Source organism: Nocardia sp. NPDC101769 (assembly GCF_044766925.1).
Taxonomy (GTDB): Bacteria; Actinomycetota; Actinomycetes; order Mycobacteriales; family Mycobacteriaceae; genus Nocardia.
In genome coordinates, this window is sequence record NZ_JBIWMX010000031.1 from 1 (window position 1) to 57671 (window position 57671).

The window sequence follows — 57671 nt, forward strand, 5'->3', positions numbered from 1 at the left end:
GGTCGTCGGCCACCATCAACACGGCCCCGCGACCGGACGCAACCCGGTCCCATGCTCATGGCAAACCAGTGGTCCCATCACCCTGGCAGGCGACAACACGATGACGCCGATCGGTTTGACCTGCACGACCTGCCGATCCTGGTTCACGGCACGTAAAGACCCTGGAGTTATAGGTCGGTCAGGGTGCGTACAAGCCGGGGAGGCAGGGGCCCTCGAAGATCCACGGTGCCTCGGTCCTGCCGTTTTCGGGCAGCGTGACCGTGCTGGAGTCGATATCGAAGATGAAGCCGGGTGGGCATGGATCGCGCAGGTACAGCTGGGTCTGTGCGACGACGGCCCAGTAGATGTTCGCGAATTGTGTATGGGCATGAAGCCCGTCGGGCAGGCCCGAAGGATCGGGAGCGTACTGATAGATATCGTCGGTCGATCCCTGGAATACCGGCAGGTCGACCGGCGGTGGCGGTGTGGGTGGCGGTCCGGCCGGCCGGTCGTACTGTGCGGAGACGATGTCGTCGAGGCGGTAGGTCTGCTCCTCGGTGACGACCTGGCTCTCTGATTGGTCATTGACCAGACGCCGGTAGACCTGGGTTTCATAGGTAACGGTCAGCACCAGAATCCTGGCACTGAAATCGACGCGGGCGAAAGCGCCGCTGTATGTCCACGTGGGTGTGCTGATGGAAGGCATCTTGACCGTGACCTGGACGTACTGGCCGGGACGGAGGTTGGCGAGGTCCTGCTCCTGTGTCACATCCATGGTTCATGAAAGCATCTGCCACCTCGAGTCTTCCTCGCGAAACGCGAACTATTCCGCGCTGATTACCTTTCCGGTTGGCGGTTGCCGATGCCGCACTGGGCGATGCGTCCGGGCACCTCTGCGGCAGTCGGTTCGCTTCCTCGCCCGCGCCGTGGAATTGGTTCCGGCCCAAGGAGATTGACACCCTGGTTTTCGGGTGATCGGCCTGTCGGCGGTTCGGCTCATACAGCGAGGAGCCGCACCGGGGTCGCGGGCTTGTCCCCGACCGCGCTGGAGCCGACCCGCTCGGACGTCACCTGTGCCCGGCGTCTGCGCAAGATCGGCGGATCGGTCCGGTCAGCGCGTCAGCTTCCGCCTTTTCGGTGAGGACAGCCATCACATCTAGCCACCGTGAGGTCGGCGGGCTGACATGATCGGCACATGCCGCTGCCCCCGCGGACGAAGGTCCGGCCGGACCTGGCCGACACCACCGGCGGTGACCGCATCGGGTGGGTGGCACCCGCAGGGCACCACCCGATTGTCTACCGAGGGCGGCTTCCTGTCCTCGGTCGGAGACCCGAACGCCCGCCGGGTGGTGCAGTCCATGCCGCCGGACACGGTCAACGACTGGGTTGTGGTGTGGTGGAAGGGATCTCGCCACCCGGACGGCACCCGCGGGCCTGGAAGTGCTCGAACGCCCCGACCCTCGGTGGCCCAGTGCGGCCACCGAGGGTCTTCGGCCGCGGAGTCAAAACCGGCGCTCGCCCGCCACCACCGGTTCGGCTGTCCTGGACGCTTACCCGGCGCTGTTGTGCGCGATACGGAACTACCCCTGTTCAACCATGCCGGTGGCGGGCCCTGGGCGCAGATCGGCAGCATCCCGAGGGTGAATCGCCCGAACATGAATCGGCAGGATTATGGTTCGGATGCCGTGTCGGAAAGCGTGTTGCGAAGCCGGGATGTGGGCGCACCTACACCCGGCTACCGCCGGATTCCGGCCGTTTGGACCTCGCGTGCCGATCCCCCATCAGGCACATGCCCGTGGTTCAGCCGGTGACGGTGGCGGCGCGCAGGTAGCTGTAGACGGTTTCGCGGCTGATCCGGAATTCCCTGGCCAGCAACGACTTCGACTCAGAGGCACGAACGTAAACTGCCCCCGGCCGTTCGGGCCGTGGGACAGCCACCGTGGCGCTCCCCGCCTCGGACGGTGAAACAGCCGGGTCTAGCCGGTCGCGAGCGGACTAACCGGCGGAGGCGGCATAGAGCTACCGGTAGTGCCGGCAATCGGTGCGGCCACCGGAGAAATCAGCGGTTACCGAAGCATCTGCGGCTGCCGGAGTAGCAGGCGTGAGCGAGAGCGGCTCGGCCGTCGCCTGGCCGGCCCCGACGGTCAGCGCCGCCGCGATACCCGCCGCGACAATGAATATGCGCATGGAGTGCGCGACCGGACCTCCCAGCCACCCCGAACCAAAATTAATCGTACGCATTTCAAAACTTGCCCGGAATCCGCCGCTGCAGTCGCCCCACGCCCGCCATCGGCCCGGACTAGTGCCGGGTGACGGCCACCGATCCGGGCAATCAACGAATCCAACTCGGCCACAATGCGATCCGACACCACAAGTCAGATCTACCAGCGCGGACTCAGCCGAGCGCCGTTGCAGCACTAACCCCAACCCCGATCAACTTCTACGCGCCCGGGAAGCGTCTGATCGGCTCGACCGCATTCCGGACGAGCTTGCCCCTTGGCCGCCATCGTGACCGCGGCCTGGAGCCGACAGGCTCGATCAGCCGATCGACGGTGCGAGATATTCCAGCGCGTAACCGTCGCCGGAGGGGGTTACGCGGGCGATGCCGGGTGAGTCGAGGTGGGCGCCGGCTACGAAGTGGTGCGGTTGGGTCAGTTGTTCGAGGAGGGCCGCTCGCGCGGCGCGGGCCTGGGACTGGTTGCCGTCGAGCTCCCAGGACACGTTCGGCTGATCGAATTGGAGCGTGGGAACGTGAACGGTGTCGCCCCAGACGAGAAGGTGGCCGGTGCCGCTCCTGACGTCGTAGACGGTGTGACCGGGGGTATGGCCCGGTGTCGGGATCGCGGTGGTCCAGTCGTTGATCGCGACCTTCCCCGACACGGGTACGACCCGGTCACGGATCGGCTCGAGCCGATCCGTGAACACCGAGGTGTCGCCGGCGCCGATCCACACGCGCTCGAGTTTGGTGAACGCCTCTGAACCGTCCGGTGCGATCAGGCCGCTCACGTGGTCTTCATGCTTGTGGGTGATGGCCACATCGGTGACATGCGCGCGATCGATTCCCGCTTCGTCGAGCGCGTCGTAGATCAATCCCATGGTGGGGTCGTGCCAGACATTGGACGCGCCGGTGTCGATGAGAACCGACCGCGTGCCGTCGGTGACGAAGAAGGCGTTGACCGACAGCCGCAAGTTGTCGTCGGCCAGCGGCACGGCGGCTGGCAGCTCATCGAGCGTGCGCCCATCCTCGTCGCGGAGCCGTGTCGGCGGCATGTCGATGTACCCGTCTCGCAACGAGATCACCTGCAGATCGCCGAATTCGAACGTGGCGTGGTGCTGGCCACTCGAGATCAAACGCATGGAACCTCCGTCGTGTCGGGCGCATATCGCGTGTCTCCTATAGAAGACTCTATCTTCTTTAGGAGAAACATACACTGTGGGCAACGAGATATCCATCGATCGAGGAGCACGGTGGTCGAGCAAGACGGAAACGCGACCGAACCACAGCACGGTGACGACCTGGCGGGCGCGTTCGGCGCTAACGTGCGGCGACGCCGCGAGGAGGCGGGCCTGACGCTGGAGCAGCTGTCCATACAGTCGTCGGTCAGCCGGGCGATGCTGTCCAAGGTCGAGCGCGGTGAGAAGAGCCCGACGATCGGCGTCGCCTCCAGGATCGCCCACGCGCTCGACGCGTCGCTCTCGGACCTGATCGGTGGGGCAGCTGCTGCCACGTCTGGTGTGGCCGTTGTCCTGCGCAAGAACGATCGCCCCGTTTTCCGTGACCCGGAAACCGGCTTCGAGCGGCACATGGTGTCAGCGGCCCCGGGCGCGGGAGGAGCCGAGATGGTCGTCCACTACCTCCCCGCACAGGTCTCTACCGGGCTGCTGCCCGCGTATCCGCCGGGTACCGAGAAACAACTCGTGGTGCTCGAAGGCACCCTGACCGTCGCGATCGGCGGGATCAGCGAGACCCTGAGCACAGGCGACTCCGTGTTCTTCCAGGCCGACGCGGACCACGGCTTCGCCAACCGAACGAACGCCGCCTGCGAATACATCATGGTCATCTCGCGCAGAACCTGATCGGCCGCAGCCATCACCCAGGGAGCACGACGGAGAACGCAAGATCGTCCAAGCAGAGGCAACCCGGTTACGCCCGTATGGATACACAGGACATGGCCGAAGTAGCCAGACTCTTGCAGGTCGAGCTTGATTCACGCCCCGAATGATAAGGGCGAGGGTCCCGCGCCTACGCCCAGTTTTTACTGCGCTTCGCCCACCGAACGGCGGATTAACCCGGGCAACAGGATGGATAGCAGGGCACCATTTAGGAACGCAGACCCGCCGCTATGCCGCGCATCCGCAGTGCTTCGAGCTGGGAGATCGGACGTTCTGCCCATATGAGAACAGGGGGTCTTGGCCACCGACGCGGGATGCCGTCATCGACGCTGGCCCCGATGGGAACTTCAAAATCCATGTCGGCGGTCCACACACGATCGACTGGGATTACCTGCCCGATCGAAATACAAAGCGCGGCTGCAACGGATCCTGGGTCACCACAGTGAATCCCTGAATTACGGGACCGCCATTGCAACCGGCTCGCCGGCCTCGAGCGCCCGGCGCGGTCCTTTTCGGCGGCGACCGAACGGGTCCGGTCACCGTTCCCGGGGAGCTCGACGGTGGCCGCGGCGAAGCCGTACTCCGCCGCGTAGTGCCGGGCCTGGGCCGCCGGCGGGGGGTGCATCGTGCGCAGTTCGCTGCCGCACACCACTTCGGTGTCTGGCCCGTCATCATCTCCATACTCGAACGCGGTCTCCGACGCGATGACGACCTTGCCCACACCTACCGCCAATGGCTCACTGCCGCTTGACGCAAATATGTCAGCAAACGCTGCGCTTCCACACCACAATGGGCAGGTGCACACTTGTGGCATGGAGGTATGTGAGCTCACCGCAGTCGCGCTGGCCGCAGCGCCCCTGTCCCCGCCACGGTCCTTGCGCTGGGCCCAGGCGTCGACGCCACCGAGGCCGGCGTGATCGTGCCCGCCGGCGGGCCGGAGCCGCGCCGCCCGCTGAACAGCATCTCGGACGCACGCGCGTTCTTTCACACCAACGCCGTGCCGCTGTATTTCATCTCGCCGACCCCGTTCAACCTGCTGGGCATCGACCGCTGGGTACGGAACTTCTTCTACCTGACGTACTTCGACTCTTTCGAGGGCGAACATCCGCGCGTGTTCGTGCCCCGGTGGCGCGATCGCAGGGATTTCGGGTCCATGGGGGATGTGTGCAACCACCTCCTGCGTGATCCCGAGACACTCGAGTTCATCGCGCACCGAGGGCCCGGTGGCAAGGCCTGCTTTGTGATGCTCGACGAGGAGACCCAGGCCCTCGCGCACCAGGCGGGGCTCGAGGTCATGCACCCGTCGGCGGAGCTGCGCCAACGCCTGAGCTCCAAGATCGTCATGACGCGCCTGGCCGACGAGGCGGGCGTGCCGAGCGTGCCTCACGTGATCGGGCGGGTCGGCTCCTACGACGAGTTGCTGGCACTCGCGGAAAGCGGCGGGCTGGGAGATGACCTCGTCGTCGAGGCCGCTTATGGCGACGCCGGCACGGAGACGTTCTTCGTGCGCGGTCAGCGCGACTTCGACCATTGCGCCAGTGACCTGGTGGGGCAGCAGGAACTCAAAGTCATGAAGCGCATCCGCAATGCCGAGCTGTGCCTCGAGGGCACTGTGACCCGCCACGGCACCGTGATCGGCCCCCCGATGACGAGCCTCGTCGGCTACCCGGAGCTGACTCCGCGCAGGGGCGGCTGGTGCGGCAACGACATCTGGCGCGAGGTGCTCCCGCCCGCACAGACGCACGCCGCGCGAGAGATGGTACGAAAGCTGGGCGACGTCCTTCACCGCGAGGGATATCGCGGCTACTTCGAGGTGGACCTGTTGCACGACCTGGACTCCGACGAGCTCTACCTCGGCGAGGTGAACCCGCGCCTCAGCGGCGCAAGCCCGATGACGAACTTGACCACCGAGGCCTACGCCGACGTGCCGCTGTTCCTGTTCCACCTGCTCGAGTACATGGACGTGGAGTACGAGCTCGACATCGAGGAGATCAACTCGCGCTGGGAACGGGGCTATGGCGAGGACGAGGTCTGGGGTCAGCTGATAATCACGGAGACCTCGCCGGATCTCGAGCTCTTCACCGCGACCCCACGCACAGGTGTGTGGCACCTCGACGACGACCGGCGCATCTCGTTTGCGCGCCCGGACAGCGACTGGGACTCGCTGATCGACGAGTCCGAGGCCTTCTACATGCGTGTCGCGGCGCCTGGCGACTTGCGCTGCGAGGGCGCCCAACTCGGCGTGCTCGTCACCCGCGGGCACCTGCAGACCAACGACTACCAGCTCACCGAGCGCTGCCGATATTGGGTCGAGGGCATCAAGGCGCAGTTCGCCTCGACACCCCTGGCGTCGGCCACGCCGATCGTCTCGCGGCTCGTCGCACGAGCCTGAGCAAGGGCCCACGAACTGCTCGACACACCATCGAGCGCGAGCCCCTGATCCAGCCATCTCCCAAAGCTCCTCGGGCACAAGGCGTCTCGACAACTTGTCCACCGCAACCGAACATCATGCGGTACGACCCGTCGTGGTGTGGGCCCGGCATGCGGCGTGGTCTGGGTCTGCTGCGAGGAGCGGACCGCATACCGGACGAGGGCGACGATCCCGGCGAGGACCAGCGTCTGCGGCTGCACCTACTCTCCCAACGCCATTGGCGTCAGTGCCTCCATTGCCCTCAAGTCTGGAACCGACTTCGCACCCCCACCGTCTCGCCGGGCTATGACCCGCTACAGGATGTTTATGAGCGGTCAGCACTATGGCCCACAGGAGCAGTAGGGCCACGCCCCAGCCGCGCAGACTTGTGTCGCGGCCCATCCATATCGAGTGTGCGCCGACCAGGTATGGAACGGTCGGTTCGCGGAGTGTTGCCCGGCAGCCGGTCCAGGGGGACTTCCTGCTTGGACCAGGCGATGGATTCGCAGTCGTTGTGGTGGATACGGCATTGCACAGCGGCGACGACGGGCTCTGTCATCCATTCAGGGAGTCGGGTGCTGCGGCTGTGTCCCGAGTTCGTGCAACCGTCGGCGTTGGTTGGCTGTTCGCAGCTCGGCCAGGAAGGTGCTGAGCAGGTCCCCTTTTTGTCGTCTGTGGGTGGTGACCACCGCCAGAATCCGCCCTGGTCCGATCTCGACCGTTTCGGTGGCCTGCCCTGGATCGGTCAGTTCCTTCGTGCCGCTGGAGGTTTCGACTTGCCATCCTGTCTCGGTGGAGTGCAGCACGCCTACCGCGGCCAGTTCGAAGGCACGGCGAATCGTGTCGACAGCGCCGGTGAGGTCGTCCAGGTGCGTGAGGGACTCGGCGGTGAGCCGGGCCAGGTTGCGGGCCTCGGCTGTGCTGCGGGCGGCACGTAATCCCTGCCGGGCCAACAGGTCGACCAGGCCGCCGACCACGACGGCGACGACACCGAAGGTGACGAGCGCGATCACGTCGACCCAGTTGGCGACGCGCAAAGTGTGCAGGGGCTCGGTGAAGTAGTAGTCGGCCAGCAATACGCCCACTGCGGTGGCCAGCAGTGCGGGCAGTACACCACCGAGCAACGCTGCGCCGAGGACTGCGATGAGATCGCACAGCAGCGCACCGGTGAGCCCGACCGACGGTCGGACCGTGGTTCAGTGCCAGCGTGATCATCGCATTGCTAAGACCACGGGGCAGCCGCGAGGGTGACGGTCATGGTGAGTCCGCCACCGGGTGTGTCGTCGGGTGTGATGGTGGCGCCCATGGCTTCGGCGAGGCCGCGTGCCAAGGCCAAGCCGAGGCCGACACCGTTGCCGTTGTGTCGGTCGTCGAGGCGCTGGAACGGCAGGAAGACACGGTCGCGGTCGGCGGGGTCGATGCCGGGCCCGTGATCGATGACTTCGACCCGGACCGAGCCGTTCGCCGACGCGGTGGCGGCGATGGAGGGCGGCGCGCCTTCCGGGCTGTAGCGCAGGGCATTCGCCAGGAGGTTGACCAGAACCCGTTCCAGCAGTACCGAATCCGCTCGGATGAGCGGCAGGGTCGGCTCGACGGTGGCCTGCACCTGGCCGGTGGCGTCGAGGTCGTCCAGTGCGCGGGGCAACACCTCTTCCAGATCTTGGCGTGCACGACGATGGAGCGGCCCTCTGGCGTTTCGTCCGCGAGGCTGGCCAGTTGTGCCGCCTCGGCCAGTTCCATGATGGAAATGCCTGGGACAGGGACGAATTCGCTGGCCTGCCGGTTGCCGAAGGTTATCGTTCCGGTCTCGTCGAGCAGCAGGGTGTGCACATCGCCGGCGGCCTCCACCGCGCGGCCGGACATCGCGAGCACATTGCGCTGCACCATGCGGTCCATGCCCGCGATGCCGATGGCCGACAGCAATGCGCCGATGGTGGTAGGGATGAGGCATACCAGAAGCGACACCAGAACCACGACGGCGACGCCCTGACCGGAAACGGCGAGAGTGTCGTGTGCGGCGGGCATGACGGTCTTGGAGAAGATCGTCATCGGCTGCAGTGTGATCGTGGCGACCAGGAGGATGAAGGTCGGCGCCGGCAACAGCAGATTGAGCGCCAGTTCGTTCGGGGTCTTCTGACGCTTCGCGCCTTCGACCAGCAGAATCATGCGGTCGAGGAAGCTCTCGCCCGCTTGTTGGGTGATCCGGACCAGAATCCGATCGGATAACACCTTGGTGCCGCCCGTCACCGCCGACCGATTCCCGGATGACGGGTGCGGATTCTCCGGTGATGGCCGATTCGTCCACATTGGCCGCGCCCTCGATCACCTCGCCGTCGCCCGGAATCAGTTCTCCCGCAACGACTCTGACGATATCGCCGCGGCGGAGGGCAGCAGCAGGCATCTCCTCTACGATCACGCTGTCGAGCCGCCCGCCCGCCAGTCCGGGACTCGATAGGCCACAGTCTGTTGCTGCGTCTTCCGCAGAGTATTCGCCTGCGCCCTGCCGCGGCTCTCCGCCACGGCCTCGGCCAGGTTTCCGAAAAGCACAGTGAGCCACAGCCATCCGGAGATCAGCCAGGCGAACAGCGAAGGGGTGGCCGCAGCCATCACGGTGGTCAGCACCGCGCCGTTCCTGGTCACGAACATCACCGGATTGCGCCACAACGTGCGCGGATCCAGCTTGCGCACCGCCTCGGGCAGCGCGGTCACCAGCTGCCGTGGTTCGAGCAGCCCGCCAGCCACCCGCTGCAGCTCAGGGGGCTCTTCCTTGTGGCGGCGCCGGCGGAGCGCTTCCACTGTCATCAGAATTTCTCCGTATAACGAATCGCGATCAGCAGATAGATCGCGATACCCAGCCCGATCACCAGGGCGAAAGTGTTTTGCATTGTCACTGCGTCGGTCACCGGTTCCATAGTTCTGCGCTCTTGATGGAATGGCCGAATTGAACCCCTCCCGCTGGGCCATCGACAGGGTTGTTGACGGGCTGACAGCGCTTGAACCAGGCAATCCTTCCGCTTTCCAGACGGCGGCACCCTTTCGAGGCGGCAGCCGCCCTTTTGGTCGTGGAAATTCGAGGTCGGGAAAGCGGCGGCGCAGATTGGGTGCAGCATGCACAGAAAGGGGATTTCGCCGTCGACGACCAGGATGGTGCACATCTGACGGTGTCGGTCGACCACGTCGGAACGAACCCGCCCGGTGACCGGATGCCGAACTTCCTCGTGACGTTCTCGCATACCGCGCAGATGTCCGGCGATTATCACCGTAGGGGAATACTCACGCCCAGCCCTTGATTGGGCTCGATCCCCCTGCGAGCGTCTCGGCCAGCCCGCCGAGCGTCCCGCTCAGCCCGCCCAGTGTGGGCCTCGGGCCTTCTCTCGCAGGGACTCTGGGCGTGGCCGGAGTCCCGACCCGGACCTTGGGACCCGGCCAGGTCACTACCGCCGGTCCTCCGGGCGCCGCGGCCCGGTTACGAATCAGCGCATCGACCAGATCAAGGCCCGATACTGCTGCCACAAGCGTTCCGTGCGGCGGTGCTCGATTCGGCACCGGAGGACCGCGACACCGATCCACGCCGATGCGACGATCACGACCACCGCTCCTATCCCGTTGCCGACCGCATACAGCTGCGCCGATCCCGGCGGGGCGGGCGGGGAGACGGGTGAGCCATCCGCGGCCAGCCAGACCCGCGCCTGCGCACCGGGAAACACGAAATTGCCAACGGGCGCAACCGCTTCGCGCATACGGTCACCCACGTTCCAGCGGACCGTTGCCGTGTAGTGATGGTGGGTGCTGTCATACACGGGAGCGGTTACCACCGTCGCGGTGACCGCGACCTTGCCGTCGTCCCGTGCGTGGAGCCGCGCTGCCGCGCTCGTATAGGTGGCGGCGCCGACTGCCAGTGCGATCGGCACCGCCAGCAGGCACGCCACCACGGCGACAAGGACAGCACTCGAGAGCGCCCGATCGCCCTTGCGCATCAAAGGATTACGGTTCCACGCCCTCAACCGCCACAGCCGAAGCATCACAGACGGGACCCGGGTGTCCCCGATTATTTCGTTCACCCTCACATCCCGCCGTGCTCACCGATTCGCACACCCTAGGTCTGCGCGTACCGGCGCGGTCCGCATGTTGACGCGCTGTTCTCGGCACACGCGCAGTTCTTGACGAAACCCGTACGGGCAGGTTCGCTTACCGATACCCGTATTCGGGACCGGTTGGGCCGGAAGCGAATCGTGGCACGATTCACTGCCGGCGGTCAGGCATATCGACGCGGTGATGTGGGTAATCCGCATCCTGTGTCTGCTTGGAGCGTGTACAGCCAGGTGACCGGCAAACGCTGGCTCACCTGCGATGGCACGGACTGGCTGGCTGATTCGCTGACCACTGCGTTACTCGGCCGATCCATCGCTGCCTTCGACTCAGCCCAACCCGGTACGGACCTCGACGACACCGAGCCCTACGAATCACGGTTGCTGATCGCCGCGATGGACGTGATCCCCTCCCCGATCGCGGTAGGCCACACTCCACCGGGACCAGGTTCCGCCCAGCACCCGCCCGCTTCTTGACGAAACCCTTACGACTCCATATCGGCAACCAATATCGAACGCGGAAATGGCTGAGAGGGAACGGTTCTCCCGACTTCGGCCAATAGCGTGAACTGTCGGTCAACCAGTCGGCATCCGGCTACGCACCGCACATGACCCGTGCGAGGGGCAATTCCGGTCTACCGTTGTCGCACTATGGTGACCAGGTATGTCACGGTGACCGTGACGGTGGATGACAGTGAATGGCTCGCCTTGAACGACGCTGCCGAGTGCGCCGGGATGAGCGTGGAAACCTACATCTGCTGGGGTGTACGGCTGCTTGCATTGCAAGCCGTCCCGGGCAGTGTCAGAGGGCGGATGAGCACTCCACAATCGACAGTGCCCCGGCGAATCGATGAACGACTTGACGCGCCGCAGTCGACGGATTGGGCCGAAACCTTCGCCGAACGCCTGTCACACCGAGTCGAGCAGTTCCGCGGCGACTGATCCCTATCGTCAGCCGGATCAACGCGCTGAAGACCAATCAGGTTTCAGCCGTTTCCAACACACCGAACTCGGCAGTAGCGGACGTTCTGCACCGCACCAGGTTCCGGGCGCCGACGCCCCGCGCTGGCCGGTTCGGTCAGCGCGGTATGCGGCCAGAAGCGGACATTTGGCCGGGCTCGTTCGGTAGGCGCGCTATGCACCGGTCAGGAATGATCTTGAACATGACAGATCCGACGCCTGGGCAGCCACCGTCTGAACCTCAGGACGCCAAAGCTCGACCGCAACAGCTTCCCCTGTGTGAGTTGTGCGGCGGTCCCCAAGTCGGCAATCTCGGCCTGGTGGGCCCGCAGGTCGGAATACACCCGAATGGTCGCCAGCTCTGGGCGAATCCGCTTTCGGCATTGCACGCGGTCTTGTGCCTGCAATGCGGATATACCAAGCTCTTCGCCGCGCAACTCGCAAGAGTCCAGGACGAAGCCAAAAGGCATCCGGAACGATTCACCTGGTGATACTGCTGAGCGCGAATTACCAACCAAGATGAGGTCGTCGCGGTGTCCTTCCAGCTCTCGGGCCGCGAGCACGGTCAGGGCTTGGCCGCCGATCGAGTCGGGTCGGGTCGATACTTGCGCTGACACGGCGCCTTGGCAGCCCATCAGGTTCGATTGCACGTTCTCGAGCTCGATCACCCATTTGGCCAGCGACCGCCTCCACGCGGCCATCGACGAGATCACTGCCGGATAGCGCTGCGGGTCAGTGGGCGTGGCCGGACGGATCATGCCCGGTGTGGTCGTGGGCGGCGTGATCGTGTCCGGTGGAAGTGTGGTCACGGTCGGTGTGCGCGCCGTGGTCGTGGTCGGCGTGCGCGCTGTGGTCGTGGTGGGTGTGCTCGTCGTCGGGTGTGCCGCCCATCATGCGCAGCATCGGGATGCCTCCGGTGCGGATGAAGCGGATGACCAGGAGTGCGGTGAGGATGAGGAAGGCGATGTTGAGCCAGGTGGTGTAGTTCCAGTGGATGCCTTCGGCCATCACCATGGTGTTGCGTTCACGCGGGACGAGACCGGTTGTGCCGAAGAGGATCTCGACGAGGTACCCGGCGCCGACCATGGCGGCGTAGAAGGTGCCGAGCAGGGTCAGCATCATGCGGGTTCCGTAGTACTTACGGTAGATGTTGAGGATCGGCAGGATCAGCAGGTCCGCGTAGATGAAGGCGATGACGCCGCCGAAGCTGATGCCGCCGTTCCACAGCACCGCGGCCAGCGGCACGTTGCCGATCGAGCAGACGAACGACAGGATCGCCACCAGCGGTCCGACGAGCGGGCTCCAGATCGCCGAGAGCAGCGGGTGGTCGGTCAGGAAGAACTTCTGCCAGAACGAATCCGGCACCCAGGCGCCGATCGCGCCCGCGATGAGCAGGCCGATGACCAGGTCGCGCAGGATGGCGGCCCATTCCATGACGAAGACGTGGGACACGGCGGTCAGACCCTGCCGGGAGAAGAGTCGTCGCAGGAACGGACCCTCCGTCGGCACCGACATGTCCATGGCCGCATGGCCTTCCATCGATCCGGACAGCCCCTTGTCGGCCTGTTCGCGGGCCGCGTCGACCAGCCGGGAGCGCACGAACAGTCGGAACAGCATCGCCAGCAGCACGATCATGATGGGCCCGCCGACGAATTCGGCCGCAGTGAACTGCCACCCCATCAGCAGGGCGAGGATGATGCCGAGTTCGACGACCAGGTTGGTCGAGCCGATCTCGAAGGCCATGGCCGCGGTGAAATTCGCGCCCTTGCGGAACAGTGAACGCGCCAGTGCCACAGCGGCATACGAGCACGACGACGATGCCGCACCCAATCCGGCCGCGATCGCCAGGGTACGCGGGCGGTCATCGCCGAGTAGTCGAACGATCGTCGACTTGCGTACGACTGCCTGCACCAGCGCCGACAGTGCGAAGCCCAGGATCAGTGCCCACAGGATCTCCCAGGTCATCGAGCCCGCCAATGCCAGCGCGTGTCCGATAGCGTTCATCGCCGTCCCCGTCTCGTCCTGTTCGGCAGTCTCCGTGGCTGTACCACCGCGACCATATACCCCATAGGGGTATCAATCAACCGGTGGGGACCGGACGCCCGCCGCCCAAGGACGGATTGCCCTGTCAACGCCGGTGCACGTGACGCACACTCCACTCGAAGAATGTTGTCGCAAAGGCAGTTTCCGAGATGACGGCCACGAAACAGCGCCCGGCCTTGTTGCCGGAGGATGCGCGATCGGCGCTGGCCGACTACGGCAACTGCGCGGGCCCAATGATTCTGCTGGCGCTGAAACTGCTTCTCGCTGAACAGCGTCCCGCCCCCGGCAGCTACGGTGTACTGCTCGCCTTCGGTCCCAGCCTCACCATCGAGTCGACCTTGCTGCGCTCGTGACTTCCACTGGGCGGTGACACCGCGGAGAGGTGGCACAGTGGTGGCATGCGTGTCGGGATACTGGGGCCTCTCGAGGTCCTGATCGACGACCGTCCGATCACGGTCGGCGGTGCGCGACTGCGTGGGCTGCTGGTTCGTTTGGCGGTGGATGCCGGCCATTTCGTCAGCGTAGCGGCGGTGACCGACGCGCTGTGGCCCGACGATCCGCCGGGTCGGCCGCAGCACGCGGTGCAGTCGCTGGTATCGCGGCTCCGGCGTGCGCTCGCGCCGATCGAGGTACGGTCGGCCCCGGCGGGTTACCGCCTCGAGCTGGCACCGGACGCCGTGGACGCGCACCGGTTCGAGCGGCTGGTCACCGAAGCGCGGCGCGAACCCGACCGACTCCGGACGGCGACGCTGTTGCGGAATGCGTTGGCGCTGTGGCGGGGACCGGCGCTGGTCGATGTCGCGGCGCTGCCCTACGCGGCGGCGTCGGCGGCGCGGCTCGAGGAACTGCGTGCCTGCGCGTGGGAGGACGTGTCGGACATCGAACTGGACCAGCCGAGCGCCGTCCCCGGCGTCATAGTCCGGCTCGAGGAATTGGTGGTCGCCTATCCGTTCCGGGAACGGCTGCGCGCCTTGCAGATTCAGGCACTCCATCGGGCCGGCCGCGACAGCGAGGCGCTGACGGTCTACGAGCGCTACCGGCGGATGGTGCGCGACGAGTTGGGAGCGGACCCGGGTCCGCAGGTGCGGTCGGCACACCTGGGGGTGTTACGCGGAGAACCCGTGCTCACTCCGACACCACCGCGCGCGGCGACCCGCCCGATTCGGGTTCCGCTGACCGGATTGATCGGCCGCGATCAGGAGCTGGCCCGGATAGAGGCACGGATGCGCGGCAGCCGACTGGTGACCCTGGTCGGGCCGGGCGGCGCCGGAAAGACTCGCCTGGCCGTGGAGATCGCGCAGCGGGCCGTGGACTATCCGGGCGGGATCGGCTTGGCGGAGCTGGCACCGGTCAGCGACGCCGATGATCTGATTCGAGCCGTACGGGCCGGCTTCGACATCGGCGATCCGCCGCATCCCGGTCCGGGAAGTCGAACCGAGCTGTTGGCGGCGACCCTGCCGACCGCTGCGACGCTGCTGATCCTGGACAACTGCGAGCATCTGGCCGACGCCGCCGCCCGCTTCGCCGAGGAGATCTTGGCTCGGTGTCCGGCGCTGCGGATTCTGGTGACCAGTCGCGAGCCGCTCGGTGTGTCCGGCGAGGTGCTGTGCCAGGTGCCGGCGCTGGCGCTCCCGGCAACCGGCGCTCCCGACGCCGCCGACTCGCCGGCCGTGCGGCTCTTCGCCGAACGCGCCGCATCGGTCCGCGACGATTTCCGGCTCACCGACGACGTCGTCGAGCTCGTCGCGGCCATCTGCCGCCGACTCGACGGGCTACCGCTGGCGATCGAATTGGCGGCCGCCAAGCTACGCACCATGCCGCTGCCCGCCCTGGCCGACGGACTCGACCACCGCTTCGCCGTCCTGACCGCGGGCACCCGCACCGCGCTACCGCGCCATCGCACGCTGCGTGCCGTCCTGGATTGGGATTGGGAGCTGCTCGATCCGCTCGCCCGGTACGGACTGGCGCGGCTGACCGTATTCGCGGGAGCTATCGACCCCGAGGCCGCTCGTGCGGTCGGCGTGGAGTTCGGCACCATCGAAACGCTGGTCGGCAAGTCGCTGCTGCACCTGATCGACCATCCGAGCCCGCGCTATCGCATGCTGGAAACCGTCCGCGAATACGGACGCCGCCGCCTCGACGAATCGGGCGAGACGACAGCGACGTTGCGCGCACACGCCGAATACTTCCGCGACCTGGCTGAACAGGCCCAACCCCAGCTGCGAGGCGCGGGCCAAATGACCTGGCTGCGCAGACTGTCCGACGATCGCGACAATCTCGACACGGCGCTGCGATTCTGCTGTACGGCAACGGAACCGGACTCGGCGGCGCGGATCGGCGCGGCACTCGGCATGTTCTGGGGGTTGTGCGGTATGCATACCGAGGCGGCCCAACAACTTCGCGTCGTGGTCGACATCCCGGTCGCGGAACCCGGAGCGGCACAGGCCGACCTGGCGGCGGCGTACCTGCTGCATTCGATACTGGCCGGCAACACCGACGCGATAGCCTCGCACGAGCCGATCCTGCGCCGGTTCGCGGGACCGGCCGAAAGCCGAGGCGCGAGTGGAGATTTCGCCATGGCCCTGCTGGAATTCGCCTGCGGCCGTGTCGACGTCGGCCTCGCCGTCGTGCAGCCGTGGCTCGACGACCCCGATCCCTGGATCCGCGCGATGTTCTGGCTGGCCAGATCGTTCCTCCACACGGCAGGCACCTCGATGTCCGACATGGAACACGACCTGACCGCGTCGGCGACCGCATTCGGAGAGGCCGGTGAACGCTGGGGGACGGTCACCGCCTTGACCTTCCTCGCGTTCGTGCGCGCGACGATCGGCGACTTCCATGGCGCGACCGAGGCCATGGAACGGGCGCTGGTTCCGGCCCGCGAGCTGCGGTTGGACGGAGCACGTCGCGCCTGGCTGACCATGGTTCGAATCCATACCGGCGATCTGACCACTGCCAGAACCGAATTGACAGAGATCCTCGCCGGGCCCGCGCCGAGCGGTGAGACCGCGCTCGCCCACCTTTTGATGTCGGATCTCGCCCGGATCGACGGCGACTTGGACGAAGCGGCCCGACAGGTGGACAGCGCGAGCACCGCACTGGCACGCGGATTCGCCGACCGAGCTCAGCGGGCCATGCTCGACATGCGTCTCGGGCTGCTGCACACCGCTCGCGGAGAGCTCGGCACCGCCGCCGAGCACTGCCGGGCGGCGTGGGAGCAGGCCCGCGCGATGCACGATCCTCCGATGGCGGCGGAGGTGAGCGTGGCCGTCGCGCGCCTGTGCTACGCGTGCGGCGATCCGCGAGCCGCGGCGCAGGTTTTGGGCGCTGGTCACGCAATTCGCGACGCGGGTGATCCCGGTAACCCCGACATCGCCTCGCTCACCACAGAACTGACCGACCAACTGGGGTATCAGCTTTGGTCCGACGCATACGACAGCGGCAGCGCCCTCACTCCCGACGCGGCGTACCCCATGGTCGAACGGCACCTGGCCGACGCGTGTGAGCGATCTGCGAGCGTTGTGTGAGCGCACAGTCCCACAGTGGACCGCATGCGAACACACGAAGATCTGACCAGATTCCTGGTCCGCTATCCGTCCGAGCTCACCTTCGGTGACGAGGACCCCGCCGCCGTCATGGACCGCTGGTACGCGCCCGGCTTCGTCCTGCGCAACGACGGACTCGCGATAGATCGGCAGCGCCTGCTCGACCACGTCCGGCCGGCCCGCAAGAATGTCGTCGAACTCAACGTCGACGTGCACGAGGCGCTGATCGCGAATGACCGCATCGCCGCGCACTACACCCTGCACGTAGCCATGCGCACCGGTGCGATGATCTCCACCGAGATCCTGCTGATCGGCCGGTTGGCCCCTGACGGCCGGATCGCGGCCATCGAGCAGTTCACCCGCGTCCCTGCCGGCGACAACGCACGGACCCCGCGATGAGGGCGATTGGGCGCCGGGTGACCTGGAGTGTCGCGGCATTCTGGGTGTTCGCCGCGATCGTGGCGGCGATGTTCGCAGGGAAGCTGGGCCGGGTACAGAACAACGACGCCGCCGAATACCTGCCGCGGCACGCGGAATCGACCCAAGTCGCGGATCTGATGAAAAGATTCGTCGCCGACAACACCTACCCCGCGATCGTCGTGTACGACCATGGCGGAGCGCCGCTCACCCCGTCGGAGCTGACACGCACGAGTGCCGACGCCGCCCGATTGGCCACCCTGCCTCAGGTCGTCGGGCAGGTCATCGGCCCGATCCAGTCTCCGGACGGGCAGGCGGTGCAACTGGTCGTGCCACTGACGGTGAGCCACAACGGAATCAACGATCTGCCGCCGATCCTGAAAACGATGCGCTCTATCGTCGCGGGCAGCGACATGACTGTGCACATCACCGGTCCCGCCGGCTACGGCGCCGACTCGGCCGACGCCTTCGGCACCGTCGGCACCACCCTGCTGCTGGTGACCGCGCTCGTCGTGGTTGCGATTCTGCTGTTCACCTATCGCAGCCCCGTGCTGTGGCTGCTCCCGCTGATCTGTGTCGGCGTCGCCATGACCGTGGCCCAGGCTTTGATCTACCTGCTGGTGGCCCACGCCGGCCTCACCGCCAACGGCGACAGTGAATTCCTGCTCACCGTCCTGGTTTTCGGTGTCGGCACCGACTACGCACTACTGCTCACCGCGCGCTACCGCGAGGAGCTGCACCGCCACGAGGATCGGTACGTCGCGATGCGGATCGCCTTGCGCCGTTCGTGGCCCACCATCACGGCGAGCGCGATCACCGTCGCACTCGGACTGGCCTGCCTGCTCTTCGCGGTGATGCAATCAACAAGGAGTCTCGGCCCGGTGTTGGCTATCGGAGTCCTCGTGACGTTCGCCGTGATGTCGACGCTTTATCCGGCCGTGTTGGTGTGGTGCGGCCGCTGGATCTTCTGGCCCGCACGCCCGCATTACGACACCGCGACGGCGTCCACCGACGGCGGACGTCGCCGGATGAGCCGACTGATCGCGACCCGGCCGCGTGCGGTCTGGATTGTCACCGCCGGCGTGCTCGCCGCGTTCGCGCTCGGCATCTTCGGTCTGCACCCAACCGGACTGCCGGGCCAGAACATATTCCGCAACCATCCCGAGTCGGTCCGCGGAGGTCGGATCGTCGCCGACCACTTCCCCGGCGACACCGGCGCTCCCCTGCAGATCATCGGTCCGGCCGACGCCGCAGGCCGACTCGCCGGACTGGCTGAAATACCTGGCATCACTGAGGTTTCCACGCCCGTGATCCACGGCGACCTGGCCTACCTGCAAGCCACTCCGGCGACCACAGTGAAAGCCACCGACATCGTCGACCGCCTGAGGGCCTCGATCCACACTGTGCCCGGTGCCCGAGTCGGCGGTGACGCCGCCGTCACCCTCGATATGCTGCGAGCCTCCCATCGCGATCAAAACGTGGTCATCCCACTGGTTTTGATAGTCGTAGCGCTTGTCATGGCGATATTGCTCCGAGCCGCACTCGCGCCGATCCTGATCCTGCTCACCGTCGTACTGTCGTTAGCCGCCGCGTTCGGCGTCAGCACGCTGGTCTTCCACTACGCCTTCGGATTCGCCGGGGTCGACGCCTCATTCCCCTTGTGGGCGTTCGTGTTCCTGGTCAGCCTCGGTATCGACTACAGCATCTTCCTCGCCGCCCGAATCCGAGAGGAAAGCACCCGCCACGACACCCGCACCGCGGCCGTGATCGCCGCCGACGCCACCGGAAAGACCATCACCGCCGCGGGACTCGTGCTTGCAGGCACGTTCGCCGCCCTGCTCACCCTGCCGCTGGTCCTGGTCACAGAAATCGGCTTCGCCGTCGCCTTCGGAGTCCTGCTCGACACCTTTGTCGTCCGCACCATCCTCGTCCCGGCTCTGACCGTCGACCTGGGTGACCGAATCTGGTGGCCCAACCGACCCCGGAACCGGTCGTTACCGGTCGCAGAGCCCATCGCCTCCTGAGAGGCGTTCCAGGAGAAAGAAAATCCATGACATCGAAATTCGTCAGGGCAGCGGCCCTGCTGTTTCCCGGGTTGCTCGCCGGAGCCTTCCAATACGGCGCCGTGAACGTGCTCTACGCTTTCCGTGCAGTCCCGCTCGACGTCCGCTTCACCTTCCACACCGCCCTGATGCGCGTCAACGGCCCCGTCATGCAGACCCTCATGGCCCTGTCCATCCTGAGCACCCTCATCTTCGCGGCACGCACACGGTCCCGCCACCGCCTGATCGCCGGCATCGCATGCGCCCTGGAAGTCATCACCTTCATCATCACCCGATTCGGCAACGTGCCGATCAACCAGAAAATCAAGGTGTGGGCAGTCTCCGGCCCACCCTCCGACTACGCAGCCGTCCTGCATCGCTGGGAGCTGTTCCACTTCGCCCGAACCGGCACCGCCATCCTGGCTTTCGTCCTTTTGGTCACCATCCTCGCCGGATTCATCACCAACACCGCCGAACCTCTCCCCGACGACCGCCCCACCGCGAACCACGAACCCGCCTGCGCGACGCAGATCTGAGGACCCATGATCGACATACCCATAAAATTCAAGATCCGCAACCGAGTGGTCGTCCTGTCCCACCGCATCGGTCTCCCGTTCGGCCCGATGCATCTGCTCACCGTCCCGGGACGTATCAGCGGCCACCTTCGCACCACACCGGTGGCGCCCATTGTCATCGACGGCATCCGGTACCTCGTGCAGGCCTATCCGGGCTCCGACCGGGTCAAGACGCTCGCGCAGCCGGCCACGGCCTCCTGACCCGACGATCGTGCGGGCGGCGGCGCATGTCATGGGGTCGAATCCAGATTCAAGGTGCAGGGAATTCCGCTTCAACCGTTCAGGCTGGCCACTGCCGGCGTCATGGCCGACACACCTGGTGCGCTACGCCTCGGCGAGCCATCGGTAGGCCCGCTCTCGCGTGGAGAACCAGCCGGTCGGGAAGGACGCAGAATCTTCCACGCCAGGTTGTGCACCGGCCTCGACCGTGCCGGGGACGCCGGGGGCGACCAGGAACGCGAACTTCGTCACTCCGGCTGCGCCGTAGCGCGGAATGATGTTCCGGTCCCGCCAGCCCATGACACCCGGGCCGAATTCATGGTGGAAGTCGGCGGCATCGACAATCATGTATCGGGGTTTATGTTGGTCGCCCATCTGGGCGAACAGCGTCAGGGTTTCCTTGAAATCGTCATCGCTCAATTCGCCGGGCAGCCAACGCAGTTCCAGCGTCCGCCAGTCTTCGTGGTGCAGGATGACACCCCACGGATTGCGAGCGACCTCCACCGGCTCGAGCTGCTGAGCTTCAGCCATCGCCTACACCTCCTTTCGTTCTCGCAAACTAACGCCGATGGGCGGGCGATGATGAGGGGCCGGTGAGACAACTTCCGTGCTGATTCGGCCACTCCCCTATCGGCGCCGCTGTCGCCGGGCATACCCTCGGACCGTGCTATCGGTCGCAGTGCTGGCACTGGCGGGTGGAGCCTCGATCGGCCCTGCCGGCTTCATGGATGTGCTGGCCAAGGCGGATCGCTCCTGGCAGTTGCAGGCTGGTGCGGCATGGACTCAGCTGTTCGATACAACCCTGGTCGGACTGACCGACGCGCCGGTACGGTGCCGCGATGGAGTCCTGCTGCAGCCCCAGTGCCGGGCCGCCGAACTCGCGCCGCCAAACCTTGTGGTGGTGCCGGCCTTCGATGACGAGAACCTGCTCGATTCGCTTGCCGACAACCGAGAATGGGTGCCGTGGCTGGACAAATGGCACGCCCAGGGCGGCCGCGTCGCATCATCGTGCGTCGGCGCGTTCCTACTCGCCGAGGCGGGCCTGCTGGACGGACGCCCCGCAACCACCCATTGGATGTTCGCCGAGACCCTCCGCTCCCGTTATCCCCGGGTCAAGGTCACAACCGACCGGCTGATTGTCGACGCCGGGGATGTCATCACCTGCGGCGGCGCCACCACCTTCCTGTCGCTGGTCGTCTATCTGGTGGAACGCTTCGGCGGCCATGAGCGTGCGGCCGTGGCCCGCAAAGTCCTGCTCATCGATGGCGGCCGGACAAGTCAGCTGCCCTACCTGACCTACACGCCGGTCCGCGATCACGGCGACGAGCTGATGCAGCGGGTCCAGGACTACATCGACACCCATCTCGGCACGCCGATCGGATCCGAAGCCCTTGCCCGGCACTTCGGCATAAGCCCGCGCACCCTCGCTCGGCGATTCCACGCCGCCACCGACTCGAGCGTGAACTCCTATGTGCAACAAGCCAGGATGCTGCTGGCCAAGAAGCTCCTGGAGACCACCGACCAGCCGATCGAGCAAATCCGCACGGCCACAGGCTACCTCGACCCCGCAGCCTTCCGTCGGGTCTTCCGCGAGGCCGCCGGAGTTTCCCCACGACAGTACCGAAACATCTACGCCACCCGGCCGTGAATGTCTTGGTCGCTGACCGGTGTAGCGTACGCAGTTCAGACCCGGTTAGACGTGCCGGCTGCGGTGCCCAGCATCAAAGGCTAACCCTGCCCACGAATACCGAATGAATAGCGGCCCTTGCCAGTTGGCCCGCGGCAGCCCTCCTCACGGCCCCGAATCCTGAAGCTGTCGCCAGCCGCGAAGTCGCTTCGCGCGCAGGCCGATTCGTCTACTGTTCGCCGGTGGCCGGCGACGGGTGATCGGGCGAGGTGATCACCTCGGTGCCGCGCCCGATCCCAGCCTGCAGAGGGTCGGTCCACGAGTCCATCGCGACGCCGTACTTCGCTCCGGTGTAGTCGGAGAGCATCTGCTCGAAGGCCAGACCGAATGCAGGACTCGCGAAGTCGGGACGGTCAGGAACTCGTCGACTGTTGGCCGGCCGAGTCATGGTGTTGCCGCGAAGCCGCTCGAGCGGCTTCGATGTCGTTGATGTTGGCCTCGATCCATTCGCGCAGCGCGGTGATCGGGGCGCGCAGGCTGTAACCCAGTGGAGTGAGGGTGTATTCGACCTTCGGTGGGACGGTGGGATGGACGGTTCGGATGACGAAACCGTCGGTCTCCAGTTCGCGCAGGGTCTGGGTGAGCATCTTCTGGGAGATGCCTTCTATGCGGCGCTGCAGATCGGTGTAGCGCATGGTGCCGCCGGCGAGCGCGTCGATGATCAGGACCGTCCATTTACCGGCGATCCGGTCCAGCACCTGACGAGTGGGGCAGCGAGCGGAGAAGACATCGGCCGGCAGGCCCGAGGATTCGACATGTGTGCGCACCCTGACCATTGTAACGAACTACAAGGTGCCTTCTTTCAAAAAGTTTGCCACTCTCCGATAGTTAGTTCCATGAAAGCCGATACCTTGTCTGTTCCGGAAGCGATCCACCGGCGCCGCACCGTCCGCCACTATCTCCCCGATCCGATCGACCCGGACGTGTTGACCGAACTGCTGGAGCTCACTGTGCAGGCTCCCAGCGCCTGGAACATGCAGGACCGGTCGATCGTGGTAGTGACCAGCGAGGCTGGGCGAGCCAGGCTTTCGGAGGCAGCCTTCGGGCAGCCGCAGCCCCGGGAGGCGCCGGCGGCGCTGGTCTTCGTGGCCGACAGTGCGGCATGGGAGGCGCCGAACACCGACATCGCCGAGTCGGCTGGGCGCAGTGGTGCCTGGAACGCTGAGTTCACCGCCATGTTCGACAGCCGGGCGGAATTCCGCGACCTGCACAACCGTGGACTGTTGCGGGAGAACGCGGTGAAGAACGCCATGATCGCCGCCACCTACACCATGCTCGCGGCCACGGCGCTGGGGCTGGCGTCGGCTCCGATGAACGGCTGGGATCCCGATCTGGTGAAGAAGGCGATCGGCATCGAGGACCGAGATGATCTGGCCATCGCTGTCATCGTGACGATCGGACACTCCGCCACCATCCCACCGCACCCAGGCCGACGCCCGCTGGAACAGGTCGTCTTCGCCGAGCGGTACGCTACCCAGCCTCGTCACCGACCAGCGTCCACGACCCAATCAGATCGTCGGTCGACCACTCCTGACACACGCTCTGCCCGGTAGACGAATCAGCCTGGGCGCGAAGCTACTTTGCGGCTGGGGACGGCTTCAACGAGCTTCACAAGTCGACCATCCTTCCGCCCGCCGGAAGCTCGCAGGGCTTGCACGACGAGGGCCGAACCGTGGCTACTCAGCGCAACGGCCGAGTGTTCTGATTCAACGGATCGGGTGAATACGCTTCCGGCGCAACAGCTTCCGTTGCACCGGAAGCGAGCTACCGATCGGCGGTGCTGCGTCAGATGCGACGTATACCGAAAGTGCGCAATCGCCAGGCCCCGTGTCGAAGTGAGTTGAGGGGTGGCATCGCCGCGCGGTGCCACCCCTCAACGGTTCTGCGGAAACTGTTGTCTGCGTTGATGTATGGGCGAGGTCTCGGGTAGGTGATTCAACGACCACGGTTCTCAGCTGTCTGCACGGATCGAAAGGGTCAGGCCCTTGGTCGTGACATTCGGCAGTTGGCTCATCTCCGCGAAGGCCCGTTGATCGTGGGCCGGCACGACAATCAGGTCGGGCATGCGCTGCATGATCGAAACCATGCGGAGGATGTTCTGCCGGTTGCCCTCGGCATCGAAGTCGCCCAGCCGCCTGATCGGCAGCGGACGCTCCACGCGGCGGATGAGTCCCTCGCGCTGCCACACCAGATCTCCCACCAGGGCATAACGCACCTGATTCGGCAGTGTCACGAAGACGATCACACTGCCGGGTGTATGGCCGGGGGCTGGGACGCAGACGATCGAGCCGTCACCGTACACATCGTCATGCCGGGAGAAACCTAGGTACGGCCCGCCCGGGAAACTCAGCTCCCGCCAGTTGAACGGGATTTCCTGGAAGAATCCGCGGAAGTTGCCGAACATTTCCCGGCTGTAGAACGCGGCTCGGTCGCGCGGGGAGATCAAGACCGGCAGATCGGGGAAATCGGTGATGCCGCTCATATGATCCCAATGCGCGTGGGTCAGCAGAATCCCGGACAGTCGGCCGAAGTCGTAGTCTGCCGCTTCCAGCTGATCGACAGCAGGCTTCCAGAGGTCATACTTGGTCATCTTCCGGAACAGCCGGGGCATCGTGGTCAACTGCTTCGCGATGTCGCGCCCGAAACCGGAGTCGACCAGAAGATCACCCCGCGGGTGCTGAATGAGCGCGGCGCCGATGTAGAACTCGCGCTTGTCGAAGATGGACCCGCCGACGTACGCGTATGCGGCAGTTCGGTGATTTACCCCGGTCGGCACCGCGACGAGGTCCATCTCGGCCGGTGGGTCGGCTCTCGGGATCGGGATCGATTCGGGCAACGGCAAGGGCATGGGGAGCTGCTTCATGACCTGTTCCTCCTCCGTCGGGCCGGTCGCGCTCGACGGGACGTCGAAGGCGGCCAGGGTGAGCGAAACACTGGTGAACCAACCCATCAGCACGGTGACATCGACGATGCCCACCACGCCGATCGTGGCCACGCACGCGCGCCTGTACCGGGGTTGATGCGAGCTCATACCGGCAGATGAACAGGCACCGCTGCCAATCCGGTCACCGGCCGGCTCCCGCGTAGATCCCAGTACCGTCGGGGTCGCCGCTGCCGACCAGGCCGAACGACCAACCGGCGACCACGAGGCCGATACCCGCGGCAACACCGGCTGGGCGATGCCGGTAAGCCGCCCACCAGGCCACGATCTGTCCGGCCAGCCGAACCGCCTGGGCGGCGGGCGGCATATGGGCGAGCACGTAGCGGCCGCGTCGGGTCCGGCGCAGCGATGTCAGATCCCTGCGCACCAGCAACACGGACGCGAGCACGGCAGGCACATGCGCGACGACCAGCGCCGTCGCCACCCGCCGCTGCCACATCAGGCCCATCGAGGCGATCCCGGCTGTGATGTCGGTGGCGAGCTTAGCCGGATGGACCTGATGCAACAGATATGCCTCGCGATCCATATCGTTCATTCTCCCCCAAGAGAATCGCCCGCGAGCTGACCACCTCCGCCGGTTCCACCGCGGCCTTGTGGATGGAGCGCCAGGAACTGGTCCCCATCCGCGGCAACGGTCCTCGCCATCTGATCCGCACCCACCGACGCCGACGCCGACGCCGGCGGCGCGGCATTGCCCGAAGACCACCGTGAGCCGCCGAATCTGTAGCTGTCCAACACTGGAATCTCCCACGGGGCCCTCCCTGGTCCCGCAGACTCGTTGTCCGGCAACGAATCCCACCCACAGGCTGGCTACACCTCCTGCGGTGGCGGTGAAAAGCCGGGCAGCGGAATCACTCCGAGCTCCTCGATGGTGTCGAGGGTGCCCTGACTGCCGACTGCGAGCCAATTGGGCAGTCGGGCGACGAAATAGGCCACTACCTGTGACGACACCGACTGCGTTCGCCAGTTGCGTCGGAGTCGGCGCGGCGCGTCCACGCTCGTGTCCGCCCAGCCAATGTCATGATCACAACGGCCCTACGCCTCACCGGAAGGAGACGACCATGCGACTCGCCCGCGTCCTTGCCCCGCTCGCCGCCGCACTGCTGCTCGGTTTCGGTCTCACGCTCGCCGCGGCACCCTCGGCCCTCGCCGACCACGCCGGACCCAGCCGTGCCGCATCCCCCTGCCCCCAACCCAACGGCTTCTCCCCCGGCCCTACCCCGTCGCAGTACTACCAGTGCTCGAACAATATCCCGACCCTGGAGTCGTGTCCGTCCGGCCTGATTTGGAACCCGATAGGCCAGTACTGTGACTGGCCGTCCAGCGCAAACAACCCTGGCTAGTGATCCTCGGTGCAATCCCTCAGCGCGTGCCGCTTGCCCGGTCTGCGGCGCGTGGACCGCGCCGCAGATGGCACTGGCAGGTATCGCCGACACCAGCGGCTTCGGCACTCGACCATCGATGGTGTCGGCCGCCGAAACCCCCACAGTTCGTCCGGCACACCGATGTTTCGGCAACTCGTCGATCACGAGTCGAACATCATGTAGCACAACCGATCCCGATGCACGACATGCAAACGACAGCACCGATTCCTTTATGAGAACAGTTCCGAGTGTTCGCGCACGAAGGGCCGGCCCGCGAACAGGGCCGGCCTTCGAGGATGTTGCCGTCAGTGCGCGATGCCCAGGCAGAGAGGGAAGCCGGGCTTGCCGCCGGTGAGATACGCGCCGGCGGATTGGAGGATGCGGTCCTGGGCGACGATGTGCTGGCACATGGTGGTGACGTCACGGAGCCAGCCGTCCAGTGGGGACGAGGCGTAGATCGACGCGGTCTGGCGGAGGTCGTAGAGGCGGGTCACGATCTCGCGGGCGGTGCGGAAGGCGTGCAGGCGGGACAGGGGCAGCGCGGCGCGCTCCTGGGGAGTCAGGTCGTCGAGGGTGCCGCCCTCGGCGAGGACCTCCCACTCGCGGCGCAGCGCGGTGTAGACGCCGCTGCGGGCGGCGTGGAGGTCGGCTTCACAGGCCGCGAGGGTGACCTGAAGGCGGTAATCGTCGGCGCGCGAGGCGGATTCGGCGAGCACGTGGTCCAGGGCGGCACGCGCGACGCCCAGTGCGACGCCGGGCATGTTGCGCATGTGCACTTCGGGCTGGGCCAGGGGGCTCGCCGCGGCGTGGACGCGCGAGAACACCAGCGTGTGCCCCTCGGGCACGAAGATGTCGGTGATCGTGTAGTCGCAGCTGCCGCTACCCGCGAGGCCGGTGGTGTGCCAGGTGTCGAGGACCTGCACGTGGTCGCGCGGCACCATCATCAGTCGCGAGTCGTGCGGGTCGCCGTTCGGACCGGGCTCGGGCTTTCCGTCGCGGAAGAGGAAGGCTCCCGAGATCACCCAGTCGGCGTGGATGATTCCGCTGCCGAACTGCCAGCGGCCGGTGAGCCGATATCCGCCCGGGACGATCTCTGCGCGCCCGATGGGGAACAACAGCCCGGCGGTGACCATGTCGAGGCTGGGGAACATGTCGCGGGCGACGGCCGGATCCAGGAACGACGCGTACAGCCCGGTATCGGAGCCGATCATGGCGCACCACCCGGCGGAGGTGTTGCCATAGGCCAGGGCCTCGATCACCTCGGTCTGTTCGAGGGAGGTGAGTTCCGGTCCGCCCCAGTCCTTTCCGAAGCCCATCCGGAACACCCCGGTGTCCCGCAACAGCTCGACGATGTCGTCGGGCAGGCGTCGGGCCTGCTCGATGTCGGCGGCCCGATCGCGCAGCAGCGGCGCTATCGCCTTGGCCCGAGCGAGGATTTCAGCGGCGGCGGGACTGCGGTCGCCCGCCACGCGCGGTTCGTCGATGGTGGTCACCGGAGGTCTCCTTCGGGGTCGGGAACGTCGAGAACATGGAATGCGCCGTGCAGGAACGCCAGTCGCGAGCCCGTGGCGCGGGCGCCGGCGGCGAGGACCTCGCCGACGAACAGGGTGTGGTCACCGACCGGAAAGCGGTGCGCGAGTCGGCATTCGAGCCAGCCCGCGGCGTCGAACACCAGCGCGCCGATGCGGCGGCCGGGGCGACTGGACACCTCGGCCAGCGCCGCAGCGCGGCGATGATGGTCGCGGGCGAAAAGCTGTGCGATCCGGTGTGATCGGCCGTCCAGAATGGACACCGCCCACACCCCGGACTCGGCCAGGGCCGCCCCGAAGCTGGAGTCCGAGCGCAGCGCGATCGACACCAGCGGCGGACGCAGCGACAGCGAGCACAGCGAATTCACCGTCACCGCATCGTGATCGCGACCGCCGGGCCCGTCGCGATAGGTGGTGGCGACAGCGACGCCGGTCGCGAAGGTCCGCATGGCCGCACGGAGTTCGGCCGCCCCGGCAGACGCGGCCGGATACTCCTCGAGCGGTTCACACCACGACACCACGGGTTCGCGGATCTGGACACCGAGTGACGTCGGCTGGGCAGACAGCATGGTCACACCGCCTGCGGGAAATCGAAGACGCGGTCGGGATCGTAGTGCTTCTTGATCTGCGCGAGCCGGGCGTAGTTCGGGCCGTAATAACTGCTGCGCCAGTCGGCCAGCGCCGGATCGGTGAAGTTCACGTAGGCCGCGTCGGAGGCGTGCGCTCCCATGTCCTCATACAGACCGTCGAGCCAGTCCATATTGCGCGACACCCTCAGAGCAGGGTCGGAAGCTCCCCACGAGGTGTCCATCGACACCAGGAACAGGGTGTCGCGATGCGGGAACGCGGTGTCGGACACCGGAACCCGGTTGATGGCTCCGCCCCAGGTGAACAGCGCCACGCCCGCGCCGTCCGGGTTGGAGCTACCGGGCCACCGGTCGATCGCGGCAACGATCGTGTCGATACCGTTCTCGCTCAGCGGTTTCGGAGTGCAGCGGGTGCGCACGGCGAACGCGCCGCCCGAAGTCTCGTGGTGCAGGAAGTCCTTGGCATCCCAATAATCACGGTCGGTGATTTCGCAGCGGCTCGTCGGGGCGGCGGACAGGACGGGCGCGAGCAGTTCCCGCAATTCGGTTGCGGGACCGAGATGCTGACCGATCACCGAGACCCCGGCAGGCCCGCGAAGCGCCCGCGCGACGCCGATTCGGGCCGCGAACTCGTCCGGGGCACCGGTCATGACGTCCTGCATCACGGTCAGCACCGTGCGGGCGTCCGCCCCGTCCCACAGCAACAGGCAGGTGGAGCTGGACCGTGGCTCTCGTGCCTGGAAGGTGAACGACACATTCACACCGAAATTGCCGCCCCCTCCCCCACGGCAGGCCCAGAACAGGTCGGGATGCTCGGTGGCGCTGCATGTCACGGTGCGGCCGTCGGCCAGGACCATCTCGGTGCGCACCAGAGCATCGCAGGTCAGGCCGAACGCCCGCGACACCGCTGCGACGCCGCCGCCGAGGGTGAGCCCACCGATCCCGACCTCGTTCGAATTGCCCAGCGGCACCGCGAGATCGTGACGCCGCAAAGTCGCGTAGACCGCCCCGTTGCGGGCACCGCCGCCGACAGTGATCAGACCGGCTTCGGGGTCGACGTCGATTCGGTCGAGGGCCCGCAGATCCAGCACCAGCCCCGGGCCGATGGAGTATCCGGCATAGCTGTGCCCACCACCGCGCGGCGTGATCGGCACTCGCGTCTGTCCGGCCCAGTCGACCGCGCGAACCACGTCCGACACCGATCCCACCGATACCACGGCACGCGGACGCCGGCCGAGGTATCTGGTGTTGAACGGCGTGGTCGCGACGTCGTACGCCGGGTCACCGGGTTGCAGGACGGTATCGGCGCCAAGGGTGTACAGCGCGCTCACGGTATCTCCTCCAGATAGCACACTCCCTGGGAGCCGTTGGGCCCCAGCCGTTCCCATTCCTCTCGCAGTCGCAGGGTGCCGTCGGCGGCGCGTTCGGGCGTGATCCGGTTGACGCCGCAGACGATTTCCCCGTCGGACAGCACCATCGAATATGCGAGCCGCAGGGCCCCGTTCTCGTCGACCAGGCCGGTGACGCTGCCGCGCCGCACCGCGCCACCGGCGAAGTGCGCCCACACCAGATCTCCCCTCTGGTGATACCGCGCGATAACGCCGTCGCGCGCTTCCGGGTTGTAGAACCGGCGGCCCTCGTAATTGATCATGAGTCGGCGTCCAGCAGACCGGCGGGCAGGGTGAACCCCGCACCTGCTTCCAGCGGCGCGAGCGGATCGCCGCTGAACTCGACCGCCGCGGCGGCCCGATCCAGCAGCTCCTCGCAGCGCCGGGGGTCGGAGTCCTCGCAGACGACGAAGGAGTGTCGTGCGATGTAGCCGCCCGGGGGCAGCCGCAATTCGGTGCCCGGCTCGACCATGGCGGCCGCGCTCACCATTCCGGGCGCGTGGTCGGGCACCCGGATCGACCGCACGACGCAGTCGATCTCGGGGTAGCCGAATCGGATGCCCGCGACCGCAGTACGGGTCGGGGTCAGCACGGGGCGGCGGCCGGCGGCGATGTCGACGAGGACCTCCCCCGGATCGATTCCGGTCGCGACGCGCCCCAGGAACGGGATCAGATCACCGCCGAGCCGACCGTTGATCTCGATGATCACCGGCCCGAAGTCGGTGAGCCGGACCTCGCTGTGCGTGATGCCGTTCTCGACGCCGAGCTCCTGATGCGCGGCGGCCAGCGTGGCCAGCAGCGTCTCGTCGCACAGCAGCGGGTCGTCGGCGTCAACCAGGTGCCCGATTTCCTCGAAGTACGGTGCCAGCCCGGTCCGCTTGCGCGCCAGGAACATCGGTAGGTACTCGCCCTTGTAGACCGCCGCGTCGATGCTGATCTCCGGGCCGTCGGCGAACTGCTCCACCAACGCCGTCCCACGGAAGGGCGCGTCACCGATGCCGCTGGCGCCGGTCGCGACCGCGAACGCGGCCTCGAGTTCTTCGGGGGTGGTGGCCATGCTCACGCCCATGCTCGCGCCCAGCGCTTGCGGTTTGACGACCACGGGGTAGCCGATCCGGTCCGCGGCGGCGCGGGCCTGTTCGACGGAGTGGGTCAGCGCGAATTCGGGTTGGGGTAGTCCGGCCGCGGTGAGCGCGGCGCGAGTGCGGTTCTTGTCGCGGCATCCGCGCACCCCGGTGCGGCTCAGGCCCGCCACCCCGAATTCCTCGGCGAGGTCGGCGGCCGGTTGGACCAGCGGCTCGTCCCAGCACAGCACACCGATGATGGTGCGGCGCTGTGCGATTCGGCGGGCCTGGTCCGTGAGGATCTGGTGGTCGAACAGGTTCGCCACGGTGATGTCGTCGCAGTAGATCCGCTGCCAGGTGGGTTCGATATTGTTGAGCAGCACCAGGTCCAGGCCCAGCGCACGGGCGCGCAGATGCGCGGAGCGCAGCAGGTATTCGCGGTACAGATGTAGTCCGCTGCCGATGACCAGCAGCGCGTCGTTTCCGGTCATGATGTCCTCTCCATGCGTGGATGTCAGGCGGCCGCGGCGGTCGCGACCAATTCGGCGATGCGGTCGGCGACCAGCGGCGCCGTGCGGAATCCGTCGCCCCCGACCGCCGCGCGCGCCCAGACCGCCGGGCCGATCTGTTCGAGCGCGCCGGCTCCCGTGCCGGGGTCGAGGGAGTAGTGGCAGTGCTTGACGGCGATCACCGTGTACCGCTCCGGCTGGGCGAGCAGCGCCCGCCAACCCTGTGCGACACGGAAATCGGCCCCGATGAGTGGCTCCCGCGCGTCACCGACCGGACGGCACATGCCCGCCGAGCTGAGTTTGAGCAGCGTGCCGTCGCCCGGCGGCAGCAGCCAGCCGGTGCCGTCCGCGCCGACCCCGCCGACGGTCGGCGCGTGCTCCCACCAGGTGACGAGCTCCGTGGGCGGCTGCGCGTAGACGATCGTCTGCCGCCGAACCCGCGCGGTGGTCTCCACCAGCTCCCGGCTGTTCACGCCCGCCGCGACGAGAACCAGATCTCCGCTCAGCATCCGGCCGTCTGCCACTGTCAGCCGAGCGTGGTCGGGATCGACGGTGACAATCGGCGACCACGGCCGCAGCGTCACGCCCGGCTGCGCCCGCAGCCAGCGCGCGGCGGCGTGCAGCACCCGTTCGGCGAGCAGCACCCCGGCGTCGAGTTCGTGCACGCCGAGACATCCGGGCGCGAACACGATGTGCGGCAGCGCTTCCGGTCCCATCAGCGTGATCCGGGCCCCCGCCCGCCGGGCCGCGGCGGCTGTGGCCTCCGCGGCGGCGGCCGGTTCGACGGTGACCGCGCCGATGCCGCGATAGAAGCGCCCGCCGAGGATCGCCTGCAACCGCAGCCATCGTTCGTGCAGCCCGTCTCCGGTGGGACCGCGGGCGTCGAGTCGCAGCGCCCGGTGCTGATCGAACGAGCTCGACCCGGTATTGGGGATGGGGCCCTGTTCGAGCAGCGTGACCCGGTGCCCGGCGAGGGCGCACCGGACCGCGGTGAGCAATCCGGTGACCCCGGCGCCGACGATGACCACAGCAGCCATCTCAGCTCTCCAGCGGCGAAAGAAGTGGCAGCCGTAGCGGTTCCACGCTGTCGCGGATCGTGATCCCGGTCAGCCCGGTGTCCGGCAGCGCGGTAGCCAGGTCGACGAGAATCGGTGCGGCGTACCGCAGGACGACCTCGGTCTGGTGACACAGGTCGCCACCGTCCAGCGCGGGATCGGTGAGCCGGTGCAGCTGCTGGGTGATCGTGGTCGCCGCGCGCTGGAGGCTGAATCGCGGCAACTCGTACGCGGCACGGAAGCGCTCGGCGATCCGCGCCGCATCCGACTGCGCCCGCGCCGACACCGGCAGCGGCCCGCTGCCGGACAAGCCATTCACGCGCTCCGCCACCCGATTCCACGGTTCCACCAGCCGGATCCGGGTCAGCCGGGCCAGCTCGGTGCGGCTGAAGCTGCTGCGTTGCAGCTCGGGGCTGTCGGTGGCGAGATGGAAGCGGATCAGGTCGCGGGGTGCCTGCGCGGCCAGGTCGCGGGCCCACACCAGGTGGCCGCGGCTGGTGGAGAACTTCTCGCGGTCCAGTTCGTAGAACTCGTTGGTGAACAGCCGTGTGGGGAAAAGGCATTCGGGACGGTAGGCGGCGAGCATGCCCAGCCCGGCGATGGCGAACGGGTACAGGTTGTCCGCACCGAGGAAGTACACGAGCTCGCTTCCGGCCTGCGGCAGCCACAGCTCATGCTCCGAGGCCGGGCTGTGGCCCGCGGATTCGGCGGCGAGCATGGAGCAGTACAGCGTCCAGGCCACCGGTTCGGCATTCGGATTGACCACCTGGCCCGGCAGTCCCGGCGCGGGGATGCCCCAGCTCGAGGGATAGGTGACCGGGAAGTCGACCAACGGCTTGCCGAGCAGCTCGTCGATCAGCTGCGCCGCGCGGGGGCGCAACATCGTCGCGACGTGGTCGAAGTGCGCGCGCAGCCGTCCGCGATACTGTTCGAGCGGCAGCACCAGGACCTCGACGGTGCGGAACTCCACGGCCTCCTCGGGATCGCGGGTCGAGCGTGGATTGCGCAGCTCGTTCGCGGGCACCGGATGTCCGCACGTCTCGCACAGTCCGCCGCAGCTGTCGGCCAGACACACCGGGCACGCGCCCGCGATGTGGCCGTCGACCAGGAACTCCCCGGTTCGCGGCGCATACGGAAACACCATGGGCCGCAGGACGATCCGCCCCTGTTCCCACAGTTCCCCAACGACCTCGCGGACAAACGAGAGGAATCGGTCCTCCCAGCCGGTGAAGCCGTCGACCTGGATGGCGAGCGCATCGAGGGTAGCCTCGATCTCCTTGGCTGCCCGGCGCACCAGGGCGTCCGGGGTGGTGCCCAGCCGACGCGCGGTGGTGACCACGAAGGTCGAGGTGTCCTGCACCCCGGTACCGAGCAGAGCGGCACGACCCGTCGCCCGCACGTAGCGTGCGCACACGTCCGCGGCCAGGAACGGTCCCGCGATATGGCCCAGGTGCATATCGCCGTTCGCGGTGGGGGCGGGGGTGATGATGATGACGGGTCCGGTCATGAGTTCACCGCCTCGGGTTGGGGCACAGCAGTTTTCGCCGCGGCTGCGCCGAGATAGCCATGCGCCGATTCGTCATCCCACCAGATCGCGTACCACTGGAAGTCGCTGTCGCCGTCGTTGTGGACGTGGTGGGTGGAGCCCGGGCGCAGCAGGGCGAGGTCGCCGGCGTCGAAGCGGTGCCGCTGCCCGTCCACCTCGAGCTCGGCGCGTCCGGTCATCGCCACGAACAGCTCGTGCTCGTGGTGGGCGTGGGCCGTGGAGGAGTCGCCCGGCGCGAGGACGCACCAGGCTCCCTCGAAGGGCGCGTTCAAGATCGGCCACGGCAGCAGGCGTTGCGAGGCCACGCCGTAGGCCACCTCGAGCCGGTCGCGGTCGAGCTTGCGGATCTGCACGGGCGGGGAGTCGATCGAGTGCTCGTTCATGCCGACCGCACCTCGAGCATGGTCCGGTCGTGCGCCTCGCTGCGCCGGTCCAGCAGATCGTCGACGATGTCCTGGGAGCGGTGCGCCAGCACGCTGATGAGAGTGTCCGCGATGCCGTGCGTGGCCTCGTTGACGCCCTGCAAATACACCGCGCCCCAGGTATTCTCGGCCATTTCCAGCCGATACCGCCTACTCACGGTCACCTCGGTCAGGCCCGCCGACTCGGCCAATCCACGCACCAGGGCGGGCATCTGCGGCGAGTAGCCGGTGCCCAGCAGCACCACATCGCAGCCGAGTTGCGAGACGTCGCCGCTGCGCAGGTCCCGCAGGGTCAGCTTCAGCTCGGTGTCGTCCCGGTGGGCGGCGACCACCTCGGTCATGGGCAGGATTCGAGATCGCTGCTGCCCCAGCATCTTCTGCTGGTAGAGCAGCCCGTACAGCTCGTCGAGGAACGGCGGTGCGAGACCGGCATAGTTGGTCAGATGAACCTCGTCGAGGATGCGGCGGCGGGTCTCGGCATCGCAGTAGTAGAACTCGTCGACGAAGGAGGGATAGAACAGCTCGTTGACGAACTTGCTGGTCTGATAGTTCTGCAGGCCGATCGAGCGCACCACCATTGTCGGGGTGCTGTGCGGCAGGTCGGTGTGCACCGCCATGAACATCTCGGCCGCGCTCTGCGCCCCTCCGATGATCACCGGCCGGATGGGGCGCTCAGGGTCCAGGGCGGCGACGCGGGTGCAGTACTGGGTGCTGTGGATGACCCGGTCCGCGGGCAGACCGGCGAACACGCCCGGGATGTGGGCGTCGCGGCCGGTGCCGAAAACCAGGTCGCGGCAGACGATCCGGTCACCGCCGGCCAGCGTGATGGTCCAGCCGGTGATGCGGCCGCCCATGCTCCGCCGCGGTTCCACCCGTTCGACCCGGGCGTCGTAGCGCACTCGGACCTGCTCGAGGGAGTCCGCGACCCACTGCTGATAGGCCGACAGTTCCCAGCGGTAGGGGTTGAAGGTGGCCAGATTGACGAAGTCGTCCAGCCGCCGCTGCTCGTGCAGGAAATTGAGAAAGGAGAAGCGGCTGCGCGGATTACGCAGGGTCACCAGGTCTTTCAGGAACGACACCTGGCTGCGCGCCCAGGGCAGCAGCAGATTGCGCTGCCATTTGATGTCGGGGTGCTGCTCCAGCAGCAGGGTGTTCTCCGCGAGATCCACGGCACCGGATTCCTCGACCGCGACGGCCAGAGCCAGATTCGCGGGCCCGGCACCGATGGCCAGGACGTCGACGTCGTATGCAGTCACACTGTCCACCTGAATGTCGAATACTCGAATAACGCCGCTCCCCAGTGAAATCCGCTGCGGCATTGTTCGATACCGTTCGCGACCGGTGATCATCAACCGATCGTCGGCCTGCCCAGAACAACGAAAAGCCCCGGGCGAGCAGGGATTCTGCTCGCCCGGGGCGTATTTCGGAGGGCAGCCGCCTAGGACTTCTCGGCGGCGATCGTCACCGTCTCCAGGTCCAGATCGCGGAACGGCGTCACGGTCACGTCGCGCAAGCGCGCCGACCATCCCGACTGCGTGCCCGGGATCACCAGCGGCACCGCGGGCATGTCCTGCAACACCAGGCGCTCGGCCCGCTGATACAGCGCGTCGGCATCGTCCTGCGTCACGGTCGCGTCCGCCTGGGCCAGCAGCGCGTCCACCTCCGGGTTGGAGTAGCCGCCGGTGTTGGCCGAGCCGCCGGTGCGGTACAGCGGGTTGAGGAAGTTCTCGATCGAGGGGTAGTCGGCGACCCAGCCGGTGCGGTAGATCGTCGACATGCGGTGCGCGTCGATGCTGCGCCGGAACTCGCCCAGCGTCGGCACCCCGACGAAGGTGCATTCGCGGCCCAGCGCCGTCGTGATGGACGCGCACACTGCGGTCAGCCACTTCTCATTGGCCGTGTCGGTGTTCGATTCCAGCCTGATCGCGCCCTGGAATCCGCTGGCCTCGAACAAGGTCCGGGCCTTGTCCGGTTGATAGGTGCACAACTCGCCGCACTGTCCGGTGGTCGAGCCGTGGGCGGTGGGCGGCACCAGGCCCAGCGCAGCGGTGCGGTCGCCGGTGAACACGGTGTCGATGACATGCTGGCGGTCCACCGCCATCGAGATCGCCTGCCGCACTCGCGGATCCGCGTAGCGAGGATCGTAGAGCGGGAAGGTCAGCGACTGGAGCCCGGAGCCCTGCTTGCTGTAGAAGCGCCCGGCCAGGTCCTTCTTGTAGCGGCTGTCGACCAGTGCCGAGCCGGGCAGCACCTCGAGGAAGTCCAGCTTGCCGGCGACCACGTCGGCGTAGGCGGCGTCCAGGGTGGTGCTGAAACGGAATTCGGCCTCCCGGATGGCGGGCTTGCGCTCGCCGCCATAGCGGTCGTAGCGCCGAACCACCAGATCCGCGCCCGTCTTGTGCGAGACGAACTCGAAGGGGCCGTCACCGACCGGATGCTGCTCGAAACCGGCTCTGTCGGTGAAGAACTTCTGTGGCAGCGGTGAGAAGGCCAGGTAGCCCAGGCGGGTGACGAACGCCGGGTAGGGGCGATCGAGCGTGATGCTGAGGTGATAGTCGTCGTCGACGTGCAGCCCGCTCAGCTGGCGGGGTCCGGAGGACGGATCGGCGACGGCGTGCACCTTGTCGTAACCCTCGATCATCGACAGGAACGACGCGCCCTGTTGATTGTTCGGGCCGTACGCGGTGTAGTTCCACGCATCGACGAAGCTGTGCGCGGTGACCGGGGTGCCGTCGTGAAAGGTCCAGCCGTGCTTCACGGTGACGGTGAACACCCGCTGATCGGTGGTCGTGATCGATTCGGCGACGGCATTGTGTGGCGCCGCGGTGTGCGGATCGAATTCGACCAGCCCCTTGAACAGGGTGCGCAGGATCTTCGAGCCACCGGCATCGGTCGTGTTGCCGGGGATCAGCGCGTTCTCCGGCTCGGTGGTGTTGAGGCTGATCGAGTCCGCCACCGCGGCCGGAGCCTTGGAGCCGGCGCTACAGCCTGCGACCAGGGTGACCGCGAGGACCGCGGCGCCGGCACAGGCGAGTATTCGGGACGAGCGCATCGGATTACTGCCTTTCCAGGATGACGAATCCGCGGCAACTCCCGGCCGGTTGTACCGGAACGGGCGGATTCGCTCCCAGTCGAGCAGAGCCACCGGTTTGGCCGACACGAGTCGGCAAGCAGGACAATCAATTCCGGTCAACTGTGCTCGGCGGTGATGAATCCGATCCACATCGCGCCCCACCAGCAGCCCTGCGATACGACGGCCGTGACGGCCCCGCGCCACACCAGCCCGCCCGCTGCGCCCGAGCTCGCCGCGGCCATGCGCCGCCCGAGCGCCAGCGCCTGCACACCATTGCAGACCAGGACCAGCACCAGGGTCAGTTTCACCCGGGTGGCCGCGGCGGCGAGGTCGGGAGACAGGAACATGCCACTGATCACGAGGCCGCACAGGCCGATCCAGATCGGCAGATGCAGCCGGCGGGTTCCGGCAACCACCTCGGCGAGGGCCACCCGACCGGCGAGCCACAGCAGGCCCAGATAGTCGGCGACGAGCACCGCACCGAGCCCGACGACCAGCGCGGCGAGATGGACGAACAGGGCGGCCTCCCGCACGACCGGACCGGTGTGCACGTGGGTGGAGCCCCACACGGCGAGCGCCAGCGCGAAGACCGCGCCGCCCGCGACCCAGCGCAGGGCCGGTTGGGCCGCCCGGTCCGGCCCGGTGGTCGACGGCAATTTCCCAATGTCGGCGGACATAGCATGTTGTCCCTTCGCACACGCCAGGCGTCGGACGGATGTCTGTGGCCAGTCAAGCGCCGGAAAATGTTGTCCGACAGCGTCCTTCCAGCTCGAACACCAAATCGCGAACAGGCCGGACATGACGAAAGGCGGTGGCGTCGGCCGCCACCGCCTTTCGGTGCCCTCGGATCAGCGCTCCGTCGCCGGCCTCACGCGCTCTCGGTCAGAGCCTCGCCCGCCGCCACGTCGACCACGGTCTCCGGCTCGGCATCCGAGGCCGTCCGGCCGGGCATCCCCGCGTAGGCGCACCACGCCGCGAACAATCCCAGCGCCCCACACAGCGGCCAGATCCCGGTACCCAGCCACTGCCAGGCCGCGACGCCCAGTATCGGGCCCACCGCCAGACCGAGCCCGAACACCGCCTGATGCGTGGCGACATAGCGGGCCTTCACACTGGCCGGGAAGGAACTCGGATAGGCGAACATGGTGGGCCCGTTGATCATCACGCCCAGCACGAACACCGCCGTGGCCGGGAGGACGAGCGGCACCGCATACCCGATCAGGGCGTACCCGGCCACGCCCGCACCCATGATGGCGGTGCCCACGGCACCCACCAGATCGCCGCGGCGGTGCACGACGAACGAGGTGATCTTCAGTTCGAAGGCGATCAGCACCACCGAGGCGGTGACGAGCACCGCGCTGTACCACGCGGTGGAGCGGCCGTCGCGCACGAGATTCAGCGGCAGGGCTACGGTGTACTGCACGTAGATCAGCGTGCCGATCAGCACCGACATCAGGAACAGGCCGTAGCGGCGGTCGCGAAGGATTACCCCGTACCCCGAATTCCGCTGCGACGCGGCTTCTTCCGGTTGCTCATGGGCCACGTGCACCGCGGGGATCAGGGTCAGCGCGATGGCGGCGTAGGCCAGCGCCGCCACGGCGTTCAGCCAGTACAGCAGGTTCCAGTTCAGCAGGATGACGCCCGCCGCGACCAACGGCGCTACTGCGGCACCGATATTCATGGCGATCCGCATCATCGAGAAGGCCATCACCCGGTGCCGCGACGGCATCAGATCGCTCAGCAGGACCGCCGCCGCGGGCCGAGCGGCCTGCCCGATCAGACCTGCCGCCGCCACCGTGCACACCAGCACCGGCAGCATCTCGGTCCGGCTCACCAGCGGCACCGCCGCGAGCAGGATTCCCGAACCGGTCATGGCCGCCACGATGGTGCGCCGCGGGCCGAGCCGCTGTGTCAGTTCACCACCGAGCATGGTGCCGAAGACGGCCCCGGCGCTGTAGGCGGCCAAGGTGATTCCCGCTGCCCCGACCGAGAAGCCGCGGTGGGTCAGGTACAGCACCAGAAAGGTCTGCACGAACGCGGTGAGCTGATTGATCAGCACGCCCAGCAGCAGGAAGCGAACAGGAGCCGGGGTCTCGCGAAGCACCGTCAGCACGGCCGGACGCTCAGGAGTGGTTACTTCGCTCATGGTCGGTCACCTCACTCTCGGGTGAACAGCGCTTGGACGACGCCGAAGTCCAGCCCGTCGGCGAGGGCGGAGTAGGTACCGGCTCCGAGCGCCTCGGCGGCCACCGCCGCCACCCGGGCATAGGCGGCCTGCGCGACGGCGGGCCCGAAACTGATGCGCCGCACACCGACTGCGGCCAGCTCGGCCACCGCCGGCGCGCCGGCCTCGGCAACCGCCGGCGCGCCGGCACCGACCATCACGTTGACCGGCAGCGGCGTCTTCCCGGTGAGTTCCCGCAGCACGTCGAGGTCGAGCAGGCCCGGCACGAACAACGAGTCCGCACCCGCCTCGGCATAAGCGTGCGCCCGCGCCACCACCTCGTCGAAGCGGTCCTCCGGTGCGCCGATGCCGAACAGGTAGACGTCGGTACGGGCATTGATCACCAACCGCGGCAATCCATTTCCCTCGGCGGCCGCCCGAGCGGCCCGAATCCGAGCGGACTGCTCCGCGATCTCGAACAGCGGGCCGCCGCCGGTGCGGGAATCCTCCAGATTCACCCCGACCGCGCCCGCCTCGATCACCGCCGCGACGGTGTCGACCACCTCCTCGGCCGAGGGACCGTAGCCGCCCTCGATGTCCGCGCTCACCGGCACCGTCACGGCGTCGGCGATGCGGCGCACCTGCTCGACCATCTCGGCGCGGCTCAGCTGCTGGCCGTCGCCGCGGCCGAGCGCCCACGACACGGCGGCGCTGGTGGTAGCGATGGCCGGCGCGCCCGCGCGCGCGATGAGGGCCGCGCTCAGCGCATCCCACGCATTCGGGAGCACCAGGGTCGCGTCGGCGTGCATAGCGCGGAATTGCTCCGCCAGACGTGGCCTGTCGTTGCCGGTGGTCATGGGCGACTCCTAACGCTCGAGTACCGCTTCGCAGCGGAGTGACGCGCCGAACGCTACCGTTCGACTGCCCCATTTCCGCTGGGCGCGTGCACATTCCGAACAATCGAACGTCAATACCGCGGCGCATCGGCCGGCGCGTAGCGCAGCACCGGCAGCTCGACGGTGTCCACTTCCCGACGCAGCGCCAGCCGGCTGGTCTCCTGCGCGATGAGCCGCCCGATCAGAGCGGGCAGGACATGCCGCCCCGAATCCCGCATCCGGTACAGCAGCCCGGCGTCGATCAGCGCGTCCATCGCGTACTCGGCCGAATCGATCGACACCTGTAGCGATTTCGCGAGCGCGCCGGGGGTGATCTCGTCGGTGCTCACCGCCAGCCGGTGGACGGCCTGCTGGGCGAGCGGCGGCAGCAAGATGTAGGCGGGCAGCACCGACTGGACGAGACTGACGTCGCCGATCCACAGCCAGTTCGCGATCTCCACACCACTGTCGAGGTGGGCGGCGAACTCGCTCAGCGGCCGGTACTTCTGCGCCGCGATCTTACGACCCGCGATCGTCAGGGCCAGCGGCAGATGCGCGCAGAACTGCGCGATCCGCAGAACCGCCGGAAGTTCGGCGCGCACGCGGTCCGCGCCGATCAGCAGCCGCAGCAGCTCCACCGACTCCTTGGGCGTCAGCGGCGCGAGTGTGATGCGGCGGATGCCCTCCAGACCCAGCAGTCGCGATCGGCTCGTCATCAGGATCTGACTGGTGCACGAGCGGACCAGCAGTAGGCGCACCTGCGGCTCGTCGCGAACATTGTCCAGCAGCACCACCACCCGCTGCACGGCGAGGGTCGAGCGGTACAGGCCCACCCGGCCCATCTCGTCGGGCGGAATCTGCTCAGGGGGCACTCCGAGCGCGAGCAGAAACCCGGTCATCACGTCCAGCGGCTGCACATCGTCGGCGCCCATGTCCGCCCACAGCTGCCCGCCCGGGAAATCCGAAGCCAACCGCCGGGCGAATCGCATGGCGAAGGTGGTCTTTCCGATGCCCGCCGGGCCGCGGATGACCAGGGGCACCCGGAGATCCCCCGGTCCACCGGTCACCTCGGAGGCCCGTCTCAGCTCGGCGGCTCGGCCCACGAAATCGTGTGGCCCGATGGGCATTTGGGCCGGACGCACCTTCAGCTCCGATGCGGCCCGCGCCGGATCGGCGGCGACCGGAGCCGAGGGGACCGCCGCCGCGCTGTCGATTTCGGTGTCGCCGTGGATCTCCCGCCAGCGCTGCTCCCATTCCTGCGGGTCCCCGCCGCACGCCCGGACGAACGCCAGCGCGACCGGCAGACTCGGCAGGCGATGCCCGCTGGCGGCCTCCGAGAGAACGGAGGGCGAATACAGTGCCACACTGGCCATTTGGCGATACGAGGGGCTTCCCGCCGCCACGCGGAGCTTGCGCAAGTCTCCGGCAAAGGTGGACAATGGCCCTGAGAGTGTCCGGAGGGGTTTCTCTCGTCTTCCCATCAGCGACAACCATCTTCCCAGTCGCACGACCGCAGGATTCGACACCCCTGAGGCCGAAATTTCGTGCGGAGCTGACGCTCCGGAGCATCCGGGTGCCCCCATGCGCCGCGAATGTCCAGGATGATCGTGGGATCAAAGATTGAACACCTGGTGTCGGACCATCGTTCGGTAGACGACAGCGTGTGTAACGCTGACTCGGCAGGCATGCCGATCCCCTCAAATCGAATTACTGTCGGTAAAACGCATTGGGGCGCAGCCGAGTTCATCAGGCTGATCGGCGCGCGCAGATCCGGACGACGCTCGTGGAACCCGAACAATCCGCCCGCCGACTATCTGACCATGCTGCACCACTGGGACACCTGGTACTGGTGGCCGCCGCCCCCGTACACGTCATCACGGCGGCCGCTCCCACCCTGGACAGCACCCACTGATGACCGCCATCTGGGATGAGAAGGACTGGAGGACAAGACAATTGGAACGACGAGTTGTGTTGCGAGCGCTGATGGCCGCCGGAGGTGCCGCCACCTTCGCAGCTGCCTCACCCAAGATCGCCGCACCGGAAGCGAAGGCGGACGGACAAAGCCGGACCGGGCCGCTACGCGTCCATATCGTCATGTTCGACGGTGTCGAAGAACAGGATTTCATCGGACCCTTCGAGGTGTTCTCGCTCGCCGCCATGCTCGCCGAGCGCGGCGTGGACCTGCGGTACGTGACCACGGGTCAACCCGGAACGATCCGCGCTTCCTACGGCACCGTCGTGCAAGTCACCGAGCCATGGGCGCCCCAGAACGCCGATGTGCTCGTCGTACCCGGCGGCGGCTACACACACCGAGACGCGCCGGGCGTCTGGGCCGAGATCAATCGTGGCGTCCTGCCCGAAGCCCTGGCAGCCGCACCCCGCGCCGGACTGATGATCAGCTCATTGTGCACCGGCGCATTGCTTTTGGGTGCAGCCGGGCTGGTCAACGGCCGCCCCTGCACAACCCATCACGGTGCTCTCGACACCTTGAAGCAACAAGGTGGCGTCCTTACCGAGGCACGCGTCGTCGACGACGGCGATCTGGTGACAGCGGGCGGCATAACCTCGGGGATCGACCTGGCCCTCTGGTTGGTGCGCCGCGAGCTGAGCGCCGAAACCGCGACCCGCGTCGAGGCGATCCTGGAATACGAGGCACGTGGGCCGATCTGGACCCGATGACCCAATCTCGATCCACCCGCACACCCTGCGCCACACCTGCCGCACCCCTCTTGCACGGTTCGTCGCGCTGCCGGGCCCGAACCCTCAGGGAACGCGCTATTCGGCTGTCAGCCAATCCAGCTCGGTGGCAAGGCTTTTCGCCAACGTACGCACTCGCCGATGGATGGGCATCAGCACATGTGGAAGCACCAGGCAGATGATGAGAGGCGCGACCCCGCGCAGGGGACGCCAGGTGAGGCCGGGCGGGTGCGCCGACAGTGCCGCCTCGCCGACCAGAGAGATCGTCGTGCCAGTACGGACTGCCCGCTGGGACATGTCGAATGCGACTGTGGGAGTGACGAATTGGGGTTGGATCGGGAGATCGCGGAAGAGGTTGACGAGGGCGTCGTGCAGTGGCGGGTTTGTAGCGCGGTCGTGCAGTTGGATGGGGTAGGCGACGAGGTCGGTGGGGTCGAGGTCGACGTGGGCAGCCAGGGGATGGGAGAGGGACAGCTGTACGCCGATTCGTTCTCGGCGCAAGGGGAATCGGCGGACTCCGGTGCCCGGTTGTTCAGCTCGGGTGATGCCGACGTCGAGTCGGCCCTGGGCGACGGCGGTGGAGATGTCCGGGGTCGGCATGGGGGCTGCGATGATTTGCAGGTCGGGTGCGTCTCGGCGCAGGGCTTCGACCAGGAGCGGGGCGGTTTCCGAGCCTGCGCTGGCGCTGTAGCCGATGCGGAGTGGACCTGCGGCGCCGAGGCCTACTCGGCGTGCGGTGTCGAAAGCCCGGTCCAGGGCGGCCAGGGCGGCGGGGGCGGAGTCCGCCAAAGCTGTACCGGCCGGGGTCAATGCGACGCTGCGAGTGGTGCGGGTCAGCAGTTGGGTGCCGAGGTCGGCTTCGAGGCGGCGGATGCGGGCGCTCAGGGCCGGCTGGGCGATGCCGATGCGGGCGGCGGCGCGGGTGAAGTTGCGTTCCTGGGCTACGACGAGGAAGTACCGCAGGCTCGAGGTGTCCGGGGCCATCGCGCCTTTCGTCGATTGATAACGATCGGTGCTGAGTCTAGCGGAAATCGATCTTTCCGAACCCGGCACATCGGCGCTTAACGTGCAGGTATGTCAAACATTCAGCTGTCGGCCAGTATCGAGATCCAGCCCGAGCATGTGGCCGAGTTCGAGCGGACCTTGGATGTTCTCGTCGCCTCCGCCGCACTCGAACCGGGCGTGCTCGAGTACGGCATCTGGCGCGATCGCACTGTGCCGCACCGCTTTCTGCTGTTCGAACGCTACGCGGACCAGCAGGCCCTCGACGCCCACATGACGCTGCCCGCGGTGGCCGATTTCGTCGCCCGACTCCCCCACTGGCTCGCAGCCGACAGCCAGGGCGCCCTCGACACCACCGAGCAGCTCGGAGTGATTCCGCTGCCTCGCTTTTCGCCGTCACCACAGGAGGTGTAGCCGGCTGGGTGACGGGCCCGCTCGAACCCGCTATCCGAACCACCTACGCCCCGGCCGACCGCTGCTCTCGAAATCTGCCGGCGGACCACCGCAATGACCTGTTCCGAGTGCGCACCTGCAGCGCCGGGATGCGCAGCGCATCGATCATCGACTGGAGATTCCCTTGTCCATCCCCAACCGCCCCGTGGACTCCTCGCCACGTTTCGCCGTCATCGGGACCGGCCGCATGGGAAAGGCGCTGGTCACCGCTCTTTCCCAGCATTACGGCGACATCTTGTGGGCCAGCCGCGACGAGCACCGTTGCGCCGAAGCCATCCGGCAGCTCGACCTGCGTGACCGGGTCCAACCCTCGACTCATGACCACGCCATCGAGCGGGCCGACATCGTCTTCCTGGCGGTCTGGCATCAGGACGAGCTGGAATTCGTCGACCGCCACCGGCAGCTTCTCGACGGGAAGATCCTTGTCCAGCTCGCGAATCCGTTCACACCGGACTTCACCGACTTCACCACCGGCTACGACACCTCGGCCGCTGAACGGCTCGCCGAGGTCATCCCTACGGCCCACGTCGTCGGCGCATTCAAGAACATCTTCTGGGTCGTCTTCGACCAGCCGCAGTTCCCCGAGGGCGTCAGCGACCTCCTGGTGACCGGCGACAACGAAACCGCCAAGACCACCGTCATGCGACTGCTCGGTCCATTGCCGTTCCGGGTTCTCGACGGCGGCGCGCTGCGCAACAACCGGGTCATCGAACGCATGACCCTGCTGTCGCGAGAGATCGCCGTCCGCTACGACCACTACCCCCGGGTGGCCTATCGCCTGCTGGGACAAGACAACTGACACCCACTACCCTGCGGGAGCGAACATGTTCATTCTGATACTCACCTACCTCGAAGGCCTGGACAAGATCGATGGGCTGATGTCGGATCACCAGCAATACCTGCAGCGGCACTATCACGACGGCACATTCCTGCTCTCCGGACGGCAGATCCCCCGGACCGGCGGCGTGATCCTGGCGATCGGCGACGACCTGGACACCATCGACAAGATCACCCAGACCGATCCGTTCGTCCTGGCCGGCGCGGCCCGTTACGACATCATCCAGATGACCCCCACCACCGCGACCGCAACGGCGAGCGTCTGGCTCGCCGCAGCCGGGGTGCAGGGAATCACGACGATCCCGCCTGTCCTCTGACACCCGCCACGCCGGCCCGGTGGTGGCCGACACCGCTCATGTATCGGGTGCGTGTGATCGCAGGGTCGTCGGCGAGGAAACCCTGCGCCCGGCCACTGACCGATCGTTTCCGAACATTCCAGCGCCGAGGGCGGACGGGATGGGGAGCCGGTAACGACCTCATCATCAGTCGGCCACGATCGGGCACCGACCGGTTTGAGAAGGCCGACCTGTTGGTATGCGCTGAGATGTCGGCGCAGCACACGACCCCCGACGGCTGAGCCGATACGAGGGTCTCGCCCCACGGGCACTACCGCGACGCTGGGGCGAGACCCTTGTCCATCCGATGTGGCCAGCGGGGGATGCGGCCGAGGTAGTCGCCGTCTCCCCGGAAGCCCATCGCGGGACACGGCCGCCATGACATGGCGTTACCAGGTGACCACACTGCACACCTGAGGGGACTTTGCCGAATGTTCCTGCCGAACTCGAGTACACCGACGAGCACGAGTCGGCGCACACCGAAGCAGACCGGACGATCGGCCTCACCGACCACGCCCAGAACTCGCTCAGGGACAGGGTGCCGCCGATCCGGTGCGAATCCTCCTGCGCGGCATAGCGATGCGTCTTGTCGTGCTCGCTGGGATCGCCGTAGAAGCCCCATTCGCCGGAGAAGAAGGTCGTGCCGTACGCCGCGCTGCTCGCACGAATCGCGAGTGCCCAGGCACGGAGGGTCGCGGATATCTCCGAATCAACTGCGAGATTCGGGCCGGCTGGATCACCCTGCTCCCGACCACTGACCGACCGTCTTCCGAACACGATGCGTACCCGAACAGAGCAAAGGACGGATCGTCGCTGCCGAGCCATCCCGCTAGGCTTCGCTGGTGACTTTCACTACGAATGAGCAGCAGTTCCTCGCTGAGGCCGGGATCGGCCGGCTGGCCACGGTATCGCCCGACGGCGTTGTACAGAACAACCCGACCAGCTATCGGGTGAATGCCGACGGCACCATCGACATCGGCGGTATGCGCATGCACGCCAGCCGTAAGTACCGCAACGTCGAGGCGGGCAGTCGGGTGTCGTTCGTCGTCGACCAGCAGGTCTCGTTGGAGCCCTACGTTATTCGCGGCATCGAGGTGCGCGGCACGGCCGAGGCGCTCGAGGACCAGGAGCCGCCGTTCCCTCCACAGGAGCGCTCGATCATTCGGATCCATCCCGAACGGATCATTTCCTGGGGCATCGACGGCGGCTCCTTCGATTTCACCAGTCGTACGCCCAACAGCTGAGTAGTCGCGCCCCCAAGCCCCTTGGGGGTCATGCGATGCGGGCTCGAGCGGTCGTTTCGCTCGGCTGATCCTGGTGGAGCTCGTGGCGGTTGAGCCTGGTGAGTTCAACCAGCACCATCTGGCCGGCATCGGTAGCGGCACAGTGTCTTTCGGCGCCCGGCTCGGTGTCGGCGTTCGATCACATCCCGCTCACGCTGCACGCGCGCATCCCCCGCTGGCCACATTGGATGGACAAGGGTCTCGCCCCAGCGTCCCGGTAGTGCACGTGGGGCGAGACCCTCGTATCGGCTCAGCCGTCGGGGGTCGTGTGCTGCGCCGACATCTCAGCGCATACCAATCGGTCGGCCTTCTCAACCGGTCGGTGCCCAATCGTGGCCGACTGATGATGAGGTCGTTACGACCCATGGAGTCCAGTCGGCCGAAAAGTCACGGTAGGCAAGTTCTGAAACCGCTGGGCAAGATCTCGGAACTGGTCTCGCGCTCGCATCATTCACCTCAACGCTGCACGCAACGCACCTGAGCGGTCCACCTGATCAGGTCCTTCCGCAGCACAACGGACTATTGTGGGGGTTCCGGGGGGGTGTGAATCGTAGGAGTTCCGGGGGGCGTGAATCGCAGGTGACCCACATGGTCGAGTTTGACCCCCTCAGAACACAGCGGGATATAACGGCTCTACCAGTCGCGGAGCTGAGTTCGGTGGGGTTCGAGGATGCCGAGGAGATCGGGCGGGGCGGGTTCGGCGTGGTCTGCCGCTGCACCCAGCGCGACTTGGATCGCGTCGTCGCGGTGAAGGTGCTCACCAGCGCTGAACCGGACGACGACAGCAGAGCGCGATTTCTGCGGGAGCAACGCGCGATGGGGCGACTGACCGGCCACCCGAACATCGTCGGGGTCCTGCAGATCGGCGAGATCTCGTCCGGGAGACCGTATTTGGTGATGCAGTGCCACGAGCGCGGATCCCTCGAGGCCCGGATCCGCAGGGACGGCCCTCTTCCTGTGGACGAGGTGCTGCGGCTCGGGATCAAGTTGGCCGGGGCGCTCGAGACGGCGCACCGGCTCGGTATCGTGCACCGTGACGTCAAACCGGCGAATATCCTGTTCACCGAATACGGCGAGCCGGCGTTGTGCGATTTCGGCATTGCCCATATCCCCGGCGGATTCGAGACCGCGGCTGGAACGGTCATGGCGTCGCCGGCTTTTGCTGCTCCCGAGGTTCTCGAAGGCCATCCGCCCAGTCTGGCGTCGGACGTGTACGAACTCGGAAGCACGTTGTTCTGTGCGCTCACCGGACATGCCGCTTTCGAACGCCGGAGTGGGGAACAGGTCATTGCGCAGTTTCTGCGGATCACCAGCGAACCGGTGCCGGATCTGCGCACCGGCGGGATCCCCGACGACGTGTGCGCGGCAATCGAGACCGCGATGGACCGCGATCCCTCGCAGCGCCCCTCCGCCATCGCCTTCGGTAAGCAGTTGCAACATATCCAGCGCGACCACGGGTACTCCGTCGAGGAGATGACCATCCGCGGTGAACCCGACAACGTGCGGGACGTGCACGTACCGACGCGGGGACAGCGTCGTCGCGGGCGGGATACGGGTGTCCTTCCGTTGGAACTGACAAGCTTCGTCGGTCGGAGGGCACAACTGTCCGAGGTGAAGAAGGCGCTGTCGGAATCGCGTCTGGTTACGCTGACGGGCATCGGTGGGGTCGGCAAGACGCGGCTCGCGATGCGGGCGGCGAGCAAGTTGCGCGGCAGTTACACAGACGGGGTGCGTCTGGTCGAGTTCGGCGACATCGACAAGCCTGAGTTGGTGGACGACATTGTGGCTCGTTCCGTGGGTGTGCGGAACCTGGCCGACAGACCGACGAGGGAGGTACTGGTCGAGTTCCTGTCGACACGCAAACTTTTGCTGGTGCTCGACAACTGCGAGCACCTGGTGGAGGCGGTCGCGGACCTCGCGGAGTCGCTACTGCGGGCCTGTGTGAACCTGTCGATCTTGGCCACCAGCCGCGAGGTCCTCGGAATCGGCGGCGAATCCGTGTTGCCGGTGACGCCACTGGGTTTTCCGGATCCGTCCAGGGTGCCCACGCTGGAAGAAGCATCCCGATGTGATGCGGTGGAATTGTTCATCGAACGAGCGGCGGCGGTGGTACCCGGGTTCGAGCTGACTCGAGACAACCGGCTTGCCGTAGCCCGGATTTGCGCCCGGCTGGACGGGTTGCCATTGGCGATCGAGCTGGCCACGGCCCGGCTGCGCGTGCTGTCCACCGGTCAGATCCTGCGACGGCTCGACGACCGGTACACCCTGCTTACAGCGGGCACTCGGGATGTCCCGACTCGCCAGCAGACTCTGTGGTGGTGCATCGGCTGGAGTTACGACCTGTGCACACCACGCGAACAGCAGCTGTGGTCGCGACTGTCGATCTTCGCTCACAGCTTCGACCTCGACGCAGCTGAACAGGTGTGCGGCACCGCCACACCCGACCCCGACCTGCTCGACGTATTGTTCGCGTTGGTGGACAAGTCGATCCTGATCCGGGAGGAATCCGGTGGCGCGGTCAGGTTTCGGATGCTCGACACAGTGCAGAACTACGGCAGGAGAAAGCTCGAGGAGGCAGGTGAGGACCGGGAGATCGGTCGCCGGCATCGGGATTGGTACGAGCGGTTGGCGTTCGACTCGGAGGCTGAGTGGATCAGTCCCCGCCAACTCGAGTGGGACTCTCGCCTGAAGCGGGAACTGCCGAATCTGCGCAAGGCAATGGAGTTCGACGAAGCCAGTGCCGGCGGCATGAGGATCGCAGCAGCTCTGTTTTCGTTCTGGTACATGGGTGGCCGAATCACCGAGGGCCGCAGCTGGCTCGACCGAACTCTGGCCCACTCGGCCGTCGGACAAGGTCGAGATCGCGCCAAGGCGATCTACTCGGCCGGGATGCTTGCCGCGGCTCAGGCGGACCTGGCCGCGGCGACAGCGCGAGTGGCAGAACTCAGGGGGCTGGCCAGGCAGATGGCCGGTCCGGAGATCGCCACTTGGGCGGCAGTTGCGGACGGTTACGCTGCGCTTGTCAGCGACGATCTCGGCTATGCGGTCGCCCGCCTCGAGGAGGCCAGAGAACTGGTCACAGGCTGGAGTGATCCCGATCCCGTATTACGAATGGATTCTTCCCTATTGCTGGGGTGGGCATACCAACTCAGCGGGGATCTCCGGCGTGCGGTCGCCTGTCACGAGCAGACGCTGGCATTCGCGGACTCTCGCGGAGGCGAGACGTCCTTTCGCTCCTGGCTGCTGTGGGCAATGGGTACGGCCGTCTGGAGGCAGGGTGCGCTCGACCGAGCCACGGATCTATTGAAGGAGAGCCTTCGTAATGCTCGCTCGGTAGATGATCCACTCATCGCTGCAACCAGTTTGGAAGCTCTCGCATGGATCGCTTCGGATCGCGATGATGTCCGCCGCGCCTCTGTATTGATGGGTGCTGCTGAAGCGCTGGGCCGGGCCGCAGGTAGCTCCTCCATCCTGTTCCCCAACCTGGCCACCCATCACGAAGCATGTGAGCGCCGCGCACAGGAGACTCTCGGAACACGAGAATTCGGCAAAGCTCAGAAGAAGGGCGGTGCGATGAGTTTCGCCATGGCCGTTGCCTTCGGCCTCGGAGAAGACCTCCCATCGCCCGCCGACCGGGCAGCATCGATCCTCACCAAACGCGAGCAACAGATCGCCGAACTAGTAACCGAAGGCCTTACCAACAGCGCAATCGCAGGTCGTTTGATGATCTCACGGCGCACTGCGGAGGGACACGTCGAGCACATCCTGACGAAGCTGGGTTTCACCTCGCGGGCTCAGATCGCGAGGTGGGTCGCAGCAGGCGCAGGACCACCCTGAGTTCGTTCACATGATCCATGTTCGGGTGCTGCGTCTCGTCGGCCGAACTTCCAACGCCGTATCCAGGGCTCAAGCGCTGTGGTTGATCATGACGTGTTTGGTCCGGGAGAAGTCGTCGAGCGCGTAGAGCGAGAGGTCGCGCCCGTAGCCCGATCCCTTGAACCCACCCCACGGGACCTCGCATGCGAACACGAGGTGCGAGTTGACCCAGACAGTGCCGAAGTCGAGCCGCTTGGGCACGCTGAGGGAGAGGCCCACGTCCCGGGTCCATACCGACGCCGAGAGTCCATACGGTGTCTCGTTGGCCCTCGCAACCGCCTCGTCGGTGGTGCTGAACGATTCGACCGTGACGACGGGACCGAAGATTTCCTGCTGGGTGATCGGCGCCCCCGCCGGCACCCCGCTGAACACGGTCGGTTCGATGAAGTAGCCGGGGCCGTCCAGGACCGCGCCGCCGATGGCCGCGTGAAGGCCGGCCGCCGTCGCCTCGGCCAGCGAGTCCCGTACGCGCTCGAAGTGTGGGCGGGAGACCATAGGACCGATTTCTATGTCGTTCCCGGCGGCTGGCGCGCCGACTACCAGGCTGCCTACTTCCCGAACCAGGAGTTCGGTGAACTCTTCCGCCACCGATTCGTGCACCAGTACCCGGCAGGCTGCGCCGCAGTCCTGGCCCGCATTCCAGAATCCGGCGTTGCGCACTCCGGCCGCGGCCGCACCGAGGTCGGCGTCCGCGAAGACGACGACGGGTGCTTTGCCGCCGAGCTCGAGGTGGACGCGTTTGACCGAACGTGAGGCGGTTTCTGCGACTGCCTGGCCACTGAGAACACTTCCCGTCACCGCGACAAGTGCGATGTCGGGGTGCTCGGCCAGGCGCTGTCCCACTGTCCGGCCACGGCCGGTCACGATATTGACGATCCCGTCGGGAATGTGCCCGGCGATGAGCTCGGCCAGCTTCAGTATCGACAGCGGCGTCTGTTCGGAGGGCTTGAGCACCACGCTGTTTCCGGCGGCAAGAATGGGGGCGATCTTCCAGGCGGCCATCAGCAGCGGATAGTTCCAGGGCGTGATCACCCCGACCACTCCAACCGGTTCGTGGAGAATGACCGAGGTGTGTCCCCGCGCATAGTCTCCACCGGCCGGGGAAGTCATCGTCCGCCCCGCCGCCGCCATGAACCGGAACGTGTCGATGGTGTTGGAGACATCGTCCTCGGCGATACCGCAGGGTTTGCCGGTATTCGCGGACTCCAGCACCGCCAGTACCTCGCGGTTGGCTTCTACGATGTCCGCGATCCGAGAGAGCACCTCGGATCGTTCCTTCGGTGTGGTGCAGCCCCACGATCTCTGAGCCTCGACGGCCGCCTGCACGGCCGAATCGACATCCTGGACGGTTCCTGCCGGGACGGATCCGAGGACCTTTTCCGTGGTCGGATCGAGGACGTCGATGACCTCCGTGGACGAGCCCCGGACAAAAGATCCGCCGATGAAGTGGCCTGCGGGCGGCACGTCAGCGACCCGGATCTGATCCGGAGAGGGACGCCGAACGGTGAATCGCCCAATTTCAGTTGATGCCATGATCATTCGCCTGCACTTTCTGCGCCCGGTCCGGCGCCTGTAGGTAGGTTCTTCGTTTCGGTCACGTCGCCGAGTCGACAAATGCGGCGGAACGATTCCTGCGGCGAGCAAGAGCTGTGGCTGTGCAGTAGTACAGCGGTGAAACGACAGCCAATCCAACGATGAACGAGATATCTGTGTTGCCAAGCATTTTGGCGATCGGTCCGATGTAGACGGTTCCGATGATCATGAACGGGAGTTGTACAGCGACACCGATGAGGTAGCAGCCGACCGCAGGCCAGTTGACCCGGCCGTAACGACCGCCGTCGCGCTTGTAGAAATCTTCTACGACATAATCCCCATGCCGGACCAGGTAGTAGTCCACCAGATTCACGGCGGTCCACGGGACCAGCGAAGCCAGCAGCACAATCAGGAAGTTCTTGTAGGTGGCGACGAAGTCGCTGCCCCCGGTGAGCGCGACACTCGAGGCCAGCGCGCACAGTCCGGTGGCGACCAGAGCACGTTCGCGGCCGCGTGGATTGAAGCGCGGAAAGATCGTCTGCGCAATCGTGATCGTGCACAGCGTGCCGCAGTACAGGTTCATCGCGTTCGTGGCGGCGACTCCGATGCCGAAGACCACAACCACCACGACGCTGATCCCCGCGGTGGCCTGGGTCAGGGCGACAACCGGGTCGGTGTGGGGGAGCAGCAATCCGACGCCTGCCCCGAGGAACATCGGCAGGATCGAGCCGATGCTGGTGCCCCAGTAGCTCATCCAGAACGCCGGCCTCGAGCCCGTCTTTGCCGGCAGGTAGCGCGAATAGTCGGAAACGTATGGGGCATAGGCGATCTGCCACACCGCACACGCCCCGAAGGTGCTCAGGAAACCGGCCGGCGTCGCGGTGCCCGTGCTGAAGAAGTGAGCGGGCACCGAGTGGACGACGAACGCCCAGACGAACGCCATCAGCAGAACCAGCCCCGACGCCAACGTCATGATGCGCGCGTAGGCGTGGATCAGGGTGTAACCCCAGATAGCCACGCAGACGCTGATCGCCGCGAGCACCACGATGCCGGCCTTACCGCTCAGGAAAGGTATGGCCGAAGCGAGCGACTGTCCGCCGAAGACGAGAATCGAGATGAAGAACCCGAGGTACATGCAGACGACGACTCCGACGACGAGAATCGATCCCAGCGAACCGAATTGACCCTTGGTCTGCACCATCTGCGGAACACCCAGCCGCGGCCCCTGAGCAGAGTGCAGCGCCATGAAGATCGCACCGAAGAGATTTCCTGCGATGATCGCCAGCGCGGCCGACCAGGCGGGCTGCCCGAAGAGGGTCGTCGACAACGCCCCGGTGACGACCGCCAGGATCATGATGTTGGTTCCGAACCAGATCGTGAACATGTCCCGGTTGCGCCCGTGGCGCTGGTCGGCCGGGATCGGCTGGATGGTGGCCGATTCGATGGTGGAGACGGATTCTTCACGCCCGCTGTGATTTTCACTCACTGGCGTTGCCTTTCGCAGGACCCGGGGCAGGTTGGGAGATCGTGGTTTCGGCCGCGACGGGCTTGATCAGCGGATGACGAAGCCGCGCTCGACAACGACGGCGAGAAGATCGACGTAGGAATCCATGTCATCGCGGGCCGGACGCGGTGCCGCGGCATAGGGCATGGCGGCCTTCACGGCGGGACTCAGGAAGTACGCGCCCGCCGTCAGCACCGTCAGCGCCTCGAACTGGTCGGGCCGGTGCGCGGCGAGCTCATCGAGAGCGGCTTCGGGGTCCTTGCCGGTGCACGAGACAACCGCGGCGGCGAATGCCTCTGCTATATCAGGCCGGTAGCCGAGAACCTGGTCGAGCAACGCGTCGGGTACTCCGGCGGCGCTCGCCGAGGGCATGGAGCCGGACGCCGGAATGAGTGTGTCGGCGAGAAACGCGAAGGTGCGGCGCTGGTCGGAATCGAGCATCATGCTCTCCTTAGAACGCGGTCTGGATGCTGTGGCGGGTTTCGGCGAGGTGCCGCATCGAGCGCAGAGCAATCGCCATGACGGTCGCGGTCGGGTTCACGCCCGTGGAGGTGACGAAGACGCTGCCGTCGATGATGAACAGGTTGGGTACATCGTGTGCCCGACCCCACTGATCGACGACGGAGGTGGCGGGGTCGGTGCCCATGGTGGCCGTGCCGAGCAGATGCCAGGCGCTGTGGCGTACCACTGGGATCGGGTGGACTTCGACAGCCCCGGCGGCCTGATGCGCCTCGATCGCCCGTTCCACGTTGAATTCGATCATTCGCTCACAGTTCTCACCGATGGTGTAGCGGATCTTCGCGGCCGGGATCCCGTCGGAGTCTGTGAGGTCCGGGGAGAGCACGACCACGTTGTCCTCGTCGGGCAGGTCTTCGGTGGTGATCCCCCATTCGGTGTAGCGCCCGAATGTGCGCTCGAGGCGGCTGTGGAAGGCGGGTCCGAAACTCCCACGCCAGTCCCGGCCCCGCTCCCACAGGGTGTGGGCGAGCGGGCCACCGGTCGGCATCAGGTTCCACTTCGCTCCCCGCACGAAACCGCGGTCGGTGTCGGTCTCGTAGAACTGCATCGACTGCAGCGCCTGTCCTGCCGGGCCGAGCCAGGTTTCGAGCTCTTCGTCGTAGGCGCCGAATACCGAGGCGTACGGGTGCGTCATCAGACGCTTGCCCACCAGCCCGGAGGAGTTGGCGAGGCCGTTGGGGAAAAGCGACGAGGTCGAGTTCAGCAGTAGGCGCGGTGTGCCTATACCGTTCGCGGCCATCACGGTCACCCGGGCCGCCAGGTGTTGCAGGCTCCCGTCGCGGTCGATGTACTCGGCACCGGTGACAAGGCCGCGGTCGTTCACGGTGAGCCGGCTGACCCGGGCACCGGTGATCAGCACCGCACCCAGCGCGATCGCGTCGGGCCAGTGTGTGAGGTCGGTGCTGGCCTTGGCGCCGGTTGGGCATCCGGATTCACACGCGCCGTAGCGCACACAGGCCGGGCGATTCTTGAAGTTGCGCGACGCGATGGCATTCGGTGCCGGCCACCAGTGCCAGCCCAGCTTGTCCATCCCTTTGGCCGCGACCAGACCGTACTTGCCGATCGGCAGCGGCGGCAGCGGAAAGGTGTGCGGATCCGGATAGGCGGGGTCGCCTTCCAGCCCGGACGCGCCGACACGGTAGGTGACCTCGTCGTAGAACGGTCGCAGATCCTCATAGGTGAACGGCCAGTCCTCGGCCACGCCGTCGAGTGTCCTGACCCGGAAGTCCGACGGCATCGCGCGAACCCAGTGCCCGGAGAACATGATCGTGCTGCCGCCGACCCCGTTGAACATCAGCGGTTCGACCGGGCTCTCGGTGGCATCGACCGGATAGTCGGCCGGGTTCTGACGCACATTCGGGCTGGAGTTCCACTGCTTCAGACGGGTGAGCTCCCACGACGGTTTGTCGCCGGTGAAGTCGCCGGGCAGGTTCCAGTCTCCCTGCTCCAGACACACGACCTCGAGGCCTCTGCTGGCCAACTCGAGTGCTGCCACCCCGCCAGATGCTCCGGCGCCCACGATGAGAACGTCGGCTCCTCCGGCGGTGTCGTAGTCGATGTGCTGTGTGTTCATCGGCTGTGCTCCTGGTCGGCTCGAGCCCAGCCGAAGCCGGTCGCGCCCATGGTCCTTCTCCGGTTCGGGGAGTCACGAGCAATGATGCGTGGGTCACACCTCGCCCGCCAGCATCGATCCGCAACAAACCGGCGAACCTGTGTCGCGCAAACGCACAAGGAGATGAAACGCACATGTAGCGCGACGGTCCTGGTCCAGCACAGTCAGTCTACGAGGAATACGGTTGCCGCTTTCAGCTGGCGAGTACAGCCTTCTGCCCGGCCGTGACACCGATGTGGACAATCCCGAGCAATGCCTGCGCGCGGACCAACTTCTGCCGCCACCGTCGGAGTAATGATCTGCTGGGCGGAGTCAACCGGAGTGTGCTGTATCGGCCCGTGGTGGGTCAGTGGTCCGGTCGGAGCTTCGTCGACGGTGTTCCAGGTCCGCCGTGCAGGATAGGGGGTAGGCGCAGCGTCGCCGAAAATCGCGCGGATATGGCGTAATCAATTGGTAGAGAATGGTTTCCGTGTTTGCTCTGCGCCTGGCCGCGGTATACGCAAGGCGGCCCGATGCCCGCGCGGGCCGCACCGACCGGATCGACGGCGGCCGAGCCTTGCGGGCTTGCCCGGCATCACCTGTGCCGGAAGCTCTTTGGCGTGCATTGCTGGTCTGTTGCCGTCGAGAGGGTGGTTCGTTACAGGTACAGCTCGGGAGGGTCGTCGAAGTCGATGCCTGCCTGACGTGCGCGGGCGACCATTTTCCGGTCCCACTCCCGATGCGCGCGTAACGCCATCCGGAATTCGCCCATCTGCTCCGACATCCGCTGGGTTTCGGAGATGGCGAGATCGCTGAGCACCTTCGCGGCGTCGGCTTTCTTCTTGGTCATGCTGGCATCGACATCGCCTCGCTTGAACCACGCCGTCACCGCCGCCGACAACGCCGAAGAGCTGGCCAGCAGCATGAGTGCGGAGAACAACGGCGAGGACGCGAACGCATTCACGAGGCGGCCCTCCTGTCACGGATCGCGTGCAACGCCTTCAGGTCCTGCAACAGCTGCCGACGCTTCCACAGAAACGCGACACCCACCGCGACGGGCAGCACACCACCCGCGACCGCGGCCGCACTGATGGATTGCCGATGGACCTGCATCATCGACAGCTGCACACCGGAGGCCACCAGCGACCAGCCCAGCGCCCCCAAACCGATCTGCTCGACCAGATAACCCCATACCCGCCGGGCGAATACACCGACCAGAGTCGCCACAGCACCCGCCAGCGTCAACCCCAGCCACAACACCCGCAATCCCGCCGGCAAGGCCGCGACCACGGAATTCGCAGGCCCAGCGTGGAAACACTGCACCAGTGCCGACATACCGAACACAGCACACAGGACAACCTCGAACGGGTCGTGGCGGGTCGGCGGCTTCACGCTCCTCATACCGCCTCACCGCCACCTCGAGCAGCAACCCGACCGGCCCCGCCC

The 57671-nt window shown here is 66.6% G+C and carries 53 protein-coding genes and 3 pseudogenes; 20 read left to right on the forward strand and 36 right to left on the reverse strand.

Annotated features, from left to right (window positions below; translation table 11 throughout):
* Positions 1-178 precede the first annotated feature (178 nt).
* From ACIRRA_RS35345 to ACIRRA_RS35355, 3 genes are all read right to left on the reverse strand, one after another.
* Positions 179-754 carry a hypothetical protein gene (locus ACIRRA_RS35345; RefSeq protein WP_402777247.1) on the reverse strand — a complete coding sequence of 192 codons (576 nt, stop codon included), beginning with the start codon at positions 752-754 and terminating at the stop codon, positions 179-181.
* 1025 nt (positions 755-1779) lie between these two features.
* Positions 1780-1917 carry a hypothetical protein gene (locus ACIRRA_RS35350; RefSeq protein WP_402777249.1) on the reverse strand — a complete coding sequence of 46 codons (138 nt, stop codon included), beginning with the start codon at positions 1915-1917 and terminating at the stop codon, positions 1780-1782.
* 600 nt (positions 1918-2517) lie between these two features.
* Positions 2518-3432, reverse strand: a complete 915-nt coding sequence (locus ACIRRA_RS35355; RefSeq protein WP_402777251.1) for an MBL fold metallo-hydrolase — start codon at positions 3430-3432, stop codon at positions 2518-2520.
* Positions 3433-3447: 15 nt separating this feature from the next.
* On the opposite strand from ACIRRA_RS35355, the gene ACIRRA_RS35360 reads away from it, so the two are divergent.
* Positions 3448-4056, forward strand: a complete 609-nt coding sequence (locus ACIRRA_RS35360; protein ID WP_402777253.1) for a helix-turn-helix domain-containing protein — start codon at positions 3448-3450, stop codon at positions 4054-4056.
* Between the two features lie 949 nt (positions 4057-5005).
* On the forward strand, positions 5006-6484 hold the full coding sequence (locus tag ACIRRA_RS35365) for a biotin carboxylase (protein WP_402777255.1): 1479 nt from the start codon (positions 5006-5008) through the stop codon (positions 6482-6484).
* Positions 6485-7065: 581 nt separating this feature from the next.
* On the opposite strand, the pseudogene ACIRRA_RS35370 reads toward ACIRRA_RS35365, so the two are convergent.
* From ACIRRA_RS35370 to ACIRRA_RS35380, 3 genes and pseudogenes are all read right to left on the reverse strand, one after another.
* Positions 7066-7665, reverse strand: a pseudogene (locus ACIRRA_RS35370) (DUF4118 domain-containing protein); the annotation flags it as partial.
* 59 nt (positions 7666-7724) lie between these two features.
* Positions 7725-8147, reverse strand: a complete 423-nt coding sequence (locus ACIRRA_RS35375) for a sensor histidine kinase (protein WP_402777427.1) — start codon at positions 8145-8147, stop codon at positions 7725-7727.
* Positions 8148-8161: 14 nt separating this feature from the next.
* A pseudogene (locus ACIRRA_RS35380) lies at positions 8162-9304 on the reverse strand (HAD-IC family P-type ATPase); the annotation flags it as partial.
* Between the two features lie 191 nt (positions 9305-9495).
* Between ACIRRA_RS35380 and ACIRRA_RS35385 the strand changes: the two are divergent.
* Positions 9496-9792 (forward strand): hypothetical protein, encoded by a 297-nt coding sequence (locus ACIRRA_RS35385; RefSeq protein WP_402777256.1) that lies wholly within the window; start codon positions 9496-9498, stop codon positions 9790-9792.
* Between the two features lie 183 nt (positions 9793-9975).
* Here the strand turns inward: ACIRRA_RS35385 and ACIRRA_RS35390 are convergent, their stop codons facing one another.
* Complete coding sequence (locus ACIRRA_RS35390) at positions 9976-10479, reverse strand: hypothetical protein (RefSeq protein WP_402777258.1); 504 nt, start codon at positions 10477-10479, stop codon at positions 9976-9978.
* A 333-nt stretch (positions 10480-10812) separates the two neighbouring features.
* Between ACIRRA_RS35390 and ACIRRA_RS35395 the strand changes: the two genes are divergently transcribed.
* Positions 10813-11067: a hypothetical protein gene (locus tag ACIRRA_RS35395; RefSeq protein ID WP_402777260.1), complete on the forward strand. Its 255-nt coding sequence runs from the start codon at positions 10813-10815 to the stop codon at positions 11065-11067.
* Positions 11068-11262: 195 nt separating this feature from the next.
* Positions 11263-11532, forward strand: a complete 270-nt coding sequence (locus ACIRRA_RS35400; protein ID WP_402777262.1) for a hypothetical protein — start codon at positions 11263-11265, stop codon at positions 11530-11532.
* A 203-nt stretch (positions 11533-11735) separates the two neighbouring features.
* On the opposite strand, the gene ACIRRA_RS35405 is transcribed toward ACIRRA_RS35400, so the two are convergent.
* Positions 11736-12308 (reverse strand): hypothetical protein, encoded by a 573-nt coding sequence (locus ACIRRA_RS35405; RefSeq protein ID WP_402777264.1) that lies wholly within the window; start codon positions 12306-12308, stop codon positions 11736-11738.
* Positions 12309-12381: 73 nt separating this feature from the next.
* Positions 12382-13554 (reverse strand): annotated as a pseudogene (locus tag ACIRRA_RS35410) (permease); the annotation flags it as partial.
* A 188-nt stretch (positions 13555-13742) separates the two neighbouring features.
* Between ACIRRA_RS35410 and ACIRRA_RS35415 the strand changes: the two are divergent.
* The 6 genes from ACIRRA_RS35415 to ACIRRA_RS35440 are packed head-to-tail and all read left to right on the forward strand — an operon-like array spanning position 13743 to position 20373.
* Positions 13743-13946 (forward strand): 3-oxoacyl-[acyl-carrier-protein] synthase III C-terminal domain-containing protein, encoded by a 204-nt coding sequence (locus ACIRRA_RS35415; RefSeq protein ID WP_402777266.1) that lies wholly within the window; start codon positions 13743-13745, stop codon positions 13944-13946.
* Between the two features lie 45 nt (positions 13947-13991).
* The gene (locus ACIRRA_RS35420; protein ID WP_402777267.1) at positions 13992-17120 is read left to right on the forward strand and encodes a BTAD domain-containing putative transcriptional regulator; all 3129 of its coding nucleotides are present in this window, start codon (positions 13992-13994) and stop codon (positions 17118-17120) included.
* A gap of 24 nt (positions 17121-17144) precedes the next feature.
* Entirely contained in the window at positions 17145-17537 is a 393-nt protein-coding gene (locus tag ACIRRA_RS35425) for a nuclear transport factor 2 family protein (protein WP_402777269.1), read from the forward strand.
* A complete protein-coding gene (locus ACIRRA_RS35430) occupies positions 17534-19579 on the forward strand; it encodes an MMPL family transporter (RefSeq protein WP_402777271.1) in 2046 nt (681 codons plus the stop codon). Before ACIRRA_RS35425 ends, ACIRRA_RS35430 begins: the two co-directional genes overlap by 4 nt.
* 26 nt (positions 19580-19605) lie before the next feature.
* Complete coding sequence (locus tag ACIRRA_RS35435; RefSeq protein WP_402777273.1) at positions 19606-20133, forward strand: anthrone oxygenase family protein; 528 nt, start codon at positions 19606-19608, stop codon at positions 20131-20133.
* Between the two features lie 6 nt (positions 20134-20139).
* Entirely contained in the window at positions 20140-20373 is a 234-nt protein-coding gene (locus tag ACIRRA_RS35440) for a hypothetical protein (protein ID WP_402777275.1), read from the forward strand.
* A 123-nt stretch (positions 20374-20496) separates the two neighbouring features.
* Here ACIRRA_RS35440 and ACIRRA_RS35445 read toward each other — a convergent pair whose 3' ends face one another.
* Positions 20497-20922 carry a hypothetical protein gene (locus ACIRRA_RS35445; RefSeq protein WP_402777277.1) on the reverse strand — a complete coding sequence of 142 codons (426 nt, stop codon included), beginning with the start codon at positions 20920-20922 and terminating at the stop codon, positions 20497-20499.
* A gap of 133 nt (positions 20923-21055) precedes the next feature.
* Between ACIRRA_RS35445 and ACIRRA_RS35450 the strand changes: the two genes are divergently transcribed.
* Positions 21056-22039, forward strand: a complete 984-nt coding sequence (locus ACIRRA_RS35450) for a GlxA family transcriptional regulator (RefSeq protein WP_402777278.1) — start codon at positions 21056-21058, stop codon at positions 22037-22039.
* 208 nt (positions 22040-22247) lie between these two features.
* Here ACIRRA_RS35450 and ACIRRA_RS35455 read toward each other — a convergent pair whose 3' ends face one another.
* Together ACIRRA_RS35455 and ACIRRA_RS35460 are read right to left on the reverse strand one after the other, a co-directional pair.
* The gene (locus ACIRRA_RS35455) at positions 22248-22385 is read right to left on the reverse strand and encodes a hypothetical protein (RefSeq protein ID WP_402777280.1); all 138 of its coding nucleotides are present in this window, start codon (positions 22383-22385) and stop codon (positions 22248-22250) included.
* 46 nt (positions 22386-22431) lie between these two features.
* Positions 22432-22845, reverse strand: a complete 414-nt coding sequence (locus ACIRRA_RS35460; RefSeq protein ID WP_402777282.1) for a winged helix-turn-helix transcriptional regulator — start codon at positions 22843-22845, stop codon at positions 22432-22434.
* Positions 22846-22914: 69 nt separating this feature from the next.
* On the opposite strand from ACIRRA_RS35460, the gene ACIRRA_RS35465 reads away from it, so the two are divergent.
* Positions 22915-23631 carry a nitroreductase family protein gene (locus ACIRRA_RS35465; RefSeq protein WP_402777284.1) on the forward strand — a complete coding sequence of 239 codons (717 nt, stop codon included), beginning with the start codon at positions 22915-22917 and terminating at the stop codon, positions 23629-23631.
* Positions 23632-24029: 398 nt separating this feature from the next.
* Here ACIRRA_RS35465 and ACIRRA_RS35470 read toward each other — a convergent pair whose 3' ends face one another.
* The 3 genes from ACIRRA_RS35470 to ACIRRA_RS35480 form a co-directional block, all read right to left on the reverse strand.
* Positions 24030-25073 carry an MBL fold metallo-hydrolase gene (locus tag ACIRRA_RS35470; RefSeq protein ID WP_402777286.1) on the reverse strand — a complete coding sequence of 348 codons (1044 nt, stop codon included), beginning with the start codon at positions 25071-25073 and terminating at the stop codon, positions 24030-24032.
* A gap of 70 nt (positions 25074-25143) precedes the next feature.
* Positions 25144-25545 carry a hypothetical protein gene (locus ACIRRA_RS35475; protein ID WP_402777288.1) on the reverse strand — a complete coding sequence of 134 codons (402 nt, stop codon included), beginning with the start codon at positions 25543-25545 and terminating at the stop codon, positions 25144-25146.
* 284 nt (positions 25546-25829) lie between these two features.
* On the reverse strand, positions 25830-25955 hold the full coding sequence (locus ACIRRA_RS35480; RefSeq protein ID WP_402777290.1) for a hypothetical protein: 126 nt from the start codon (positions 25953-25955) through the stop codon (positions 25830-25832).
* A 125-nt stretch (positions 25956-26080) separates the two neighbouring features.
* On the opposite strand from ACIRRA_RS35480, the gene ACIRRA_RS35485 reads away from it, so the two are divergent.
* Positions 26081-26362, forward strand: coding sequence for a chitin binding peritrophin-A domain-containing protein (locus ACIRRA_RS35485; RefSeq protein ID WP_402777292.1), 282 nt, complete (start codon positions 26081-26083; stop codon positions 26360-26362).
* 326 nt (positions 26363-26688) lie between these two features.
* Here the strand turns inward: ACIRRA_RS35485 and ACIRRA_RS35490 are convergent, their stop codons facing one another.
* From ACIRRA_RS35490 to ACIRRA_RS35555, 14 genes are all read right to left on the reverse strand, one after another.
* A complete protein-coding gene (locus ACIRRA_RS35490; protein WP_402777294.1) occupies positions 26689-27876 on the reverse strand; it encodes an acyl-CoA dehydrogenase family protein in 1188 nt (395 codons plus the stop codon).
* The gene (locus ACIRRA_RS35495; protein WP_402777296.1) at positions 27873-28481 is read right to left on the reverse strand and encodes a flavin reductase family protein; all 609 of its coding nucleotides are present in this window, start codon (positions 28479-28481) and stop codon (positions 27873-27875) included. Before ACIRRA_RS35495 ends, ACIRRA_RS35490 begins: the two co-directional genes overlap by 4 nt.
* A 2-nt stretch (positions 28482-28483) precedes the next feature.
* Positions 28484-29830: an FAD-binding oxidoreductase gene (locus ACIRRA_RS35500; RefSeq protein ID WP_402777298.1), complete on the reverse strand. Its 1347-nt coding sequence runs from the start codon at positions 29828-29830 to the stop codon at positions 28484-28486.
* Positions 29827-30150, reverse strand: a complete 324-nt coding sequence (locus tag ACIRRA_RS35505) for a hypothetical protein (RefSeq protein ID WP_402777300.1) — start codon at positions 30148-30150, stop codon at positions 29827-29829. Before ACIRRA_RS35505 ends, ACIRRA_RS35500 begins: the two co-directional genes overlap by 4 nt.
* The gene (locus tag ACIRRA_RS35510; protein WP_402777302.1) at positions 30147-31442 is read right to left on the reverse strand and encodes an ATP-grasp domain-containing protein; all 1296 of its coding nucleotides are present in this window, start codon (positions 31440-31442) and stop codon (positions 30147-30149) included. Before ACIRRA_RS35510 ends, ACIRRA_RS35505 begins: the two co-directional genes overlap by 4 nt.
* 23 nt (positions 31443-31465) lie before the next feature.
* On the reverse strand, positions 31466-32497 hold the full coding sequence (locus ACIRRA_RS35515) for an NAD(P)/FAD-dependent oxidoreductase (RefSeq protein WP_402777304.1): 1032 nt from the start codon (positions 32495-32497) through the stop codon (positions 31466-31468).
* Between the two features lies 1 nt (position 32498).
* On the reverse strand, positions 32499-34022 hold the full coding sequence (locus ACIRRA_RS35520) for a class I tRNA ligase family protein (protein ID WP_402777306.1): 1524 nt from the start codon (positions 34020-34022) through the stop codon (positions 32499-32501).
* Positions 34019-34444, reverse strand: coding sequence for a cupin domain-containing protein (locus ACIRRA_RS35525; RefSeq protein ID WP_402777308.1), 426 nt, complete (start codon positions 34442-34444; stop codon positions 34019-34021). Before ACIRRA_RS35525 ends, ACIRRA_RS35520 begins: the two co-directional genes overlap by 4 nt.
* Positions 34441-35739 carry a SidA/IucD/PvdA family monooxygenase gene (locus ACIRRA_RS35530; RefSeq protein WP_402777310.1) on the reverse strand — a complete coding sequence of 433 codons (1299 nt, stop codon included), beginning with the start codon at positions 35737-35739 and terminating at the stop codon, positions 34441-34443. Before ACIRRA_RS35530 ends, ACIRRA_RS35525 begins: the two co-directional genes overlap by 4 nt.
* A gap of 182 nt (positions 35740-35921) precedes the next feature.
* Positions 35922-37535 (reverse strand): ABC transporter substrate-binding protein, encoded by a 1614-nt coding sequence (locus ACIRRA_RS35535; protein ID WP_402777312.1) that lies wholly within the window; start codon positions 37533-37535, stop codon positions 35922-35924.
* Between the two features lie 137 nt (positions 37536-37672).
* Positions 37673-38233: a hypothetical protein gene (locus ACIRRA_RS35540; protein ID WP_402777314.1), complete on the reverse strand. Its 561-nt coding sequence runs from the start codon at positions 38231-38233 to the stop codon at positions 37673-37675.
* Between the two features lie 191 nt (positions 38234-38424).
* On the reverse strand, positions 38425-39702 hold the full coding sequence (locus tag ACIRRA_RS35545; protein WP_402777316.1) for an MFS transporter: 1278 nt from the start codon (positions 39700-39702) through the stop codon (positions 38425-38427).
* 11 nt (positions 39703-39713) lie between these two features.
* Positions 39714-40577: an isocitrate lyase/phosphoenolpyruvate mutase family protein gene (locus ACIRRA_RS35550; protein ID WP_402777318.1), complete on the reverse strand. Its 864-nt coding sequence runs from the start codon at positions 40575-40577 to the stop codon at positions 39714-39716.
* A 110-nt stretch (positions 40578-40687) separates the two neighbouring features.
* Positions 40688-41968 (reverse strand): NB-ARC domain-containing protein, encoded by a 1281-nt coding sequence (locus ACIRRA_RS35555; protein WP_402777320.1) that lies wholly within the window; start codon positions 41966-41968, stop codon positions 40688-40690.
* Positions 41969-42548: 580 nt separating this feature from the next.
* Between ACIRRA_RS35555 and ACIRRA_RS35560 the strand changes: the two genes are divergently transcribed.
* Positions 42549-43274, forward strand: a complete 726-nt coding sequence (locus ACIRRA_RS35560; protein WP_402777322.1) for a DJ-1/PfpI family protein — start codon at positions 42549-42551, stop codon at positions 43272-43274.
* 96 nt (positions 43275-43370) lie between these two features.
* Here ACIRRA_RS35560 and ACIRRA_RS35565 read toward each other — a convergent pair whose 3' ends face one another.
* Entirely contained in the window at positions 43371-44276 is a 906-nt protein-coding gene (locus tag ACIRRA_RS35565; RefSeq protein ID WP_402777324.1) for a LysR substrate-binding domain-containing protein, read from the reverse strand.
* Positions 44277-44366: 90 nt separating this feature from the next.
* Between ACIRRA_RS35565 and ACIRRA_RS35570 the strand changes: the two genes are divergently transcribed.
* The 5 genes from ACIRRA_RS35570 (at position 44367) to ACIRRA_RS35590 (ending at position 51039) form a co-directional block, all read left to right on the forward strand.
* Positions 44367-44708 carry a putative quinol monooxygenase gene (locus tag ACIRRA_RS35570; protein ID WP_402777327.1) on the forward strand — a complete coding sequence of 114 codons (342 nt, stop codon included), beginning with the start codon at positions 44367-44369 and terminating at the stop codon, positions 44706-44708.
* 163 nt (positions 44709-44871) lie between these two features.
* Positions 44872-45546, forward strand: coding sequence for an NADPH-dependent F420 reductase (locus ACIRRA_RS35575; protein ID WP_402777330.1), 675 nt, complete (start codon positions 44872-44874; stop codon positions 45544-45546).
* A 25-nt stretch (positions 45547-45571) separates the two neighbouring features.
* Positions 45572-45901, forward strand: coding sequence for a YciI family protein (locus ACIRRA_RS35580; protein WP_402777333.1), 330 nt, complete (start codon positions 45572-45574; stop codon positions 45899-45901).
* 860 nt (positions 45902-46761) lie between these two features.
* Positions 46762-47163: a PPOX class F420-dependent oxidoreductase gene (locus ACIRRA_RS35585; protein WP_357000085.1), complete on the forward strand. Its 402-nt coding sequence runs from the start codon at positions 46762-46764 to the stop codon at positions 47161-47163.
* Between the two features lie 696 nt (positions 47164-47859).
* Positions 47860-51039, forward strand: a complete 3180-nt coding sequence (locus ACIRRA_RS35590) for a protein kinase (protein ID WP_402777336.1) — start codon at positions 47860-47862, stop codon at positions 51037-51039.
* Between the two features lie 69 nt (positions 51040-51108).
* Here the strand turns inward: ACIRRA_RS35590 and ACIRRA_RS35595 are convergent, their stop codons facing one another.
* From ACIRRA_RS35595 to ACIRRA_RS35620, 6 genes are all read right to left on the reverse strand, one after another.
* Positions 51109-52611 (reverse strand): aldehyde dehydrogenase family protein, encoded by a 1503-nt coding sequence (locus ACIRRA_RS35595; protein ID WP_402777339.1) that lies wholly within the window; start codon positions 52609-52611, stop codon positions 51109-51111.
* 61 nt (positions 52612-52672) lie between these two features.
* Positions 52673-54097: a purine-cytosine permease family protein gene (locus ACIRRA_RS35600; protein ID WP_402777342.1), complete on the reverse strand. Its 1425-nt coding sequence runs from the start codon at positions 54095-54097 to the stop codon at positions 52673-52675.
* Positions 54098-54163: 66 nt separating this feature from the next.
* Complete coding sequence (locus ACIRRA_RS35605; RefSeq protein ID WP_402777345.1) at positions 54164-54559, reverse strand: hypothetical protein; 396 nt, start codon at positions 54557-54559, stop codon at positions 54164-54166.
* A 7-nt stretch (positions 54560-54566) separates the two neighbouring features.
* Positions 54567-56207 (reverse strand): GMC family oxidoreductase, encoded by a 1641-nt coding sequence (locus ACIRRA_RS35610; protein WP_402777348.1) that lies wholly within the window; start codon positions 56205-56207, stop codon positions 54567-54569.
* 676 nt (positions 56208-56883) lie between these two features.
* Positions 56884-57189 carry a hypothetical protein gene (locus tag ACIRRA_RS35615; RefSeq protein WP_357000110.1) on the reverse strand — a complete coding sequence of 102 codons (306 nt, stop codon included), beginning with the start codon at positions 57187-57189 and terminating at the stop codon, positions 56884-56886.
* A complete protein-coding gene (locus tag ACIRRA_RS35620) occupies positions 57186-57626 on the reverse strand; it encodes a hypothetical protein (RefSeq protein ID WP_402777351.1) in 441 nt (146 codons plus the stop codon). Before ACIRRA_RS35620 ends, ACIRRA_RS35615 begins: the two co-directional genes overlap by 4 nt.
* Positions 57627-57671: the final 45 nt, after the last annotated feature.

Coding starts and splice junctions, on each gene's coding strand:
- ACIRRA_RS35405 (WP_402777264.1), bottom strand. CDS start 12,308: ATGATCCGTCCGGCCACGCCCACTGACCCGCAGCGCTATCCGGCAGTG.
- ACIRRA_RS35445 (WP_402777277.1), bottom strand. CDS start 20,922: ATGGCTGAAGCTCAGCAGCTCGAGCCGGTGGAGGTCGCTCGCAATCCG.
- ACIRRA_RS35515 (WP_402777304.1), bottom strand. CDS start 32,497: ATGGCTGCTGTGGTCATCGTCGGCGCCGGGGTCACCGGATTGCTCACC.
- ACIRRA_RS35495 (WP_402777296.1), bottom strand. CDS start 28,481: ATGCTGTCTGCCCAGCCGACGTCACTCGGTGTCCAGATCCGCGAACCC.
- ACIRRA_RS35420 (WP_402777267.1), top strand. CDS start 13,992: ATGCGTGTCGGGATACTGGGGCCTCTCGAGGTCCTGATCGACGACCGT.
- ACIRRA_RS35440 (WP_402777275.1), top strand. CDS start 20,140: ATGATCGACATACCCATAAAATTCAAGATCCGCAACCGAGTGGTCGTC.
- ACIRRA_RS35550 (WP_402777318.1), bottom strand. CDS start 40,577: ATGACCACCGGCAACGACAGGCCACGTCTGGCGGAGCAATTCCGCGCT.
- ACIRRA_RS35465 (WP_402777284.1), top strand. CDS start 22,915: ATGAAAGCCGATACCTTGTCTGTTCCGGAAGCGATCCACCGGCGCCGC.
- ACIRRA_RS35540 (WP_402777314.1), bottom strand. CDS start 38,233: ATGTCCGCCGACATTGGGAAATTGCCGTCGACCACCGGGCCGGACCGG.
- ACIRRA_RS35545 (WP_402777316.1), bottom strand. CDS start 39,702: ATGAGCGAAGTAACCACTCCTGAGCGTCCGGCCGTGCTGACGGTGCTT.
- ACIRRA_RS35525 (WP_402777308.1), bottom strand. CDS start 34,444: ATGAACGAGCACTCGATCGACTCCCCGCCCGTGCAGATCCGCAAGCTC.
- ACIRRA_RS35605 (WP_402777345.1), bottom strand. CDS start 54,559: ATGATGCTCGATTCCGACCAGCGCCGCACCTTCGCGTTTCTCGCCGAC.
- ACIRRA_RS35620 (WP_402777351.1), bottom strand. CDS start 57,626: ATGAGGAGCGTGAAGCCGCCGACCCGCCACGACCCGTTCGAGGTTGTC.
- ACIRRA_RS35435 (WP_402777273.1), top strand. CDS start 19,606: ATGACATCGAAATTCGTCAGGGCAGCGGCCCTGCTGTTTCCCGGGTTG.
- ACIRRA_RS35475 (WP_402777288.1), bottom strand. CDS start 25,545: ATGGATCGCGAGGCATATCTGTTGCATCAGGTCCATCCGGCTAAGCTC.
- ACIRRA_RS35565 (WP_402777324.1), bottom strand. CDS start 44,276: ATGGCCCCGGACACCTCGAGCCTGCGGTACTTCCTCGTCGTAGCCCAG.
- ACIRRA_RS35520 (WP_402777306.1), bottom strand. CDS start 34,022: ATGACCGGACCCGTCATCATCATCACCCCCGCCCCCACCGCGAACGGC.
- ACIRRA_RS35345 (WP_402777247.1), bottom strand. CDS start 754: ATGGATGTGACACAGGAGCAGGACCTCGCCAACCTCCGTCCCGGCCAG.
- ACIRRA_RS35430 (WP_402777271.1), top strand. CDS start 17,534: ATGAGGGCGATTGGGCGCCGGGTGACCTGGAGTGTCGCGGCATTCTGG.
- ACIRRA_RS35355 (WP_402777251.1), bottom strand. CDS start 3,432: ATGGATATCTCGTTGCCCACAGTGTATGTTTCTCCTAAAGAAGATAGA.
- ACIRRA_RS35485 (WP_402777292.1), top strand. CDS start 26,081: ATGCGACTCGCCCGCGTCCTTGCCCCGCTCGCCGCCGCACTGCTGCTC.
- ACIRRA_RS35510 (WP_402777302.1), bottom strand. CDS start 31,442: ATGACCGGAAACGACGCGCTGCTGGTCATCGGCAGCGGACTACATCTG.
- ACIRRA_RS35535 (WP_402777312.1), bottom strand. CDS start 37,535: ATGCGCTCGTCCCGAATACTCGCCTGTGCCGGCGCCGCGGTCCTCGCG.
- ACIRRA_RS35455 (WP_402777280.1), bottom strand. CDS start 22,385: ATGCTCTCCGACTACACCGGAGCGAAGTACGGCGTCGCGATGGACTCG.
- ACIRRA_RS35595 (WP_402777339.1), bottom strand. CDS start 52,611: ATGGCATCAACTGAAATTGGGCGATTCACCGTTCGGCGTCCCTCTCCG.
- ACIRRA_RS35610 (WP_402777348.1), bottom strand. CDS start 56,207: ATGAACACACAGCACATCGACTACGACACCGCCGGAGGAGCCGACGTT.
- ACIRRA_RS35555 (WP_402777320.1), bottom strand. CDS start 41,968: ATGGCCAGTGTGGCACTGTATTCGCCCTCCGTTCTCTCGGAGGCCGCC.
- ACIRRA_RS35415 (WP_402777266.1), top strand. CDS start 13,743: ATGACGGCCACGAAACAGCGCCCGGCCTTGTTGCCGGAGGATGCGCGA.
- ACIRRA_RS35390 (WP_402777258.1), bottom strand. CDS start 10,479: ATGCGCAAGGGCGATCGGGCGCTCTCGAGTGCTGTCCTTGTCGCCGTG.
- ACIRRA_RS35570 (WP_402777327.1), top strand. CDS start 44,367: ATGTCAAACATTCAGCTGTCGGCCAGTATCGAGATCCAGCCCGAGCAT.
- ACIRRA_RS35580 (WP_402777333.1), top strand. CDS start 45,572: ATGTTCATTCTGATACTCACCTACCTCGAAGGCCTGGACAAGATCGAT.
- ACIRRA_RS35425 (WP_402777269.1), top strand. CDS start 17,145: ATGCGAACACACGAAGATCTGACCAGATTCCTGGTCCGCTATCCGTCC.
- ACIRRA_RS35505 (WP_402777300.1), bottom strand. CDS start 30,150: ATGATCAATTACGAGGGCCGCCGGTTCTACAACCCGGAAGCGCGCGAC.